Source organism: Nocardia otitidiscaviarum NBRC 14405, from assembly GCF_000308635.1.
Lineage (GTDB): Bacteria > Actinomycetota > Actinomycetes > Mycobacteriales > Mycobacteriaceae > Nocardia > Nocardia otitidiscaviarum.
This window is the reverse complement of the sequence record NZ_BAGD01000036.1, coordinates 1-57,671: the sequence shown is the minus strand read 5'-3', so window position 1 is coordinate 57,671 and position 57,671 is coordinate 1. Positions and strand designations below refer to the sequence as shown.

The window sequence follows — 57,671 nt, the reverse complement described above, 5'->3', positions numbered from 1 at the left end:
CGCAGCAGCCGGGCGGCGAGCTCCGGGCGGCCGGTGCCGAGGGCATCGGCGGCCAAACCGGTCAACGCGTCGCAAACCGCCTCGTGACGCGCCGCGTCCGTCGGTGTGCGGTCATCGCCCGAAGGGCCGCCCGCGCCGCGGTCGGCCGGGTCCGCATCGGGCAGGACCAGGTTGGCGGCGCGGCCGTCCATCGTGGCGGCCAGGGCGTGCCAGCCGAGCTGGCGCAGGAACGAGGCTTCGGTGCTGAGGGTGTGGGAGCGCAGGATCGGGTCCCGGGTGAGCCGCCGGGTGCGGGCCAGTTCGGCGCGGGCCGCCGCGTAGTGCCCGACGCCGGAGAGCGCCACCGCGCGCAACCAGGATTCGGTCGCGCTGGCGGGAACCGGCAACCCGGTGGCAGCGCGTTCCGGAGTACCGCCGAAAGCGGATTCGGCGAGTACGGAGTTCACTTCGAGCACAGGCACGGCCGCACTCTATCGGTGCAGCCGAGCGGGTCCGCCGATGCCCGACATAGCACATTCCCACAGCTAACTCTCAGCATTCGAAGGGCTCGCTCTGTTTCCGTTGGGTAAATCTGTGCTCGCAATCCCCCAGCACGTTCGTATGGAATTCGTATGCGTATCGCATTATTAACCTGGCAGCCTCGAAGCGGCCATCTCGCCCCCACCCATAAAGCGGCCCGCAATGGCTGAGATCACCCATAGCCACATGTGCACATGACACCGCAACGTTGCTCACCGTAACGAAAAATACGCCGTGAGCTGCTGCTTTATCACCTTCGGGGCCATGTCTGCACCCCGTCCGACACCTGGGCAACCGATCAGTATCGCCGCAGACCGGCTCTTTGTAAATAGCAAGCACGTTAATTCTCGAATGTGCTGGTATTCCCAATAGAGCGAGTGAGGCTATTGACGCCATTTCATTGTTCGTCCTAACGTACGACATCGCCGCCATCGGCGCCGCGCGAAGAATTGTGATGCGGCCCTATGCCACACCAGCACCCGCTCGACAATGCCGACGAGCTCGCACCTGAGGAGTTCACATGCCTATGCCGACCCACCTCCCTGGTCCGAACGCGGACGTCTGGGACTGGCAGATGCGGGGATCCTGCCGCGGGCAGGATTCGTCGGTGTTCTTCCATCCCGACGGCGAGCGCGGCCGCGCCCGCGCCCAGCGCGAGATGCGGGCCAAGGAGATCTGCCGCGCCTGCCCGGTCCTCATGCAGTGCCGCTCGCACGCACTGAAGGTCAGCGAGCCCTACGGCATCTGGGGCGGAATGTCGGAAACGGAACGAGAGATGCACGCGCGCCGCAATCGGCGACGTGTTGTCGCGTGAGGCGAACGCAGCGTCCTGTGACGGCTGTGCACACCGTGTGACTTCGGATTCTTTCCCATCCGCGCGCCGCGGTGCCTCGAATTCCTAGCAAACAACCGGCCACTGCCGAGCGCGGACGGGTTGTGCTCAACGCTCACGGCGTGTCATCGAAAGTCGAAGTGCGAGTTGGGCGAATTGTCCGAAAAACGCTGGGCGACAGCCATTTTGCCTCCACCCCCACCGAGAGGAGGTCATAGCGGCACGCTACGGTAGTGGCCGATGACACAGAACGGAGCGTTGTGACAACGCGGCCGCCGGCCGCAGAGGGCGACTCCTTCCAGAGCGCCATCCCACCCCGCGTGGACTCTGCGGTGACGGCTCGCGCAGCCGAAAGCCTTGAACTCGCCGCACTTCTCGAACGCTGCGGGCAGTCGGATCAGCAGGCGTTCGCCGAGCTGTACGACCGCACCAGCGCGCGGGTATTCGGGCTCGTCCTACGGGTGCTGCACGATCCCGGCTACGCCGAGGAGACCACACAGGAGGTCTACCTCCAGATCTGGCGCACGGCGGCGAATTTCGATCCGGCGAAGGGTTCGGCCGTTACCTGGCTCATGACCCTCGCCCATCGTCGTGCGGTCGATCGCGTCCGCGCCGAACAGGCCCATGCCCAGCGCGAGGTCGCCTACGGAACCAGCACCCTCGGTAACGAATTCGATGAGGTCACCGAAGAAGTAGGCCGACGGCTGGAACAGCAGGCGGTTCTGCAGGGACTGGCCACACTGACGGAGACCCAGCGGGAGGCGATCTCCCTCGCATACTTCGGCGGACGGACGTATGCCGAGGTAGCGGCCTATCTGGGCGTAGGGTTACCTACCGTTAAGTCCCGTATTCGGGACGGACTGACGAGACTCAAGAAAAGTTTGGGAGTGACGTGAGATGAACGAAAGCCAGATCGATCTCGCGCACACTGTCGCGCTCGGATCGATCGGCGACGAAGATCAGCGCGCAGTGCAGCGGCTATTGGATGCCGGCGACCCGGCGCTGCGCGCGGACTTCACCCTCGAAGTGCAGCAGACACGCGAGGCCCTGGCGCTGTTCGCAGCCGCCTCGGCCACCGCACCACCCGCCGCTCTCCGTGACCGCGTCCTGAACGCGATCGCCGCCGACCAGGCCCCCGCGACCGTCATCTCCCTCGCCCGCACCGCCACCCGCAACGGCAACGGCCGCAACCACGCCGTCAACGACTGATCCGGCTGTCCCCCGAACAGGTCATCCGCCCGGTCCGCTCCGGCTCACCGATGGGTCCAGACCACCGGGAGTGGTCATCCGACAGGCACAGGCCCCTCGACCTCGGTCGAACCCTGAATTTCCCGGTGTAGCGACGACGAGGCCCCCGAGACATTTCCGTCTCGGGGGCCTCGGTCTGTCAGCACGTGCTCAGTGCACGCGGGTCACGCTCAGTGCGCGTGGCCGTGGTGGCCGTTCGCGGGCTCTTCCTCGGCCGGCTTGTCGACCACGGCGCTCTCGGTGGTGTTGGATATAAGCCATGCCGGAATCGCCTCCCAGGGCACTGATCGTAATCAGATTAAGCAAGGTCACCGATGCCACGACGTCACCAGAGCGCCAGCTCGCAGAGTGCCGCGCCATCTGTGAGAAGCGCGGCTATGAAGTCGTCGGCGTCGCCGAAGACCTGGACGTATCCGGTGCTGTGGACCCGTTCGACCGGAAGAAGCGCCCGCACCTGGCGCGCTGGCTCCATGGCGAGCACTTGGACGACAACGGCGAACCCGTGCCATTCGAGGTCATCGTCGTGTACCGGGTAGACCGGTTGACCCGGTCGGTTCGCCACCTTCAGAAGCTGGTGGCATGGGCCGACGACCACAAGAAACTGGTGGTGTCCGCCACCGAAGCGCACTTTGACACGTCGCTGCCGTTCTCCGCCGTGTTGATCGCTCTTATCGGCACTGTTGCCGAGATGGAACTGGCCGGAATCTCCGAGCGCAACGCCTCCGCCGCCCGCCACAACATCCAGGCGGGCCGCTATCGAGGATCAACACCCCCATGGGGGTATGTCCCGAGTAACGACACCGGAGAGTGGCGGTTGGTCAGGGACAAGGAACAAGCCGACGTCATCAACGAGGTTGCTCGCCGTGTGATCGAAGGGGAACCGCTTCAAAAGATCGCTCACGATCTGACCCGACGCGGCATCCTGACTCCCAAGGACAACTTCGCCAAACAGCGTGGACGCGAGATCAAGGGCCGCGAATGGAGCGTGACCCAGCTGAAACGATCACTGCTCAGCGAAGCCATGCTCGGGCACGCCGTGTCGGGCGGGGCTGCTGTCCGAAACGACGACGGCTCCCCAGTCGTCCGGTCCGAACCGATCTTGTCCCGAGAGATCTACGACCGCGTAGCGGCGGAGCTGTCCAGCCGGGCAAAACGAGGTGAGCCGAACAAACGCACCAGTTCACTGCTGCTGGGGGTCATCTCCTGCGGAAACCCATGCCTGCATAAGCAGCAAGGCCACGAGTGCCCCGAGGGATGCTCGGGCACTTGCGATGAGCCGGTGTACAAGTTCAACGGTGGTAGTCACAGCCAGTTTCCCCGGTACCGGTGCCGCACGATGACCAGGGCGTACAAGTGCGGGAACCGCACGATTCGGGCCGATCAGGCCGATGCACAGGTGGAGCGGACCATTCTCGCTCTGCTCGGCTCCTCCGAACGGCTGGAGCGCGTCTGGGATGCGGGTGAGGACCATTCCGCCGAACTCGCCGATATCAACGACGAATTGGTAGACCTGACCAGTCAACTCGGTGTAGGCGCGTTCCGAGCAGGCACACCGCAGCGCGCCAAACTCGATGCCAGGATCGCCAGCCTGGCGGAAAGGCAAGCACAGCTGTCCTCTGAAGCAGTGGTACCCGCTGGCTGGAAACTGCTCCCCACCGGAGAACTGTTCGGCGACTGGTGGAGCCGGCAGGACCTCACGGCCCGGAATGTCTGGCTCAGGTCCATGGGCGTTCGGGCGCGATTCAAGCGCGACGACAAGACCCTGTACATCGACCTGGGGAACCTGAATGATCTTATTTCCGGGTTGAAGCCCGGTGGGACGGCTCAGAGGGTTCGTGGTGGCCTTCAGGCGATGGAGCGCAACGGCATTCAGGGCATGGTGTTCTCGGATGCGGACTCCGAGGTGATGCCTGCCCCGGCAGCGGGGTACATGTGGATTCAGCCGGTAGAGGGCGTGTGGGTGTACACGTCGGAGGCCCTGTTGGCTGCTGCGGCGGAGCGGCAGGCGTTGCGTCGGGAGAAGATCGAGGACGAGTTCGCCTACGGGCCGGGCGACTTTGATGAGGACTGGGATTAGCGCTGTGACAGAGCAAGCGGCGAGCGGTACGGCCGCTCACCTGGATTTCTACCTGGACCGTGGTTGTGTGGTGGTCCCGTGCCAGCGGGGGCAGAAGAAGCTTCGTCGGGGCGCGGGTGATTGGACGGTTGAGGACTCCCGGACGCGGCGGGATGAGCTGACCGGGAACGCTGCCGTACGGAACGGTACGGGTGGCCTGCTGGTGGTGGATATCGACGCGAAACACGGTGGTTCGCTGGATCTGATGGCCGAACGGTTTCCGGGTAGCACCATGACTCGGACGATTCAGACCGTCTCGCCCGGTGAGAACGGGCGGCTCGGGGCACAGTTGATCTACACACTGCCGGACGGGTTCAGGATCGGTAGTGGCAGAGCCCTGGTGAGCAACGCTGAAGGCGCTCCGATGATCGAGGTTGCGGCGTTCGCGATGCTGCCGGGGTCACGGGCTCGAGGGTCCGATGGTGTGATGCGGACCTACACGGTGGTGCGGGATGTCTCCGTGAATTCGGCGACGCCTGAGCTGTTGGCGGCGGTCGAGGGACGGACCCTGGTCGAGGTTGACGACTCGGACATGCCCGAGATGAAGCCCACCGAAGCTCGTCAACGGTTGGATGCACTGTTGGCCCAGATCGTTGCTGCTGGCGACGGGCAGCGAAACAGCGTGTTCACCCGGTACGCGCTGCCGGTGGCGCGGTTGTGCGACTTGCTTGGCGAGGACCCGGAGCATGAGCTGACGGAGGCGTACGAGTATTCCGGCGGCGTTGACAGCTCGTGGGTGCGATCCGCGGTGAGGTCAGCGATACGGCGAGCCGGAGACGGGCCAATCGGATGGACGCATCTGGGACCGTTGGCGGCCGAAGAACTGTTGATAATGCGGACCCGTGCGCGGTTGGCTGCGTGGCCGGGGAAGTCGGGGGCTTCCGATCGGAGGGTGTTCCTCGCTCTGGTGGATGCCTGCATGGACTTCGGCAGGATGGAGACGCCGCTGAGTACGCGGAAGCTCGCGGTTCGTGCTGGGGTGACCAGGGAGACGGTAGAGGCGTCGTTGAAGCGTCTCCAGGCCGCTGGGCGGGTGGAAACCGTGAAGCAGGGTGAGTTCACCATGCGTCGCCCGTTCCTGCGGGCGGACGACACCACCCACATACTTTCTCCATTACTAGTAAGGGAGAATAACTATCTATCTAATAATGAAGATGGTTCTAGTGGTGAAGGGGTAGACCCCCTTCACCCGGTATGGAGTTCACCCAAGACCCCCGAAGGTCTTGGGTTGGATGGTCGTCATGGTCAGTTGTTGGATCTGGTGTGCGCTGGGCTCACGACAGCCCGAGCGCTGGCCGATCACGTGGGATCTCGTCAGGACTCGATCAAGAGAACCTTGGACCGTCTAACTGAGGTCTACCTGCTGGCGGAGATTGATGGTCGGTATGTACCAGCGGACAACGTTGCTGAGTTGGCCGACCGGTTAGCGCTGGAGCTTGGTGGCGTTGAGGTCTGCGCTTACCGTGAGGATCAGTACCGGAACGAAGAACAGCGGTGGGATGAGTTCCGGCAGTGGCAGAAGATTCGGCCTCGATGGGACCGGTTGACCGGTGAGCAGTGGTGGGAGCTTCCGGACGGGACTCGTATCGAGGCTCAGGCTCCACCCGCACCCGTGGAGCCACCCGCGTTGACCGATGATGAGATCGCGGCGCTTCAGCAAGAGCACGATCAGCAGCAGTCGGACGAACGCCGACGCTGGGAGGATGAACAGCTTCTACTGCGTCAGTTCGGACTGCCGAACGAGCTGGGCATGCTCTGACCCGTGTACAGCGTGATCTCGGGTTGTGGTTGGTCCATGCATGTCCGCTGTGGTGTGTCGCATCTCGGTGTGTCCTAGGGGGTGGGGGTATGCCCCTCCCCACCCCTGCGTGGCCCACTCTCAGGCATACGGGCCAATATCCCCCCGACACCCGGGGGAGGGGGATTGTCGTCGGAATACGTCGAGCAGGCTGCGGAGCGGGTAGCCGTGTGCCTTCACCACGACCGTCATGCACAGTCCCACGGTGAGCATCGTCAAGGCGAACGACAGCGGGAAGACCCACAAGAACGTCAATACGAGATCCCAGCTCACTGGGTAGACCTCCCATCGAAGGGCGAAGCCCCCGGCGCGGTTGCAAGCGTTGCCGGGGGTTTCGGTGAAGTGCAGAAGGGGCGACGGTCTACGCCGCTAAGGTCCGTCCAAGCGTTCGCCTCCCTTCGGATTCCCGAGCGTCGGAGTTAGTTTGTTCAGGCTCCATTCGCCTTGCCGGGCGGCAGATCCGGCAACGGTGGCATAGCGCGCCGCGCGTAGGTTTCTTCCGGTGTCACGGTGATCACGTCCACTTGGCGCACCAGCGATCCGGGTACCTGTCCGCCCTCGAAGTGCTCGGGGCCGGGGACGATGACCGCTTCGGCGTCGAGCCGGGTGGCTTGGGCCTTCAGCCGTGCCAGTGGTGGACGACCGAATTTCGGGTCGTAGACGATCATGTCGGCGAAGTCGTAGCCGAGCCGAGCGGCCAACTTCCGAATCTGGCTCTCGTCCCAGAATTGGGCCACACCGCTGATATCGGTCCGCAGATACCCGATTGCTGTTGCCTGGTAGAGCATCTCGGTTCCTCGCTGTGCGTCGTCGGCAGCGTGGTAGATCTCCAGATACACCCCCGGATGACCGTCTACCGGGTCGTCGTCGTAGGCGTTGATCTCGAGTACGCCGCCGGGGAACTCTCCGAGCCTGCTGTGCCTAGCCATCTCGCTCCCCTTGGTTCGTCGGTGGTCGGCGACCGGGAGCGGGACGACTGCACCGCCCCCGAACGCCTGACCAGACGCTACGAAGCGGCTGCTAGGACGGTCTACGACTTTGCAAGGACTTGCAGGAAACGATGGGATCAGCCACGGAAATCGACACTTCGCGGGAACATGGATCTGTGCTGGTGCAAGACCTTGCACAGCGCTTAACAGGAGGCAACGTCATGGGCTATCGAGTACTCGGCAAGGGCGGATCAGGCAAGGATGGCTGTCCCGCGCTCTGCGCCACGGATGAGGGCAACTACCTGTTGGTTGGTTGGAAGACCGGCCAACCGGAAACCATCGAAATCCCCCACCTCTTGCTTGGCTTCGCCGAACCCCGGACATTCATCGGTGCACCGCTGACCGATACCGGCCGGGGTACCTTCACCCTCACTGGCCAACCGGTGACAGACCGTGAAACGATCGAACAACTGAATATGGAAGATTACGAAACCGCTATCGAGGTACCGAAGATGGAGAGGACTTATTTCGGTGGAATTCCGGCCGACAACTGAACTACTGCGGGAATGTCGGCATGAGGCATTCCATCTGGAGGTTAGAGACTCATACGGGGTTCCATCTGAGGATGAGCCGCTTCAGCGGTTCCTTAATAACGAGCCTTTCGACCTTCGGGCATGGTTTCAGGACTGGTACGACTTTGTGCAGGAGTTGACGACACGTGGAGTGTCTGTCAGTCGAGTCCGAGTGGTTACGGTCCCTCACACCGATTACCAACGCTGGTTGCTCGCGTTAACTGCTCTCAATACTGAGGCTGGTGAAGATATCCGCTATCTTCCCCGTCATCTTGCCGGGGAAGTCCCTCCCGATGACTGGTGGTTGATCGACAACAAAACCGTAGTTTTCAATCTCTCCGATAAGGACGGTCGCGCGGTTGGCGGCTCGGCTGTGACCGCCGACCCTAAGATCGTTTCTTACTGCCGGGGTGTCAGGGATCGTCTCTGGTCTTTGGCAACTCCGTACCCCGAATACACCCGGGTGATGTCGCACCAGTGACTAATTCAGTACAGGAGGCGCGGGAAGCTCTCGGTAAAAGGCTCCGGGAGATTCGCCGTCGTGCCGGAGTGACCGGCCGGGAGCTTGCCCGCCTCTCTGGGTGGCATGAGAGCAAGGTCAGCAAGATTGAGTACGGGGTTATCCGCCCTTCGGATACTGACATCCGCTCCTACTGTCGGCACACGGGAGCGAACGACCAGCTAGAAGACCTGCTAGCTACTCTGCACAACATCGACTCTGCCTATGTCGAGTGGAGACAAGCACTCGGTACAGGGATGAAGCGCAGGCAGCAGCAGACGCTAAGGCTTGAATCGCAAGCGACATTGATTCGCAACTGGGAGCCTGCCATAGTTTCGGGTCTTCTCCAGACTGCCGACTACGCTTCAGCGATCATGCGGAATATCATTGCCTTCTACGAGATCCCCGATGATCTGGACGAAGCCGTTTCGAAGAGAATGGAACGGCAACGCATCCTCTATCAGCAAGGTAAGAGGTTCCATATCCTACTGGCGGAGCAGGCTCTATATACGACGTTCGGGGATGATCAGGTTATGATTGGTCAGCTCGATAGGTTGTACTCGGTTATCGGGATGTCCAGGATTTCTCTCGGTATCGTGCCGCGTACCGCAGAAGGCTTGGTGGTTGTCGAGAACTTCTTTATGTTCGACAATCGCATGGTCAAGGTCGAAGGACATACGGCCAGTATCACAATCACCCAACCCAGGGAGATCGCACTATACGGTCGTGCGTTCGACACTCTTGCAAGCCAGTCAGTGACCGGTGATTCAGCGCGTGCGTTGATCCGTAAAGCGCTTGAAACGCGGTCTACTGGTCTGCGGTGAGACGAGACAGAACCTCTGTGGCCATTTCGATAAGTTCGTCTTGCCGGGACTGGGCGCTAGCGAAACCACGCGCGATACCGTCGAGCGCCTGTGCGATCTCGGAAATCTGGGCTCGGATGTCTGCGAAGCTCTCTGGCGTCTGATCGCGTATGACGCGATTCTACCGGCTTGACCATACTTGGGTATGCCCAAACTGGTTTTCGTGGCTTAGAAACGAAAATAGCCCCGGTTTTCGCCGGGGCTTGTCGTAGTGGTCGGATCACTGCTCGCTCAGGTACCGGTAGACCGTCGCTCGGGAGCATCCGAGCATCCGAGCGATGTCCGGGGCGCTGATGCCCTTGGCTCGCAGATCCTTGGCCTTAGCCGCGTCGGCGTCGTTGACCTTACGAGGACGGCCACCCTTACGGCCGTTAGCCGCTGCTGCGGCCAAACCGGCCCGCGTCCGTTCGATCATCACGTTTCGCTCCAGTTCGGCGAACGCCATCATCACCGTGAGCATGGCCTTACCCATGACCCCCTCGGTGGTCAGTCCCTCGGTGACGCTGCGGAAGCCGATCCCGCGTTCTGTCAGTTGCTCGATGAGCTGAAGAACGTGAACCGTGTTACGCCCCAGCCGATCCAGCTTCCACACCGTGAGCACATCGCCCTTACGAAGATGATCCAGGCACTTATCCAACTCGGGACGTTCCGCTTTGGCTCCGGACACGCCATGGTCGGTGAAGATCCGCTCGCACCCGGCAGCGTCGAGTGCGTTCAGCTGTAGCTGAGGGTCTTGGTCGGTGGTGCTGACTCGGGCGTATCCGATGAGTGCCACGGTTTCGGTTCCTGTCTCACTATCCCGTCGTTCTGAAGGTTTTGAGACTAGAGGTTATGAGACGGGTTTTCAAGACAGTTGGAGATCTTGTTTCGCCTGGACCGCCCGCAGTCGGCGGGATGCTCGTCTCAGTCGCAACAATCGAACGTTTACGAGACAACGGACATTGGTGGGCGTGGGTCCAGACGTGCTGTTCAAGCAGCCTCGGAATCGAGACGCGCCAGTTCCTTGCTGGCACGCCCCAGCGAGGTCGCAACGATGAGGCTCCATATCACCAGCGCGCAGGGCACAACAGCAGGTAGCACAACGAACAGCGGGCCGGACTCGAGTTCGGGCAAGCGGAGATTGTCGCCCCAACGTTGGACAAGAAGGACGGCTATGACGGCAAGCCAGGTCGCCGCGATGATGCCCCACATCGTTCCGGTGATCTGTACTGCCCGCAGGACGTAGCCGAGTAGCCTCCGGGTCCTCATGTATCGGTATTCTGCTGCGGCCAGAGCGCCCGTCGAAGTTGCATACCAGACATGCTCCTGGTTGCGGATGTCGAGAAGCAGGTATCGGATGGTGCGGTCCACTATGTCGCGGCCTTCGAGGTCGTCGGGCCAGTCACTGCGAGCCTTCAGCAACTTGTCCAATCGTTCGTAGGCGCTTGGCCGCACCGCGCTGCGTCGATTGATCAGGGATGTGACCAGAACGCCGACCAGGCCGAGAACGGCAGCGAGAGCTGTCGCCGCGAACGGGAATAGGTCATTCCAGCCGATGGTGCCCGCGTTCACGTCAGTCGCCGGTCCGTTTGCAAGCCAGAGCAAAGAGGTCACCGGTGAATGCTCTCAGACCGCACGGCTTGTCGGCATGGCAAGGGAATACCCAGGGGGTATCCCCCTACCCCACATTCCAGGACCGGGGGTCATAGCGGCTCTCCGGCCCTGTACGGGTTTGAGAGCTTGCATAGCCATCAGCTAAACCCAACACGCAGAAGCCCCCTGATCCTTGACCAGAGGGCTTCCAGCTGTGCGCTACATCAGTGCTGGTGTCCGTGCCCGTGGGCGTGCTCGTCCTCGTCCTGGCTTACACGCTCGACAACAGCGCTCTCGGTGGTGAGCACCATGCGCGCCACGGAGGTGGCGTTCTCGACGGCGGAACGGGTCACCTTGACCGGGTCCACGACGCCCTCGGTCACCAGATCGCCGTAGGTCAGGGTGGCGGCGTTGAAGCCCTCCTTGCCCTCGGAGACCTTGGCGACCACGACCGCGCCGTCCACGCCCGCGTTGCTGGCGATCCAGTACAGCGGGGACAGCAGCGCCTGGCGCACGACCTCGACGCCGACCGCCTCGTCACCGGAGAGCGAGTCCTTCAGCTCGACCAGCTTGGTGGACGCCTGCACCAGCGCCGAACCGCCGCCGGAGACGATGCCCTCGGCGACCGCGGCCTTGGCGGAGGAGACCGCGTCCTCGACGCGGTACTTGCGCTCCTTGAGCTCGGTCTCGGTGGCCGCGCCGACCCGGATCACCGCGACGCCGCCGGCCAGCTTGGCCAGCCGCTCCTCGAGCTTCTCGCGGTCCCAGTCGGAGTCGGTGTGCTCGATCTCCTTGCGCAGCTGGGCGACGCGCGCGTCCACGGCGTCCTGGGTGCCCGCACCCTCGACGATGGTGGTCTCGTCCTTGGTGACGACCACGCGGCGGGCCTTGCCCAGCACCTCGAGCCCGGCCTCACGCAGGTTGATGCCCAGCTCGGGGTTGACCACGGTGCCGCCGGTGACGATGGCCAGGTCGTCCAGGAACGCCTTGCGGCGGTCGCCGAAGAACGGCGCCTTGACCGCGACGGCCTTGAGGGTCTTGCGGATCGCGTTGACCACCAGGGTGGACAGCGCCTCGCCCTCGACGTCCTCGGCGATGATGACGAGCGGCTTGCCGGACTCGGCGATCTTCTCCAGCAGCGGCAGCAGATCCGGCAGCGAGCTGATCTTCTCGCGGTTCAACAGGATCCAGGCGTCCTCGAAGACGGCCTGCTGGGTCTCCGGATCGGTGGCGAAGTACGGCGACAGGTAGCCCTTGTCGAACTGCACGCCCTCGGTGATGACGACCTCGGTCTGCAGCGAGGAGGACTCCTCGATGGTGACCACGCCGTCCTTGCCGACGGTGGTGAGCGCCTTGCCGACCAGCTCGCCGATCTCCTCGTCCCGCGAGGACACGGTGGCGACCTGCGCGATGGACTTCTCGTCGGTCACGGGGGTGGCGGCGGCCAGCAGCGCCTCGGAGACGACCGCGGCGGCCTTCTCCATGCCCTTGCCGAGCACCATCGGGTTGGCGCCCGCGGCGATGTTCTTCAGGCCGCCCTTGATGAGGGCCTGGGCCAGCACGGTGGCGGTGGTGGTGCCGTCACCGGCGACATCGTTGGTCTTGGTGGCGACGCTCTTGACCAGCTGCGCGCCCAGGTTCTCGAACGGGTCCTCGAGGTCGATGTCGCGGGCGATGGTCACGCCGTCGTTGGTGACGGTCGGGCCGCCGAACGCCTTGGCCAGCACCACGTGCCGGCCGCGCGGGCCCAGGGTGACCTTGACGGCGTCGGCCAGCTTGTCGACGCCGCGCTCCATAGCCCGACGAGCCTTCTCGTCGAACTCGATCTGCTTTGCCATGTGTTCCTACTCCTGTGGGTCCGGAGGCGTCGGGGGCCGGGCCCCCGCGCCCCCGAAGGGAAGTCGGGTGGGGTCTGTCGGGTCCAATGCCCGAGCCGCCGAAGGGAACTCGGGCTCGAACGCACTCCGCCCCGGGTCGGTGGCTGGTGACCAGCTGCGACACCGGGGCGGCAACGCTCGGGGTTCAGGGGCGAGCCCTGCGGGGCCCCGGAGAGTTGGGCGTTACTTGGTGACGACGGCCAGCAGATCGCGCGCCGACAGGATCAGGTACTCCTCGCCGTTGTACTTGATCTCGGTGCCGCCGTACTTGCTGTAGATGACGACGTCGCCTTCCTTGACGTCCAGCGGAATCCGCTTCTCACCCTCGTCGTCCCACCGACCCGGGCCGACGGCGATGACGGTGCCCTCCTGGGGCTTCTCCTTCGCCGTGTCGGGGATGACCAGGCCGGAGGCGGTCGTCGTCTCGGCCTCGTTGGCCTGGACGAGGATCTTGTCCTCGAGCGGCTTGATGTTCACGCTCGCCACGTTGAGCCCTCCACTTTCAGGGGATTCTTCTTCGCCCGGGGCGGTTCCCCGGACTCACGGTTTCGGTCACGTTGTTGACCGCCGAGCACGGCGCCGTCGTCGCGGGTGCCGGAGCCCCTGCTCAGTAGTCAAAGCCGACACTCGAAGCACAAGCGCGAGTGCCAACTAGCACTCTATACACGCGAGTGCCAGCGCTCAAGGCTGGGCTCTGCTACCGGTCGCCAACCGCCGGGTAGCCGACTGGACGCCAGCCCAGCGCAAACGCGACACACCGAGCCACGGGCCGAGGAATCTGAGGTCTTCCAAAGAAAAACGAAAATCTGTAACGTTCGGATAACGGATCGTGACATTATTGACGACGGTCGCGAGACAAGGGCACCGCACGGCCTCGAGAGGGGCACGGTACGGCCCCATCCCGCGTTCCGGCGAGATCTACAGAGTGCTTCACCCCCTGCGCGGCGACGCGCAGAAACCTGAGACGAGAGCAAGACCGCAAGTGATCGACGGCTGGATCCGATGCCCCATCGGACACGGACTCGGCCGGATCCGTAGCTCGGGGTCGCTCGCCATCCACGCGACGGCTCCGCAGTCCGTTCGAGATGGTCGGCGACACCAGGACCATCCGCTCGAAGGGAGGTGAACATGCGAACATCCCTCGGCATCTCGGCCGGGAGTGAAGTGGTGTGCTCGGCGACGGTCGCCACCGCTCCCAACGGCGTCCTGCACTTCGACTACCGGGTCGTCACGGCGGATACGGCGCACTCCGATCTCGGCGATCTCGTGGCGTCCTCGATCGAGTTGATGACGACGCATCAGCTGTCCCGCGACATCGTCCATCCCGTGGGCACGCACTCTCGGCCACCCGGCACGGCGACCACACCCCGCCCGGCGATATCGCGGTGGCCTACCGCGACCGGGAGCAGGCGCAGACCATCCGCTCGGCCATCGGGCGGCAGCGTCGCGACGTTCGGCTCATCCCGGAATCCGGTGCGGCGCTCGCCTACCTGCGGCACACCGGCATGCTGGAGCGCTACGAGACGATCGCCATCATCGATCTCGGCGCGTCCGGGGCCACGGTCACGGTGGCCGATCAGGCCGACGACACCGTGCTCCGCTCCGAACGCACCACGGCCATCAGCGGTAACGCCATCGACGAGCTGATCCTGCAGCATCTGCTGGACTGCCATCTGGCGCGCCGCGGCACCCGCCCCAATCGCGGCATGCTGCTCAACCGCAGCCGGGCCGCCAAGGAGCATCTGGCCATCGCCCAGGCCGTGACCATCGACCATGTGGCCGGGCAGCCGCTCAAGCTCACCCGCAAGGATTTCGACGAACTCATCGCCGATCTGCTGCGTGAACTCGCGGTGTTCGCGCGCGGCGTCTTCGCGCGGGCCCCGAAGTTTCCGCAGTGCGTGGCGGTGATCGGCGGCGGCGCGAACGTCCCGGCCGTGGTGCGGGAGCTCGAGGAACAGCTCGACGTGCCGGTGTGCACCGTGCCGGAGCCGGAGGCGGCCATCGCGAAAGGTGCCGCGCTGGTGGCGGATTCGGCGCAGCCGACGGCGCTCACCGTGATCGGCCGCGGCACCGACGCGCCGGTCGGCACCTTCACCAAACTGGTGGGCACGCTGGCCGGGGCGATCGTGGTGGTCGGCCTGGTCATCGGTTACGGCGTAAAGGAACTCGTCCCCGAGGACCGCGACTACTCCCCGGTCGGCACCACCAGCGGCGAACAGCTGGACACCACGACGCCGACGACCACCGCGCCGGGCACCGCCCCCATGACGCAGAACCGCGACAGCACCGGGCCCGCCCCGGCCACTCCGACGACCGCACCGGATACGGACGACCCCACCACCTCCACCGGTCCGCGGCCGACGCCCACCACGCCCGCGCAATCGCCCCCGCCGCTGCGCCCGGATCCGGGTCTGCCGCAGATCCCCTTCCCGGCCGAACTCCCCCGTATCCTCGGCCCGTTCCTCGGCACCCCCGTCAGCCCGACGGAGGAACCCCATCCGAGCGAGACGAGCCCGAACCCGACCGGCCCGAGCACCAACAGCCCGAGCACGACGGCTCCCACCACGCCCGCCGCGCCGCGGATCCCGCGATCCAACTCGGGCTCCGCGGGCGGAGGCAGCGTCACCGCTCCGCTCGAATCCAGTCCTGAGCGCGCCGAATCAAATCCTCAGCGCGCCGAATCCAATTCCGAGCGCGCCGAATCCAGCCACTGAGCGCGGTAGTCCGTGGCGGCTATCACCTGGTCGCCGGATTCCGTACGGCCGCCTCACCGCCCGACGTGAATTTCCACCGCCCGCTCGCCCGGCATATCACCGGGCGCGGTCGGCGACCCCAACAGTCCCGGCAGCGCCAGCGCCCCACCCGCCAGCACGGCCGCCAGCACACGTTTGAACCACATCCCGAACTCCCGACGCCTCGACACCCACGTAGATCGCACGGTATCGGTGCCGGAATCACGCTCCCAGACAGCAGATCCCCTGCCCAGACGACTGGGGGCAGGCGGGCGTCAGAGTTGGCTGGTCGCCACCGACAGGCCCGGGTCGGTCGCCACGGTGAGCTCGGAGGGCCGCGCGCCCCCGGCGATCACGTGCGCGCCCAGGGTGGCGATCATGACGCCGTTGTCGGTGCACAACCGCGGTTTCGGCACGCGGAGCGTGAGACCGGCCGCGGCGCAACGCTCTTCGGCCAGCGAACGGATGCGGGAGTTGGCGGTCGCGCCGCCGCCGAGCACGATGGTGTCGACGCCGACGTCCTGGGCGGCACGCACGGCCTTCATGGTGAGCACATCCGCCACGGCCTCCTGGAAGGACGCGGCGATATCGGGGATCGGCAGTTCGCGGTTCTCCCGTTGCGCCGCTTCGACATAGCGCGCGACAGCGGTCTTCAGTCCGGAGAACGAGAAGTCGTAGCGTGGATCGCGCGGCCCCGTCATGCCGCGCGGAAAGGCGATGGCGTGCGGATCACCCTCCGCCGCAATGCGATCCAGCACCGGACCGCCCGGATAGCCGAGCCCGAGCAGTCGCGCCACCTTGTCGAAGGCTTCCCCGGCGGCATCGTCGACGGTGCTGCCCAGTTCCGCGATGGGGTCGGCCAGATCGGTCACGTGCAGCAGGTGTGTGTGCCCGCCGGAGACGAGCAGCGCCACGCATGGCGGCATGGGCCCGTGTTCGAGGGTGTCCACCGCGACGTGGCCGCCCAGGTGGTTGAGCGCGTAGAAGGGGATATCCCACGCCGCCGCATAGGCTTTCGCGGCCGCCACCCCGACCAGCAGGGCACCGGCGAGGCCGGGTCCGATGGTCACCGCGAGGGCGTCCGGCCGGTCCACCCCGGCCGCCGCCAACGCCCGGCGCATGGCGGGCACGATGGCCTCGAGATGCGCGCGCGACGCGATCTCCGGCACCACGCCGCCGAAACGCGCGTGCTGGTCGACGCTGGAGGCCACCTCGTCGGCGAGCAGTTCGCAGCTCCCGTCGGGCAGCCAGCGGACGATGCCGACTCCCGTTTCGTCACAGGAGCTTTCGATACCCATCACGATCATGAGAAGACCTCTGTGTCCTGCGGCCGCGGGAAGCCGGTCATGGCGGGTCGGCGCATGGTGTACGCGTCCGCGCCACTGGGCTGGTAGTAGTTCTTGCGCAGGCCGATGATGTGGAATCCGTGCTTCTCGTACAGCGCGATGGCGGCGGCGTTGTCGGTGCGCACCTCCAGGAAGACCGGTCCGCCGCGCCGCCCGGCCTCACCGAGCAGGGCTTCCAGCAGGGCGGTGCCAATGCCGAGCCCCTGCTGTCCGGGGTCGACGCCGATGGTGTGCACCTCGGCCTCCGGGTACTCCGGATTGCCCAGCAGCGCGATACCCGCGTAGCCGACCATACGGCCGTCGCCGTCGCGGGCGACGATGTAGCGGTTGTGCGGTCCGGCGAGTTCGGAGCGGAAGGCGACCTCGTGCCAGGGGTCGTCCTCGGGAAACAGCAGCTTTTCCAGTTCGACGCAGCGAGGAATATCGGAAGGCCGCATCGGTTCGACGCGGATCATCGACTCACCTGCGCGTAGCTGCGTTCCACGGCATCGGGCCGACGCAGGTAGAGCGGGGTGAGCGGGTCCGGCGTCGCACCGGAGAGCAGGTCGCGGGCGGCGCAGCGCACCAGCCCCGCCGGGGAGGGCGTCTCCACCGGCAGCACCGGCAGATCGAAGTAGTCCACATGCGAGGCCGAGCCCGCGATCACGGTGGCGCTGCTGGTGTCCAGGTCGGCGGGTTTGCACACCTCCGGACCGGCGACCCGGCCGCGCGGGTTCTCCGCCGACAGGGCGCGATAGCGGGCCCAGTACACCTCGCGGCGACGGGCATCGGTGACGACCAGCAGTTCGACCGGATCCTGCGCCTCGGCGAGGTAGCTCTCGGTATCGGCGGCGATGGCGTCCAGGCTGCACACCCCGTGCACCGGTATGCCGAGCGCGTCCCCGAAGGCGGCGGCGGTGGCCATACCGACCCGCAGCCCGGTGAACGGTCCGGGACCGACCCCGACCACGACCGCGTCGATCTCGCCGCGGGCCCGCCCGGATTCGGCGAGGCAGGCGAGAATCTGCGGGGTCAGCACCTCATTGTGCGCGCGGGCGTCCACGGTCACCCGAGTGGCGATCGTGGTTGTTCGAGGTGTGCTACCGGCCTCCGCCGGATCCAGTTCCACCAGTCCCGCCGTGACGGCAGGGGTCGCGGTGTCGACAGCCAGTACCAACATGATTGACCCAACTGTACTGTGTTTGATTGCCTCCGCTTCGCTCCGGCGGGTTCGCGGCGCTGGAGGTCCCAGTTCTTCCCTCCTCCGCTCCTCCGCTCCTCCGCTTCGCTCCCCCGCTCCGTCAGTCCAGAACCGGGACGCGCCGAGAACCAACGGAGTGGCGGCAGAGTTGGTGTAGCGGGCGCGGGCCGGTGTCTAGCCCACCCATTCCCATTCGGCGGTGCGGGTGTCGGATTCGGGTTCGCGGCGGAGGAGGACGCGTAGGTGGCGGTCGGCCAGGTGTTCGACCACGCCGAGGCCCCATTCGACCACGACCACGGCGTCGTCGAGTTCGGTATCGAGGTCGAGGGCGTCGAGTTCGTCGAGGTCGCCGCCGAGGCGGTAGGCGTCCACGTGGACGAGTCCGACCGCGCCCGGTTCGGCCCCGGCGCGGTGCTGTCGGGCGATGATGAACGTGGGGGAACTCACTCGGCCCTGTACACCGAGCCCGGCGGCGATACCTCGGGTGAGGGCGGTCTTGCCCGCGCCGAGGGGGCCGTCGAGGACGACCAGGTCCCCGGCGTGCAGTTGTGCGGCCAGTTCGCGACCGAGGGCCTCGGTGTCCTCGACCGTCGGGAGGGTGCGGTGTCCGCGACCGTCATGCATGGGCGCTCCCCCCGATGTAGCGGCGTGCGACGCGGCCGCGCGGCGAGCACACCACCTCGTAGTGGATGGTGCCGAGCGCGTCCGCCCATTGCTGGGCGTGCGGTTCGCCGGGGCCGCCGCCGAAGAGCACCGCGATATCGCCTTCGCGCACGCCCTCGGCGTTGTCGCCGAGGTCGACCACGAACTGGTCCATGCAGATGCGGCCGATATTGGGACGGCGGCGGCCGCCGAGCAGCACGTCGAACCGTCCGCTGAGCGGTCGCCAGATGCCGTCGGCGTATCCGGCGGGGATCAGCGCGACGGTGGTGTCGCGGTCGGCAATCCATTCGTGCCCGTACGAAACACCTTCTCCGGCAGCGACTTTCTTCACCAGAATGACGCGGGCGCGCAGGGTCATGGCGGGCCGCAGCCCGAAGTCGCCGAGTTCGGGAATCGGGGAGAGTCCGTAGACGGCGATGCCGGGCCGCACCATGTCGAAGGCGAGATCGGGTCGGGTGAGGGTGGCGGCGGCATTGGCGATGTGCACCAGTTCCGGTTGCAGCCCTTGCTCTTTCGCCGCCGCGATGTACTCCAGGAAGCGTTCGCGCTGACTGTCGTTGGCCGGATGGTCGGGCTGATCGGCGAGGGCCAGATGGGAGAAGATGGCCCGGAACCGCACCACCCCCGCATCGACCAGCTCACGCAGTCGCCGCAGTACCGCGGGGTACTCCGACACCGACACGCCGTTGCGGTTGAGCCCCGTATCCACCTTCAGGGTGACGGTCGCGGTCTTACCGAGCCGCCGCGCGGCGGCGGCGACGGCGTCGAGATGCCGCACCGACGACACCCCGATCTCGATATCGGCGGCCACCGCGGGTGTGAAATCGGTATCGGAGGTATTGAGCCAGCACAGGATCGGCGCGGTGATCCCCGCCTCCCGCAATGCCACCGCCTCGGCGACCGTGGTCACCCCGAGTTCCCGCGCCCCCGCCGCCAGCGCGGTGCGCGCCACCTCGACGGCGCCGTGGTTGTACCCGTCGGCCTTGACCACCGCCATGACGGCGGCGTCCCCGGCACGTTCGATCAGGATCCGCACATTGTGTGCGATGGCATCCAGATCGATGACGGTCTCCACCTGCGGTTCGGGCGTACTCACGGCCTAGATCCTGCCATCCCGCCCGCTGCGTTTCCGCTCACACCCGGCGGTCACTGATCGAGCAGCGCCTCTGGGTACAGGATGACCTGGGTGATCGCCATGGTGCCTAGGAACAGTTTGTTCACCCAGTTCAGCAGTTGGACCCCGGCGAACGGTAGCGGCATGTCGTCGAACACCAGCGCGAGCCACAGTCCCAGCGGGATCAGCATCGAGAGCAGTACGGCCAGCGCCGCCCCATCCCACATGTTCCGCGGCTCCGTCCAGATCACCAGGATGACGATTCCGGCGGTCACCAGGCCGTTGCCGAGCAAGCCGCGGACCACCATGACGCCGAAATGGTCGTCCGGATCGATGAATCGCCCCAGTACACGCGACTTGTAGTCCTCTTCCACGAAGAGTTCCGACATGGCGGACAGCATGGCGCCTATCACGAAGAGCTCGAACGTGATCCCCGGTAGTGCCCAGTATGCGACCGTCGGAATCTCCAGCGCCGCAGCGTATTCCACCATCTCGCCCCCGACGGTTCGCTACTGCCCACCAGTGTCGGGCATGGGTCCCCGGTACACAAGTCCCGATCTCGGCGAGCGTGCGGCCACATCACACGGGATCCGCGCCGGTCGCACACCGCATGCCCGTATATCGGCGATAGTTTCGCGGGAACTGGTGACCACGAGCGGTCAGCACGACACCGGAGGACTTCCTTGCGTGAGACGACCCGTACCGCCCTGTGCTGCACGGCGATCGCGCCGGGAGCGCTGTGGGCGGTGGTGCGGCTCGGTGGATTGGAGCGGGGGCCGCTGGTGCAGTTGCTGGCGTTCACCCCCTGCCCCGGACGGACCACCGCGCGCTCGCGGCGGAACTGTTCGTCCCGGCGATCCAGGGGTGACCCCGGCGGCGGGCGTCAGCGGGCGGCCAGGTCGCGCAGGGTGCCGATGGCGGGGCGGAGGTGGGTGAGCAGGGGGGAGGCCGAGATGGGGGCTCCGGCGGCGGACGGCGCGTGGGCGGCGAGGTTGGCGGCGAGGGAGTGGGCGCGGGCCGCCGCGGCGGCGGCCCAGGACGGGTCGCGGCCGGCGGCGAGCAGTGCGCCGATGATGCCGGAGAGCACGTCGCCGGAACCGGCGGTGGCGGCCCAGGATCCGCCCGCCTCGTTGACCAGGACCGGGCGGCCGGGGGTGGCGACGAGGGTGGCGCGCCCCTTGAGCAGGACGGTGACCTGCCAGGAGTCCGCGAGTTCCCGGACGGCGGCGACCCGGTCGGCCGACGGGTCCGCGCCGGTGAGGCGCGCGAACTCGCCCGCGTGCGGGGTCAGCACCGTGGCGGCGGTACGGCCGGTGGCCAGGCTCGGATCCTGGGCGAGCAGGGTGAGGCCGTCGGCGTCGACCACCACCGGGAGATCGGTGGCGAGGATCTCGGCGAGCCGGTCGCGTGCGGCGGCGTCGGTGCCCGCGCCGGGACCGAACACCCAGGACTGCACCCGTCCGGTCTCCTTCACCGAGGGCGCCGCGATCACCTCCGGACAGTGCTCGAGCACCTGCTCGCATCCGGTTCCGGCGTAGCGCACCATGCCCGAGGTGGCGGCGACCGCGGCCCCGGTGCACAGCACGGCCGCACCCGGATAGGTCGCGCTGCCCGCGCAGACACCGGTCACGCCCTGCGTGTACTTGTCGTCGGCGGCCCCCGGCACCGGCCAGTCCGCTCCCACGGATTCCGGTTCCAGCGCCGCGAGATTCGGTTTCGGCAACCGTAATCCGATGGGCACCAGCACGATTCGACCGCAATGGGCTGCCGCGAGCGCGTGCACCGGCTTGTACGCGCCGAAGGTCACCGTCACATCGGCGCGGACCGCCGGGCCGGAGATCGCCCCGGTGTCGGCGTCCACTCCGCTGGGCAGATCGGCGGCGATGATCGGAACCTGGACGGCGGCAACGAGTTCCGCCGCCCGGGGCCGCAGCGCGCCCTTACCGGAGATGCCGACGATGCCGTCGACCACCAGATCCGGCGTCCCCAGTTCCTCGCGGATCCGGCCGCCGGTGCGCCGCAGCGCGGCAAGACCCTCCCGGTGCACCCGCTCCGGTGACAGCAGTACCGCGTGCACCGCCACGCCGCGCCGCCGCAGCATGGATCCGGCCCACAGCGCATCGCCGCCATTGTCCCCGGATCCGACGAGCAGCGTCACGGTCCGCCCCGCGACCCCACCGGTCCGCTCCCGCAATTCCCGCGCGACCACGTCGGCGAGCCCGAACGCGGCCCGCCGCATCGGCATCCCGGCGGGCACCCGGGTGAACAGCTCCGCCTCCGCCGCCCGCACCTCGTCGGCCGTGAAATATCCGCGCACAGGTCGCCTCCAATCCCCACTCGGGCCGCCGTCGGAACCCACGATATCCGCCCCGTCCCGCATCGCCGCCCGCGCATCGGCCCGGAATCCGGCGAGGGGGAATCCATGGCGCGGACTACTCGCACGATGCCGCCACCGGTTCCCCTTGATCATGCACAGGAGGCGGGCGCGTCGGCCGCGGGTCCGGTGGGGCGTCGCCGGTCGGGGCGGCCGCGAATGGTCGGCTACCGGCGGAGACTAGGCTGGCGAGCATGTCGACTGGTTCCCGAGGTAGGTCCGTACGTGTCCTGATCAGCGTGTTCGCCGTGGCGGGTGTACTGGTCGCCACCGGGTGCGGTTCGAACGGCGAGAATGCCGACGGCACGCCGACTTCCACCGCGTCGAACTCGGCCACCCCGACCACCTCCGGGCCGCGGACGCCCGCCAGCACCGTCGTGACCGTCGCGGATATGACGTTCTCCCCCGCCGACATCACCATCGCGGCGGGCGACACCGTCACGTGGAAATTCTCCGACCGCGTACCGCATTCGGTGCAGGGCATCGGCGACGCCGCCATGGGCATCAACAGCCCGATCCTCACCAAGGGCGAGTGGAGCTACACCTTCACCGTGCCCGGCACCTACCGCTACCTGTGCCCGCTGCATCCGGAGATGAAGGGCACCGTGACCGTCGAGTAGACGGGCCGCGCCGACCTATTCGACGGTGACGGACTTGGCGAGGTTGCGGGGCTTGTCGACGTCGTAGCCGCGTGCCATGGCGATCTCGGCGGCGAACACCTGGAGCGGGACGGTTGCCAGCAGAGGCTGGTACAGCGTTGGCGCGGACGGGATTTCGATGAGGTGATCGGCGAACGGCCGCACCGTGTCGTCCCCCTCCTCGGCGATCACGATGGTGCGCGCGCCTCGCGCCTGGATCTCGCGGATATTGCTGAGCAGCTTGGCGTGCAGCACCGCCCGGCCCTTGGGTGAGGGCATGATGACGATCACCGGCAGCCCCTCTTCGATCAGGGCGATGGGGCCGTGCTTGAGCTCGCCCGCGGCGAAACCCTCGGCGTGAATGTACGCCAATTCCTTGAGTTTCAAAGCACCTTCGAGTGCCACGGGATATCCGACGTGGCGGCCGAGGAACAGCACCGTCGACTCCCCGGCCAGCTGGCGGGCGATGGCGCGCACCTGCGGGGCGGTCTCCAGGACCCGCTCGACGAGCTTCGGCATGGCCTCGAGTTCTTCGAATTCCCGCGCCACCTCGTCCGGATATTTGGTGCCGCGCGCCTGCGCCAGCGCCAGGCCCACCAGGTAGTTGGCGGTGATCTGCGCCAGGAACGCCTTGGTGGAGGCGACGCCGATCTCCGGCCCGGTGCGGGTGTAGAGCACGGCGTCGGATTCGCGGGGGATCTGCGCGCCATTGGTATTGCAGATGGCGAGCACACGCGCCTTCTGATCCTTGGCGTGCCGCACCGCCTCCAAGGTGTCGGCGGTCTCCCCGGACTGGGAGATGGCGACGACGAGGGTGGACCGGTCCAGAACCGGGTCGCGGTAACGGAATTCGCTGGCCAACTCCACTTCCACCGGCAGCCGGGTCCAGTGCTCGATGGCGTACTTGGCGAGCAGCCCGGCGTGATACGAGCTGCCGCAGGCGACTACGAACACCTTGTCGACCTCGCGCAACTCCTGGTCGACGAGGCGCTGTTCGTCGAGCACGATCCGCCCCTCGGCGAAGTGGCCGATGAGGGTGTCGGCCACGCCCGCGGGCTGCTCCTCGATCTCCTTGAGCATGAAGTAGTCGTGCCCGCCCTTCTCGGCGGCGGCCAGATCCCAGTCGATGGTGAAGGGCCGGGTGCGCACCCCATCGACGGCACCGTGGAAGTCGGTGACGGTGTAACTGTCGGCGGTGATGACGACGGCCTGGTCCTGGCCCAGCTCGACCGCCTCGCGGGTGTGTTCGATGAAGGCGGTGACATCGGAGGCGATGAACATCTCCCCCTGCCCGACCCCGACCACCAGCGGCGTCGAGCGGCGCGCGGCCACGATCGTGCCCGGATGGTCGGCGTGCGTGAAGACCAGGGTGAACGCACCTTCGAGGCGGCGCACCACGGCCAGCGCGCTGGCGACGAAGTCCCCCGCGGTCTCGCCGACGGCATAGGCGCGGGACACCAGGTGCACCGCGACCTCGGTGTCGGTGTCGCTGCGCAGTTCCACTCCGGCGTCCTCGAGTTCACGGCGCAGCGGCGCGAAGTTCTCGATGATGCCGTTGTGCACGACGGCCACCCGACCGTCGTGGTCGCGGTGCGGGTGGGCGTTGCGGTCGGTCGGCGCGCCGTGCGTGGCCCAGCGGGTGTGCCCCATGCCGGTGGTTCCACGGAATCGTTCCCGCCCGGCCGCGGCCAGTTCCGCCTCCAGGTTGGCGAGCCGCCCGGCCTTGCGCTCCACCGCGAGGCCGCCCATTCCGTCCAGGATGGCGACCCCCGCGGAGTCGTAGCCGCGATACTCCATGCGGCGCAATGCATCCACCACCACAGCGAGGGCGTCCCGATACCCCACGTACCCCACGATTCCGCACATGGGGCCTCAGAGTACTGGGTTGGGGCGGGGCACTTCGCCCGGTGGTTCGCCCCTTCGGCACCCCTGCGAGCGCCCGCCTCGGCGGTTCGTCCGATTCCTCCGTGCATGTCGCGGCGAGTCGCGATTCGCGCCGGGCGAGTCCGACGGATGGTCGTTCGAAGATCGCGGCTCGACCGGAGCAGGCCATGACATTGCTGCGGCGTCGGGCGGTCCCCCAGCGACGCGACCCCCGACGTCACAGCGCCAGGCAGTCTGCACCCGGCAACGCGACCCACGGCCCCACATCCCCAGGCAACGCGAGCCGCGCTCCGGCATTCGCCGCACCATGTTTCCGCACGTAGTCGCCGCGTTGGAAGATGCGACATGCGTGGGCGGCAGCGTGCGGATCGAGAAAGCGCTAAGTTCTTCTGCGTGTCGGCGTCAGTGAAATCGCTATTGAGCACCTTGACCGCGAAGGGTCCGCACACGGTGCTGCGCGGCAATCTCGGTATCGCCGGGCAGCCCGGGGTGGTGTTCACCCCGGAGAAGGGGATGAACCTGCCCGCGGTGGCCTTCGGGCACGGGTGGTTGACCGGGGCCGGGAACTACCGACGCCTGCTCGAGCATCTGGCGTCGTGGGGATACGTCGCGGCCGCACCCGACACCGAACGCGGACCGATCCCCTCGCACCTGAACCTGGCCACCGATCTGCTCACCACCCTCGACATCTGCACCGGTGTGCGTCTGGGCGGCGGGGATATCAGCGTGCATCCCGACAAACTGGCCCTGGCCGGGCACGGAATGGGTGCCGGAGCGGCCACCATCGCCGCCTCCCAGCGCGCGGTCGCCGCCGTGGCCGCCCTCTACCCCGCGCCGACCGCCCCCTCGGGTGAGGCGCTGGCCCCGAGTATCGACACCCCCGCACTGATTCTGGCCGGAGCCGCCGACATCGACTCGGTCAGCTCCAACGCCGTCCCGCTGGCCGCCGCCTGGGGTGGCCGCGCCATCCTGCGCTCGGTGGAGAAGGCCACACACAACGGCATTGTCGAGGGCCGCCGCGCCCTCGCCGCCCTCGGTGCGGGCAGGCACGAACCGAAAACCGAACGCCTCACCCGCGCCCTGCTGGTCGGCTACCTCAACTACACCCTGCTCGGCGACAAGACCTACAAACTCTTCGCCGACCCCGAGGCGATCATCCCGCACACCGAACTGGTGGATCCGCACGCGGTCGAGGAGGAGCCGGAACCGGAACCGCAGAAGCTCCCTCTCCTGCAACTGGTGCAGGCGCTGCGAAAGTAGCTCCACCGCAACCGCTCTCGCGGATACCCAGCCCTGCGGGGTGGGCACGACGATTATCTCGGCAATGTTCACCCGAGCAACCCATTGATATTGGTGCCGACCATCCGATCCCATTCGTCGGCATGGCCCGCCTCGACCGGCGCGCCCAGCATGACGTCGGCATTCGCGACCACCAGATCGACCGGTCCGAGGGCCGCCCGCACCGTCCGCGCGGCATCGCGCAGTGACCGCTGATCGGTGACATCCGCGGGCACGGCCAATGCCGACTCTCCGATCTTCCCCACCGGTTACCCGGCGGGGGCCGCCATCGGGCGGCCGTGCTGCGCGCGAGGAGGTCGCGCTGCTCGCCGGTATGAGCACCGACTACTACCGCGCCTGGAGCAAGGGCTGACCGGCACCCTTCCGAGCAGGTGATCGAGACGCTGGCTCAGGTGCTCGGCCTCGGCTACGAGACCCTCACCGTGAACGACGCTCACGGCCAGGTCCTGGTCGTCTACCACGCCGAACCGGTTTCGCCCGCGGCACACGCCCTCACGCTGCTCGGCAGCATGAACGCTCCCGCCCCGAAAACCCGGACACCCACCTCGGAGCGCGGCTAGCGGCGGACTTCAGGATGCCGCGCCGCCCTGCCCCTGGCCGACCTGCCTCGGCAGATCCGGCGACATGGAGCGGCGCGCGTAGGCTGCTTCCGGCGTCACGGTGATGACATCCACCTGTCCGATCAGCGACTCAGGGATGTGTCCGCCCTCGAAGTGCTCGGCCCCGGGGACGATGACGGCTGCGGCGTCCAGCCGGGTGGCCTGTGCCTTCAGCCGGGCCAGCGGTGGCCGCCCGAATTTCGGGTCGTAGACGATCGTGTCGGCGAAGTCGTAGCCGAGACGAGCCGCCGACTCGCGGATCCGGCTCTCGTCCCGGAACTGCGCCGGACCGGACACATCGGTCCGCAGATACCCGATAGCCGTTGCCCGATAACGCATCTCGGCGCCGCCCTCTGCATCGTCGGCGGCGTGGTAGATCTCCAGATACACCCCCGGATGCCCATCGATGGGGTCATCGTCGTAGGCGTTGATCTCCAGCACGCCGGTTTCTGGGTAGGAACGGCTCGCCGGGCAATACCTGTCCGACGCTGTACGAGACCGAAGACAGCTTCGTAGCGCAGGGGTGGCGCACAGATACACCCGGAACTGTCGAAATCCCCCATGTGCTACTGGGTTACACCGATCCGGAGACCTATCTCGGCTCTCCGCTCGTTGACAGCGGAAGAGGCACCTTCCTGTTGAGCGGCGCACCGGTCACGGACCCGAACATACTGGCGCAGCTGGAAATAGCACCGAATGAGGCGGCAGTGGAAGTGCCCAGGAGGGAGAGGAGATTCTACGGTGAAGCTGTTACAGGGTGACGCATTCGACGACCTGATCCGGAGCAGTCGGCGCGAAGCCTTCCACCTCGAGCTACAGGACGACTACGAGTCGCCGGATGGGGATGAGCCGTACCGCAACTGGCTGACCGGTGGCCCGACGGACGATTTCGCCTGGTTCCAGGATTGGCTGAACCTGGTGCGGGACTTCACCGCCCGGGGGGCGGTAATGCGTCGGGCACGGGTTGTTACGGTTCCGATGACGGACTATCAGCGGTGGATGCTGGAGATCACGGCGAACAATGTTGCTGCTGGAGAGGACGTTCGGTATCTGGCCGACTCACGCCGGTTGTCAACCGACGACTGGTGGCTGCTGGACGATGAGACCGTGATCTTCACAACGTTCGAGGCGAGTGGCCGGTTCGCTGGCGCGGCGGTTACGCACGACCCGCGGATCATTGCCCACTGTCAGGAGGTTCGAGACTACGTCTGGTCGGCGGCAGTGCCGTTTGCCGATTACGCCGCTCTCAAGACACAGTGACCAGCGCAGTCCATGAACAACGGCAAGCTCTCGGGCTACGGCTCCGGGAGCTTCGCCGTAATGCGGGTTTGACCGGCCGCGCGCTGGCGAAATCGGCGAACTGGCCGGAGTCGAAGATCAGCAAGCTGGAGTACGGTCGGCAGACTCCCACGGAGGAAGATCTTCGAACCTGGTGTGACCGCACGGGCGGCGGCGATCAGCTACCCGATCTGATCGCGACGCTGCGGAACCTCGAAGCCGCCTACATGGAATGGCGACGAGCTCTCGGTATCGGTACGCGTCGGCACCAGCGCAGGTTGGACCGGGTCGCACAGGCGGCTACTCGATTGTATTGGTATGAGCCAGTTCTCATTCCTGGCCTGTTGCAGACTCCCGGACACATCGAGGCGGTGCTCCGTAGAATGATCAAGTTCTACGGAATTCCCGACGATCTGGACGATGGAGTCGAGGCCCGTGTCGAACGCCAGAAGATTTTGCACCACGGCAATCGCAAGTTCCCGTTCGTAATCGCCGAACAAGCCCTACAGACCACGGTCGGAAGCGAATCGATCATGCTGGGGCAGCTGGAATACCTCCTCGCGACGATGTCCTTGCCACGACTGGTGCTCGGGGTCGTGCCCGAACAGGCGGCCCTGGATGGTCCAGCCATCAATGGCTTCGTCATGTACGACAACCGGTTGGTGCTGGTTGAGACGGTGAGCGCGGAGTTGAGAATCAACCAGCCGCGCGAGATAGCGCTCTATGCCAAGTTGTTCGCGTTGCTGTCCGAACAGGCCCTCTACGGCGAACCTGGTCGGGCGCTGATCCGGAAAGCGATTGAAACCCGGACCTAACTCCGTTGCCCGCCCCCACACGCGCCGAGCTCAATGAATCCGGCACGCGTCCGCCGGAGTGGTGTGGCAGATCAAGGCGTGGGCGTATCCGGGAGTGGAGGGATCGGTTGCACCGGGACACCGGTCGCCCCGTGGTCCGGGGGCGATTGTCGGTCCAGGGGTGGTATGCCCGGGTAGGTGGGCGGCGAGTCGGTTCCGGGCAGGTCGGGGATCGGCGAGTCGAGGGAAGGGGCATCCGGAGGTCCCGGAGGCATCGGGGAGTCCTGCTGTGGGGGAACGTGTTCGGGGTTGTCCTGATGCGGGACGTCCTGGCCCGGCGCACCCTCATCCGGGGCATCTCGATCCGGCGCACCCACATCCGGAGCACCTTGATCCGGGGCGTCCCGGTCCGGAGTGAGGCAGACCGCTGGACTTTCCGAGGCCGGAGTGGGCGGCTCGGTGCATTCGGGAGCGGGGGGCGGGCAGTCGGGTGGTATGGAGTTGTCGGGTGGATTGCTCGGTGCATTCGACGTCTCGCCGGGATTCGGTGCGGATGGAGCGTACGGCGACGGCTGGGGTGATCCGTCGGGTGCGGTGGGATCGGAGCGAGGGGAATCGGGCTGTGGGGTATCGGGGTTCAGGTGCGCGGCGGGGGATTCGGTTTCGGCGGTGAGGATCGGTATGACGTGCTCGTTCAGGCGGAGAGTGAAAGTGGTCGTGGCTCCGGACGGGTCGGTGAGGGCGACGCTCAGGGTGCCGTTCGCGGTCTGCTCGATGGTGAGGTCGTGCTCGCCCAGCTCGAAATCGGCTCTTCCGGCTGGTTGGTCGGTGTCAGGGGTGGAATCGAGTTCACCCTGGTCGGTGCCTTCGTCGGTGCCGGGTTCCGTTGCCGGATCGTCGGAACGGTCGGGATTCGTCAGGTCGCTCAGACTGCCGAGGGCGGATTCGACGCCGGTTTGGAGGCCCGTTGTGAGGTGGCCGAGGAGTTCGGTGAGTGCGGAACCCGCGCCCGCGAGCAGGGAACCGAGCGGTAGCGGATCCGAGTGTGCGCCGGTGCCTTGGCCCGGAGGAGTGTCGGGCCAGGAGTCCGATGGCTGGTAGCCGGTGGTGTCCGGACCGAAGGGTTGCGCGGGCGCGCCCGGCGCGGGCTGCCCGGGCGCAGGAGCGGTGCGGCCAGCGCCGACCGATCCCGATGGATATTCCGTCGGAGTGCCCGCCCAGTCGGAACGTGCGGTGTTGGCGGGCGCAGCGGTTGCCGGGTTCGGTTGGGCACCGGGAGCCGTGACGGTCGCGGGGCTCACGAGCACACCGGGAGGTGCGGCACCGGGCGAGTTCGGCGGGACACCGGCGGATGCACCGACCGACGGGCTCGACGAGGACCCCGCAGGTGCGGTGGGAGCCGGTGGCGTACCGGGTGAGCTCGCGGCCGACCCAGCCGTGGCGGGAGTCGTGCCCCCGGCGGTTCCCGGGTCGACCGCGTCCGCGGATTGCGGTGGTGCTGTTCCGGTTTCGTTCGCGGGCAGTGGCGGCTCGAAAGGTGCGACGGGGCGCGGGTAGGGGCTGTCCAGGAGTGCCGCCATGGCGGTCGTGACGGTGCGGAAGTTGTCGACGACGATGTGGTCGACATCCGCGCACATGGCCGTGAACTCGGCGTGTTTGCGCTCTACATCCGGTTTGAAGGTGGTACGCAGCCACTCGGTGGCGGCGTCGTCCGCGGCGTCGAGCATCGCTTCGATATCGCCGGGCGACCTACCATCGATGGCGACGGCGGTGCTGTCTTCCCCGCGCCGTTCGAGCAGCCCGACGGTCCGAACGGCTTTCGTGAACACCGCCTGCCGCAATGGGTCGAGTACGCCGTCGATGGCCGCCACCACGGCCTGTGCGATATCGAGGTCACCGCGCGCGCGCCGCTGCTGACCGTCGACCACCTCGCGGGCGGCGGCACCACCGCGTCCCGCCCAGATATCCGGCAGCCGCCGCGCGACGCCCAACTGGGCCATCCACTGCCGCTCGGCCCCGATGACCGCGTCGGCCAAAGCGTTCCGTGCCATATCGAGTTTGCCGAGATCGAGTCCACGCTGTTCGTCGTACCGGGCCTGCAGTTCCCGCGTCCCGAAACCGGGCAGCGCACCGAAGGCCCGCTCGTACAGCGGCAGGAAGCGCTCCCAGTATTCGAGCCCGACCGCCCCGTAATCCAGGATCTCGTCGACGGACCTCCCCGCCGGATCGAAAGTCACAGTCCCCCCTGATATCCCGCCATATCGTTCGCCGTGTATTTCCGGTCGGCCCACTACGGCCAGCCACGCGCGTTGCTTCCAGTCCCAGCACCGCAGGCGATGTCGATGCCGAGCACCACGCGGTGGCATCGTTTCCGACCACTACCGCGGGGTGTGTTCGGCCCGTTCCCGGTCGGTGCGCTCGTACTCCGCGACCGCCGTATCCAGGCCCGAGGCGGTGGTGGCGGTGGCCGTGGCCCAGTCGCGTAGCCAGCCCGCAAGGTGTTCGAGCCCTCGATGCACCGCCATGCCGTGCTCCGCGTAGTTCCGCCCGGCCTGGTCGTTGCCGATGCCGAACATGTGCTCGTCAATGCGACGCGCCTGTAGGCGTAGTGATTCCGCGGAGTCGCGCAAGGTTGCCGCGGTAATGCGCAGCGCGGCGATATCCACCGCGAAACCATCGGTCCCGCCACCCATATTTCCCCCTTTCGCGTTCAGTCACCGAAGCGGCCGGGTTCGGCCACTGTCGCGGCGATCGCCAACCGTCGCCCGCATATTCGACATCGCGACCGTTGTCGGACGGCTCGCCGAGACCGGCCACGGCCGCCGCTCGACGGTCACCCGGGCGGCATTCGACCGCGACCGGCATTCCACGTCCATCATTCATCACGCTCGGACGATCATGTGGTCCGCTCACGGAGCCGCGCGGTCTACCTCCGAGCGGCCAGATCTCTCACGGGTCACACAGCCGCACAGGCCAGTTCGTTCAGCCGTCGGTGTGCGAGTCATGTGGAGGCACGCACGGCCCCGACGCCATCGGCGCGCCCGGCCCGATCAGGGTCCGGGCGCGAACGCCGCCGCGATCGACCCGAGATCGGTCGCGGCGAGTCCGGCCGGACGGCCCCGCATGCACGGCCGTCCCGTATGCCCAATGGGACGAGTTCCGTGTATCGGGTCGGACGGCTACCGCGCGTCGGATCGAGTAAGGACCGCCGACGCGTTCATCCGCCCAGGCTGCCGCCGTCGGTGCGCACCCATTCGCTGGTGCCGTCCGTGTTGTGACGGAATTCCCAGGCCGCGTAGTCGCCGCCCTCGTCGACGACCGTGACGTGGTCGGCATAGCCGTCGTGGTCGAGGTCGGTCCATACGTGCATGGCGCGGTCGCCATTGGTGGTGAGGGTGTCGAGGCGACCGTCGCCGTCGATGTCCTGAACGGGATGGGTTAGCTCCACCGCGCCCAGAGCACCCAGCTCCGAGTGGGTGTCGAGATTCGGCAAGTCCAGACCGGGCAGATCACCGGATGCGACCATGTGCACTCCTTCACTGCGACGTGCCCATCATCCTCGCACCCGGGGCGGTGGCTCGGGGTGACTTACTCTCGAGTTGTGGATTACTCGCCGGGTGTGGACAACCCGGATCGGTTACATCTGGGCGACGTACGGTCCCTTGTTCTTCGGAATCACCAGCCAGAGCACCAGATAGATGATGAACTGCGGTCCCGGCAGCAGACAGGACAGCACGAACAGCGCACGGATGAGGTTGGCGTTCCAGCCGAAGTACTCGGCAAGTCCACCGCAGACTCCGGCGATCCACTTATCGCTGGTCGAGCGGGTGAGGCGGCGGGTGGGAGTCGGTGTTGTCATACCTCCACTCTCCCCGCGCGGCCTCGCGCGCGCATCGGTCCAACGCCCGATTCGGACCCTGACTTTCCGCCGCCCCCGTCTCAGGGTCCAACCCTGAACAGGGCAGACTGCATCCAATGAGCGGGCAGGCGCGGCAGCGACAACGGGTGTCCACGCCGCGCCCCGACGATGCGCGAAAGGACACAGCGTGAGCGCGACCCTGCACGCCCGCGGACTATCGGCCGGGCACGGTGAACGAACCCTGTTCGCCGATCTGGATCTCGTCCTCGCACCGGGCGACGTGATCGGACTGGTCGGGGTGAACGGAGCCGGGAAATCGACCCTGCTGCGCATGCTCGCCGCCGGTCGGGCGGCGGACGGCAGCATCGCGCTCAGCCCACCCGACGCGACCGTCGGCTACCTCGCGCAGGAACCCGAGCGGCTGGCGGGCGAGACGGTCATGGCCTTCCTGGCCCGCCGCACCGGTGTCGCGGACGCACAGCGGCGGATGGACGCGGCAGCCGAACGGCTCGCCGACGGCGGCGCGGACGAGTACTCCCCCGCCCTGGAGCGTTGGCTGGCGCTCGGCGGCGCGGATCTGGAGCAGCGCGCCGCGGAGGTGGCCGCCGAACTCGGCCTCGCCGACAGTCTGCCGCACGGCCTGGACACCCCCATGACCGTGCTCTCCGGCGGCCAGGCGGCCCGCGCCGGATTGGCCTCGGTGCTGTTGTCGCGCTTCGATATTCTGCTGCTCGACGAGCCCACCAACGACCTGGATCTGGACGGCCTGGAACGCCTGGAGCAGTTCGTGACGGGTGTGCGCGCACCCCTCATGGTCGTCAGTCACGACCGGGAGTTCCTGGCGCGCACCGTGAATCGCATCGTCGAACTGGATCTCGCCCAGCAGCGGGTGGACGTCTACGACGGCTCCTACGAGTCGTATCTGGCCGAACGCGAGATCGCCCGCCGCCACGCCCGCGAGGCGTACGAGGAGTTCGCCGACACCAAGGCCGGACTCGAGGCCCGCGCCACCATGCAGCGCAACTGGATGGAACACGGCGTGCGCACCGCCCGCCGCAAGGCCAAGGATCCGCGGAAACTGGACTCCGACAAGGCGGGTCGCAAGATGCGCGCCGAGTCCACCGAGAAGCAGGCATCCAAGATCAAGCAAACACTCAAGCGCATCGAGCGCCTGGATGCGGTGGAGGAGCCGCGCAAGGAGTGGGAGCTGCGCATGTCCATCGCGGCCGCGCCACGCAGTGGCACGGTGGTCGCCACACTCTCCAGTGCCACCGTGGCGCGCGGCGACTTCACGCTCGGGCCGGTCAGCGTGCGCATCGACTTCGGCGACCGCATCGTGCTCACCGGCGACAACGGTTCGGGCAAGTCCACACTGCTATCCCTGCTGCTCGGAAAGACCGTGCCGGACAGCGGTTCCGCCGCCCTTGGCTCCGGCGTCGCCATCGGCGAGGTGGATCAGGCCCGCGGCTTGTTCCGCGGAACCGCCACGCTCGCCGATACGTTCAGCGCCGAGGTGCCCGACTGGCCGGAATCCGAGGTCCGTACCCTGCTGGCGAAGTTCGGCCTGCGTGGCTCACATGTGTTGCGCCCCAACGACACCCTGTCACCCGGCGAGCGCACCCGCGCCGCCCTGGCCCTGCTCCAGGCGCGCGGGGTGAACCTTCTCGTACTGGACGAACCCACCAACCATCTCGACCTGCCCGCCATCGAACAACTGGAGCAGGCTGTCGAATCCTTCGACGGCACCCTGCTGCTGGTCACCCACGACCGCCGCATGCTCGACACCGTGCGCGCCACCCGTCGCTGGCGCATGGAACGCGGCCGACTGACCGAGGACCGCTGACGCGCGGCGGAGTCCTACACCGCCGCTACCAGTTTCGCGAGATCACCGGCCAGCCGCTGGGCCTGGTCCAGATCGGTGGCCTCCACCATGACGCGGACCAGCTGTTCGGTTCCACTGGGGCGCAGCAGAACTCGACCCGAATCGCCGAGCACACGTTCGGCTTCGGACACCGCCTCCAGCACCGAGGGAGCCGCCGCGACCGCGGACTTGTCGCTGACCGGAACGTTCACCAGCACCTGCGGCACCGTCCGCACCACGGATGCCAGATCCGCCAGGCCGCGGCCGGTTTCGGCCATGCGCGCCATGAGCTTCAAGCCGGTGAGAATGCCGTCGCCGGTGGTGCCGAAGCGCGGGAACACCACGTGTCCGGACTGCTCACCGCCGAGTGAATAACCGCCGCGCCGCAACTCTTCCAGGACGTACCGATCGCCGACCGCCGTGGTGAGCACCGTGATTCCGGCCTCACGCAGGGCGATGTGCAGACCCAGGTTGCTCATGACCGTCGCCACCAGCGTGTCGTCGACCAACTGGCCGCTGTCGCGCATGGCCAGCGCCAGGATCGCCATGATGGCATCGCCGTCCACGACCGCGCCGGTGGCGTCCACGGCCAGGCAGCGGTCGGCATCACCGTCGTGCGCCAGACCCAGATCCGCGCCGTGCTCGAGGACCGCACGCCGCACCTGCTCCAGATGCGTCGAACCGCAGTCGTCGTTGATGTTCAACCCGTCCGGGTCGGCGTGAATGGCGATAACGGTCGCACCCGCCTCGCGGTACGCGGTCGGCCCCACCTCGGAGGCCGCGCCGTTGGCGCAGTCCACCACGACTTTCAGTCCACTGAGGTCGCGGCCGGTGGCCTCCACGAGGTGTTCCACATAGCGCTCGTGCGTGCCCTCCAGGGTGTAGGCGGCATCGGCGTGGAAGACCTGTCCGCCGACGCCGGGACGGCCCAGCACACGTCCGATGGCCGCCCCCGTGGGCCGGGCGAAGGAGCCCTCGGCGACCAGCGCCTCGATGCGGTCCTCCACGGCGTCGTCGAGCTTGTGCCCGCCCGCGGCGAAAATCTTGATTCCGTTGTCCGGCATGGGATTGTGCGATGCCGAGATCATGACGCCCAGGCACGCGTCGTACACGCCGGTCAGATATGCGACCGCCGGAGTCGGCAGCACGCCGACCGACAGCACGTCCACTCCGGCCGACGTCAGGCCCGCGGTGACCGCGGCCTCCAGCATCTCGCCGCTGGCCCGGGGATCGCGCCCCACCACCGCCAGCGCGCGCTTCTTGCCCCGGCTCAGAACCTGCGCCGCCGCGGCCGAAACCCGTAGCGCCAGTTCCGGACTCAGTGACTCGTTGGCAAGCCCGCGGACTCCGTCGGTGCCGAACAAACGTCCCATACCTCACCCCTGGTCGATTGACATAGCAAAAAAGCAGGCGCCCGGCCGGTCCGAAAACCGTTGCCGGAAGCCTGCTCTCGTACCGGGGATCGCCCCCGCCCTGCGGGGAGCACGCGGTCTCGCCGCGCCATGCCCGTACGAATCGCCGCACCTGACAATACCGTGCCCGGCCCTGCGCGGGGCCGGGCACGGTACAGCCGTACGGCGCGATATCAGCGCTTCGAGTACTGAGGCGCCTTGCGGGCCTTCTTGAGGCCGTACTTCTTGCGCTCGGTGGCACGCGGGTCACGGGTCAGGAAGCCGGCGCGCTTGAGGGCCGGACGATCCTCGGGGGTGACCTCGATCAGCGCACGAGCGATGGCGAGACGCAGCGCGCCGGCCTGACCGGACGGGCCGCCGCCGACCAGGCGGGCGTGCACGTCGAAGGTCTCGGTGCGCTCGACGGTGACCAGCGGGGACTTCACCAGCTGCTGGTGCACCTTGTTCGGGAAGTAGTCCTCGATGGTGCGGCCGTTGAGCACGAAGTTGCCGGAGCCGGGCACCAGGCGGACGCGGACGACGGCCTCCTTGCGGCGGCCGACGGTCTGCACCGGGCGGTCGATGACGACCGGGGCGTAGGTCTCGGCGGTGTACTCGGCGTCGTAGCCGGCACCCTCGTCGACGACCTCGACGCTGGTGTCCTCGACGACGTAGTCGTCGTTGAATTCCTCAGGAGCGGTCACTGGGCCACCTGCTTGATCTCGAACGGAATGGGCTGCTGAGCGGCATGCGGATGGGTCGGGCCCGCGTACACCTTCAGCTTGCCGGCGATGCGGTTGCCCAGCTTGTTCTTCGGGATCATGCCCTTGATGGCACGCTCGACCAGCCGGTCGGGGCGGGTCTCGAGCACCTGGCGGACAGACCGGGTCTTCAGACCGCCCGGGTGGCCCGAGTGGGTGTGGATGAAGGTGCGGTCGGCCTTGTTGCCGGCAATGGAGATCTTGTCGGCGTTGATGATGATGACGAAATCGCCACCATCGACGTTCGGGGCGTAGGTCGGCTTGTTCTTGCCGCGCAGCAGATTCGCTGCCTGCACGGCAAGGCGGCCGAGCCGTACGTCAGTGGCGTCGATGACGTACCACTTGCGGGTCACGTCACCAGCCTTGGGGCTGTACGTAGGCACAGTGCTTCCCTGTCTGTCGTCGGTGTTGCCAGCCAAGCATGCGGTCGAGCCGATCCCGGCGGCCGGTGGAGACCCGGGGACTCGTGGGACACACCGGTTGCCCGGCGGTACCGCACGCCAACGGGCCACGATACCAGGGGTGGGCCGGGCACCAGAAACCGGTCTCCGGCGGGCGGGCAGTGGACCTCACGGGCCGAGTAGGGCAACGCACCCGGTCACGGGCCACGCGGGTCGGCGCACCGGCCACGGGCCACGCTCGGGCCGCGAACCGGTCACGAGCGGAGTGAACCGGTCAGGAGTCGAAGTGCGGGTCAGATCTGGACGGGCGGGCCCGGGTCCGCGCCTCGGATGGGGCCGGGAATGGAGTAGCGCAGGGTGTCGATGCCGCTGGGGGTGCATTCGACCACCCCGGGGCCGTTGATGGCGGCGATGCCGGGGGCCGGCGGGAGGGTGACGAAGGGGGTTACGGCGCACGAGCCCCCGGCCGGTTCGGCGGTGCGGTCCACGGCGGGCCAGGAGCCGAAGTCACCCACGGGCCGGACGGCGGGCGCGGGGATGTCGTATTCGACCGATCGGATGTCGAAGTCGCTGGCCACCGCGGTCGCGTCGACCGTGGTGGCGGGTGTTTCGGCGGCGGCCGGACGCGTATGCGCACCGGAGAGCGCATCGTCGGTGCCGAACCCGGATGATGCGGCGTCGGAGTCCCCCACGGTTTCGGTCCCCCGCGCGGTCGCCGCGAGGTCGTCGGCGGGATGCCCGGAGTGCAGGGTGACCGCGGCGAAAGCGGCCGCACCCAGGACCGCAGGGGTTCCGAAGCGCCTTCGCATCAGCGCTTGCCCTTCATCTTTCGCCACAGGCCCTTGCGCTTGCGATCACCCTCGGCCGCATCGCGATCCGAACTGTCGGCATCGCGGTCCGGCGATAGCGGATGGGGGGACTGCGGCCCGCTGGACGGCATCGGTCCACCGTACATCGCTCCGCCCTGACCCGCCCCGGTTCCCGCGGACGTTCCGCCGGGTCCGTGCGGCCCATATCCCCCACCACCAGACCCGTACTGCCCCAGCTGACCGTAACCACCCGAAGCGCCACCGGCACCGGAGCCGTATCCCTGCCCCGGCGCTACCTGCCCATGCGGACCTGTGCTCTGCCCCGGCACTGCCTGCCCATGCGGACCTGTGCTCTGCCCCGGCGCTACCTGGCCATGCGGTCCCGTGCTCTGCCCCGGCGCTACTTGCCCATGCGGTCCCGTGCTCTGGCCCGCCGTGGCCTGTCCGTGCGCTCCCGCGCTCTGACCGGGTCCGACCTGCCCATGCGGGCCGGTGCCCTGGCCCGGAGCACCTTGACCGTACGGAACGTTCGGCCCCGGCGCGCCGGACGCCTGTCCGTACGGACCGGCACCCGATCCGGGTGCGGTAGGGGCCTGCCCGTGCGGGCCGGTGCTCTGCCCCGGCGCGGTGGGGCCCGGCGAGTATGGACCCGCACCTTGACCCGCGTAATCCTGTCCGGCGTAACCCTGCCCTGAGTAGTCCTGTCCCGAATAGCCCTGACCGGCAGCACCACTCGCACCACCCGGCTGCCCACCACTCCCGGTGGGCGAATTCCCCTGCCCCGCTGCCTGACCGGGCTGCTGCCCGACCACGGCGGTCGTCTGATCGTCGGCTGGCGTCCCCGGTGGCCGCGTGAAGCGCCCGCCCACGGTGGCGAGCCCCGGTGGCAGTCCCCGCGTCGACGGCGACGCGATCGGCACCTCCCCGCTGGGTGGATTCGAGGCCGTTCCGCCCGGCCCCTGGGCGGCCGCCGCATGCCCCTGCGCCGCGAGCTGCGCGGCCTCGGCCTGGGTCATCCGGCGAGTCTGGCCTTCGGCAGGGTCGATGCCGCCGGACGGCGATTGCGCACCCCCGGCGCGACTCGCCGCCTGCGCCTGGTCCGCCGTACCACCGTGGGCCGCGGAATCCGCCGCCGTGCCGTACCCGACCTGCCCCGCAACGGCCGCCCCGGCTTGTCGATCTGCGGCAGCGACAGCCTGCTGACCGACCTCCATTGCGCCCGAACCGGATTCGGCCGCGCCCCGCTGCCCGGAAGTCCCCGTCCCCGGTCGACCACCCGCACCGGTGGATCCGCTCGTCGTCGCGGCGGCCCCACCCGCACCAGCGGCGGTCGATGCGGCTGCTGCCCCACCCGAACCAGCAGGCACGGCAGATCCACTCGCACCGGTAGTCGTGCCGGATCCACTCGCACCGGACGTACCGCGCCCGCCCGCACCAGCAGACGTACCGGCTCCAGCGGCAGACGCGCCGGACACGCTCGCACCACCGGATGCGCCGGACCCACTCGCACCGGCGGGTGCTCCACTCGCGCCCGGAGTGGCGGATCCACCCGCGCCCGGAGCCGAATGCCGCGCACCCGCCGCACCGCCGCCAGGTTGCGCGTATCCGGGCTGTCCGGGCGTGGGCTGGGTGAGGCGGGGGTCCGGTGCGTACTCGTCGGCCTCGATGTCATTGGCCAGCAGGTGGGTCGCGCCCAGGACCAGCGCGTGCATGGGGTGGTCGGCGACCTGGAGGCGGTGGCCGAGGTGGTTCTGGAAGGCCAGCCGTAGGGCGTCGTTGAAGGCGATATTGCCGGTGAGCAGGACCGTGGAGGTGTCCGCGCCGATGGTACGGGCGGCGGCCATGACCTCGATCACCACATTGTCGGCGGCGCGGGCGTCGTGCAGGGCCTCCGGATGGATGGTCAGGCCCATGGATTCGGTGGGCTCCTCGTCGTCACCGTGTACGGCGACGACCAGGCAGCCGCGACCGTCGGAGTAGACGCCGGTCGCGCCGACCACCGGGCCGGGTTCGGGGCCGCGCACCAGGTTCAGCGCGCGCACGTATCCCGACAGCGCCACCGACTCCGGCAGCGGCTCCACGATCACGCCGAGCTGTTCCACCAGGCGCGCGTATTCGTCGACCTTGGGGTCGGGCCAGTCGTCCGGGAACGGCAGCGCCACCACCGCGGGCGCCCCGCCCAGATGCTTGCCGATACCCGCCAGCGGATTGAACAGCCGCGCCCGGAACACCAGTTCGGCGGGCCAGGTGGCCCCGGCCACCACGATCTGCGGGTGACCGATGATGTCGCGCACATCCGAGATGGCGATACCGACGTCGGGACGCCGGTCCACCCCGGCGGTGTGCAGCCGACCGGATGAATCCGCCAATAGGTACGCGGGCGGTGTATATGTGCCTTCGACCTGCACCGGGCGGATCGGTGTGCCACCGCCGCCGGCGGCCGCCGTCACCACATCCCACCCGAGATGCACTGCCCCAACTCGAGCCGTCACAGCCACCAGTCTGCCTGTTCACCCGTCGGCACGCGCGGCGCGCCCGTCACGCGGCCGATTTCTTGAGCCGCAGCCGAGACCAGGTGAGCAGCGCGAAGACCAGCGCCAGCACACCCAGCATGCCCACGTTCAGCGCCCAGATCCGCGGTTCGTGCTGCCACAGCTCATCGGGCTGCGCGGCGGCGAACAGTTCACGGATGTTCACCGTGGACGCACCGGCGGCATAGCCCCAGCGTGCCGGGAACAGCCAGGACACCTGCTCCAGAACCACCCGGTCGGTCACCTGGATCATGCCGCCCGCCATCACCAGCTGACACATGATGATGACGACCAGCAGCGGCATCACCTGCTCGTTGGAGCGGGCCAGCGTGGACAGCAGCAGGCCGAGCACCACACAGGTCACCGTGGTCAACGCGATATCGACATACAGCTCGATACTGCCGTTGGGGATGACCGCGCCGGCACCGGGCGCCTTCTTGACCGCCAGCACGATGCCCAGCATGACCGCCGCCTGCAACAGCGCGGCAATGCTGAAGATGACCACCTTCGACATGAGGTACGCGCCCGAGCGCAGGCCGACCGCGCGCTCGCGGAAGTAGATCGCGCGCTCCCCCACCAGATCTCGCACCGTCAGAGTGGATCCCATGAAACAGGCGCCGAGTACCAGCACCACCAGCAACTGCTGGGATTCGCTGCCGCCGACGACCATGAAGGAGCCGTCCGGCATCTGGGTGAGCGCACCCTTCTGGAAACCGTTCTTGCCCGGCACCACCAGTGACAGCCCGCCGAGCACGAACGGCATGACCGCCAGGAAGATGAGATAGCCGCGGTCGGCCAGGATCAACCGCACCTGTCGGCGCGCCAGTGTCGAGAATTGTTTGAAACCACTGGATTTCGGCGGCTTCACCGGTTCGAGCTGTTTCACCGCCGGTGGCGGCGGCGCGAAGGCTTGGCGCGACCGGTAATTCGCGAAGGCGCGATCGGGATCGGCGGCGACCCGGGCGAAGATCTCCGCCCAGTCGTTGGTGCCCAGGAAGTCCTGCACTCCGCCCGGATGCCCGCAGAACGCGGTCTTGCCGCCGGGTGCGAGCAGCAGCACCTGATCGCACATGTCCAGGCAGGCAACGGAATGCGTGACCACGATGACGGTGCGGCCCGCGTCGGCGAGCTCCCGCAGCATGGTCATGACCTGACGGTCCAGCGCCGGATCCAGACCGGAGGTGGGTTCGTCGAGGATCAGCAGCGAGGGACCGGTCAGCAGCTCCATGGCCACCGAGGCACGCTTGCGCTGACCACCCGAGAGCCGGTCGACGCGGGTGTCGGCGTGCTGGGTGAGCGAAAGTTCCGCCAGCACACCGTCGATCACGCGTTTGCGATCTTCCTTGGTGGTATCCGGGGGCAGGCGCAGCTGGGCGGCGAAGCCCAACGCCTGCTTGACGGTGAGCTGGCGGTGCAGCACATCGTCCTGGGGCACCATGCCGATCCGGGAGCGCAGCGCGTCGTATTCGGCGTGCAGATTGCGACCTTCGAAGGTGACCACACCGGCCGAGGGCTGGGTCGCGCCCGCGATGAGTTTGGACAGCGTGGACTTGCCCGCACCCGAGGGCCCGATGAGCGCGGTCAGCGATCCGCGCCCGGCCTGCATGTTCACATCGACGAGCAGCTGTTTGTTGCCCTCGACGGTGAACCCGATGCCGTGTACGTGCAGTCCCTGCTCGGCGACCGGCCGCTGCCGGTGGACGAGGGTGCCCTCCTTGACGACGAAGTCGACATTGCCGATGGTGACGATATCGCGTTCGCGCAGCTCGGCCTGCTGTTGCCGACGACCGTTGACGAAGGTGCCGTTGGCCGACCCGAGATCCTCGATGGTCAGCCCGCCCTGATTGCCCGCGATGAGGCGGGCGTGCTTGCGGGAGGCCAGCGGATCGTTGACGACGATCTGATTGTCCGGCGTACGACCGATGGTGAGCCCGCCCGCGGGCAGCCGATCCGCCCGCGCCACGGGACCTTCGGCGGCCCGGGCGCGCACCGGCGGCAGGGCCGAGACATCGGCCTTGGCCGTCATATTCATGACATCCGGAGCGCCCGCGTGCAGCGGCACTTCCGGCTGCGACGCCGACGGGGGTCGCACCTCCGGCTGCGGCATCGACGGCGGACGCACCTCCGGCTGCGGGGTGGAGGGCGGGCGGTGCATCTGCTGCGGCTGCGACGGCAGCCGGTGCTGCGGCTGCTGATGGGAGGGCTGCTGATGCGCGGGCGGCTGGTGCTGCGCGGGCGGCTGGTGCTGCGGTTGTGACGGCGGCCGATGCAGCGGCGGCTGATTCGTCGGCTGCCGGAAGGCGTGCGGCTGCGCGTAGGGCTGCGGCCGCTGCTGCGGTGGCGGCGGGGTGCGGCGCGGTTCCGGCGGACGCTGCTGCGGCGGCCACTGCTGCTGCGGCGGCGCGGCCGGGTTCGGCGTCGGCCCGCTCCCCCCGCGGGCGGCCTGCGGCAGCAGATGCAGCAGCGGCCCCGTGATGGCGTCGCCCAGGCGCACCTGGGTGGGCCGGTGAATGGCCAGCGGCATGGTGAGCCTGCGAGCGTCCACGAAGACGCCATTGGTGCTGCCGTTGTCGGTGAGCACCCAGGCGCCCCCCTGAAACGACAGGGTGGCGTGTACGCGCGACACGAGAGGGCTGTCCACGAACAGCGCCACCTCGGGTGCCCGTCCCATGGTGACCTGTTGACTCGCGTCGAAGACCCGATCGGTTCCTTCATGACGCACGGTGATCTGCTGCGCCCCCGGTAAAGACATGCTGCGGATACTATTCGATTGCCCGGACTTCGGCGGAGCCCCGAGCGGCAAGCTGTCTACCCTCGGGCGGGAACTGGTCGGCTGGCAAGGGAGTGGATGTGTCGATGCGCCGTACGACCGGCCGATCCTCGCGACGGATCGAACCGGGCGGCCGGACAGCGGCGGCCCTGGCCGTGTTCACTCTGGTGGCCGCGCTGCTGGCCGGATGCACATTCACCGTCGAGGGTCGGGCCGTATCCATCTACGACGATCCGTTCCAAGTGGCCGGTCTGCCCACCACCAGCGGACCCAACGGCCCCCGCGCGGGCGTGCCCGACTCCCCCCTCACCGCCACCAACTCCGACGGCGGCGCCATCGACACACTGGTCCTCAATGCCCTGGAAGATATCCAGACCTATTGGCAGCAGGAGTATCCGAAGGAGTTCGGCAACGAGTTCACGCCGGTGAACACCTTCGTGTCGTGGAGTGCGCGCACCCCTCGCGCCCAGGCGGTGCGCTTCTGCGACGAGACCACCTACCGGCTGGTCAATGCCGCGTACTGCCGCCTCGACAATTCCATCGGCTGGGACCGCGCGGTGCTGCTGCCGACCATGCAGGACACCTTCGGACAGATGTCGGTGGTGATGGTGATGGCCCACGAGTACGGCCACGCCATCCAGACCATGGCCAAGCTGCTCGGCCGCAAGGATCCGGTGATCGTCAAGGAACAGCAGGCGGACTGCTTCGCGGGGGCGTTCATCCGGCATGTGGCCGAGGGCAAGTCGAAGCACTTCACCATCAACACCTCCGACGGGTTGAACTCGGTGCTGGCCGCCACCGTGGCCATCCGCGATTCCGATCCGGAAGATCCGGATAGCGTGCACGGTTCGGCCTTCGAACGCGTGACGGCGGTGCAGATCGGCTTCACCGACGGGGCCAGGAGCTGCAAGGCCATCGATATGGCCGAGATCGAGAGCCGACGCGGAAAGCTGCCGCAGGACTTCGGCGATGACGCCAACCGCGGCGAATCCGAAGTCGGCCAGGGCACTCTCACCGAGCTGGCGAAGGCCATGGCGGCCATCATGCCGATCGCGGACGAGCCCAAGTACGACTACGACACCGCGAATCTCGACTGCCGCAACGGCGCCGACACCGTGCCGGTGACCTACTGCCCGGCCACCAACACCATCGGCACCGACCTGTCCGCGCTCGCCGATCGGGGGGCGGCCGATGCCGAAGAGCAGGACGGACTTCCGGTCAAGGTGACCGGCGACTACAACGCGTACGTGGTGTTCATCTCCCGCTACGCGCTGGCCGTACAGCACGCCGCCGGTCAACGGCTCACCGGCGCGAAGACCGGCCTGCGGGCCGCCTGCCTGGCCGGGGTGATCACGGCGGAACTGGCCGATCCGGATACGCGAACCCAGGCGAGCATCACACTCTCCCCCGGCGATCTGGACGAGGCGGTCTCCGGTCTGCTCACCGACGGCTTGGCGGCCAGCGATACCGAGGGCAAGACCGTGCCGAGCGGATTCTCCCGGGTGGACGCGTTCCGCGCCGGAGTGCTCGGCAGCCGCAACACCTGCGACGCGCGCTACAGCTAGCGGCGGTCGCGCTGTCGCGACGCATCACCCGACTACCCGAAGGGCGGCGGCGCGACGGGTTCCAGGCGCAGTACGCGGTTGCCGAGCAGCACCTCCGCGCCGTAGGTCAGCGCCATGGGCTGGTGGGGTTGCAGCCGCACCCAGTCGTGGTAGCCGGGCAGGCGGACGCGGGTGCCGTTGGTGGAGCCGCGGTCGACCACCGTGACATCCCAGTTCACCAAACGGATTTCGACGTGCGCGCGGGACATTCCCCCGGAGGCGTCGTCGACGCGCAGCGGCACCAGGCCCGCCCGTGCCGCCTCGGACTGCTCCGGATCGCGTCCCACCACCGCATCCGCCGTGAGCATGTAGGTCATGCCGTCGTCGAGCAGCAGCATGCCCAGCGGCGGGCGGATCACCTCGGCCAGCGGCTGGGTCTGGTCCACCGGCATCCCGCACACACTGCAGAACGCCGACCGAGGATCACTGGGATGCGCACGCGCGCATCTGAATCCGAGCACCTTCACGGTGAGGGCCGTGGCCTTGGCCGTGGCATCCAGGCGGCGCCGCAGATCCGGGTCCGGTGTGGGCGCGGGATTGGTGCCACCCAGCTCGGTCGGGGCGCGGTGCGGGTCGAAGTCACCGGTATCGGCCGAATCCGATTGCGCCCCGGCGGGACCGGTGCGCGGCACGGACTGTGATCCCGCGCCGAGGTTCGCACTCGAGCCGTGACCGCCGACCGCACCGGCATCCGGGTCGGTGTGCGCACCCGACTGCGTCGACGCACCCTCGGCGACCTCGAACTCGGCGGGCAGCTGGGTCGAGGTGCGGGTCGGCGTGAGATCCGGATCGTATTCCGGCACAGCACGATCGGTGATCAGATCGAAGGCGGCCGTCGGTGGCGGCGCGGCATGTCGACCCCGGGGCGACTCACCCGGCTCCGGGGCGCTGTGCCGCCCGCCGCCCCCGAACTCCACCCCGTGCGACGGGATCGCCCGCCGACGCACCGGCAGCGGTTCGCCCTCGAACCACACCACCGCGCCACCGGCCTGCGCGACACCCTCGACGAGTGAGCCGATACCTCGCTGCGGCAGTTCCGGCACCCGTCCTCGGCCGTCGTCGATATAGAGCGCCGCGGCCAGCGCCGGATGTTCGGCGACCCGGTCCACGGTGAAGGCGGCGTCACTACCCCGGTAGTACTCGACCGACTGTCCGGCCAGCACCGCGGTCACCGCACCGTGCAGGAAGACGGCCACACCGCCGGTGTCGGCGGCCGACAGTATCCCGAAGTCCACGGACTGCCCCGGCGAGATCCGCTCGGCCTCCTTCATGAGCCACCGGGTGGCCTGCCGCGCGACCAGCCGGCCGGGACCGTCGGGAGCCTCCTCGGTGGCCTCCGCGACCAGATCACCCAGCGCCCGGGCGGCGACGGCGGCCCGGGATTCGGATGTGAGTCTGCCGCTCTCCCGATGCGCCACCAGAATGACGGCACCCGCCACCCGGGTGAGCACATGACTGCCCGCGACCACCTCGACCTGCCGATCCATCACAGGAATCGGCCCCGGAACGACGGGCGGCGGGCGAGGTTCAGCACAGCATCAGGTTACGTGGCCGCCCACTGTCGCGTTCGGACCGGGATTTCTTTGCCGAGCCTCTCCGCGAAGCCGTCCAGTATGCTCGCCGAGAGCATCGAAGGCCCCCAGTCGACCAGGAGTTCGCGAGTTATGGCGATGAGCCCCGGCACCATCGTCGGCGGATACCGGATCGAACGGGTGCTCGGCTCCGGCGGCATGGGCACCGTCTACCTGGCCAAACACCCGCAACTGCCGCGCATGGACGCGCTCAAGGTACTCAGCGCCGATCTGTCACGTGACCGCGAGTTCCGTGGCCGTTTCGAACGCGAGGCGAATATCGTCGCGGGACTGGATCATCCGAATATCGTGTCGGTCCACAATCGCGGCGAGGAGAACGGCCAGCTGTGGATCGCCATGCAGTACGTGGAGGGCACCGATGCCTCCGCGGAGCAGAAGCGCGATCCGCACAGCATGACCCCGCTGCGGGCGCTCAATATCATCGCCCAGGTGGGGCGCGGCCTGGACTACGCGCATCGCAAGGGCCTGCTGCACCGCGACGTCAAACCCGCCAACTTCCTGCTCTCCGCGGCCGGTGGGGACGAGGAGGAGCGCGCCCTGCTGGCCGATTTCGGTGTCGCCAAGTCCACCGAGGACACCATCGAACTCACCCAGACCGGCAGTTTCGTCGCCACCATCGCCTATGCGCCGCCGGAGCAGCTGGCCGGACAGCCGCTCGACCACCGCGCCGACATCTACAGTCTGGCCTGCTCCTTCTACAAGCTCCTCACCGGCCAGAACCCGTATCCGGCAACGCAACCCGCACTGGTCATGATGGGTCACCTGCACGAGCCGCCACCGCGCGCCACGGCCGTGAACCCGCATCTGCCGGAGGCCATCGACCACGTGATCGCCCGGGCGCTGGCCAAGAATCCGGCGCACCGCTTCGGCAGCTGCCGTGAACTCGCCGACGCGGCGGCCGAGGCCCTCACCCCCGGCTACCGACCGGTCCGCACCACCACCTCCCCCACATATCCCGTGCAGGTCGCACCGCCGAGCATGCTGACGGGCCCGCAGGAGTCCGGGCCGCATATGGCCACCCAGGTCTCCCAGCCCGGGCGGGTGGTCGGTGCGCCCGGCAGGCGCCGCCGGGGTCTGCTCGTAGGGGCCGGTGCCGCGACGGTGGCGGTCGCGCTCGCCGCCGGGATCGGCGTCTGGTCGCTGCGCGACGACACCCCGACCGGGGACGGGACCACCACGGCGGCAGCACCTTCCAGCACCACGGCGATCGCGCTGACCTCGCTGGAGCAGGCCCGCGAGGCGAATCCGGCCTTCCACGGCAAGACCATCACCATGGTGGACGTCACCGAGTCGCGGAAGTTCTCCATCTACCTCGGCGGCACCCCGCAGACCCAGTTCCTCGCCGATCTGGGCTTCGTCTACAACCTCGACCTCACCCGGCAGGGCGATGAGCCCTCACCGCGCCCGGCGACCGAGTACGGTTCGCTGAAAGCGCCCGCCGACTCCTACATCATCGCCGTGCGCAGCGACGAGAAGGCCGGCGGCGGTGGACTTCTCGGCCTGCCCCACGAAATCACCGGCTCGCGGGCGGTGGTGATTCCGCTGGACACCCCGGCGGCGGTGGCGGCCGTGCGCAACTGGACGGCGGATTCCGAGCGCGTCCTGCTGGCCGAACTCGTACCGGTACTCCAGAGCCGCGTGAAGTAGGGTGGGGCACGTCGTCAGCAGCCGAGTCGCCCGCGACACCCGCGACTCGGTGTAGGGAGGGGAGCCCATGCGTCTACTGGAGCGTGCGCTGTGCGCCGCCGGACTCGCGGCGGCCGTGGCGCTGACCAGCGCCTGCGGATCGGAGCCGGAGAGCCCGCCGATCCCGGAACCGGCCGTCGATCTGGCCTCCCTCGATGTCGGCGGTTTCGACACCGAACCGAAGCCCTACGGCACCGCCGACGAGATCGAGCTGGCCAAACTCGTCGAGGCCGAACGGCTCGCCAACTACCTGCCGCTGCCGTGGGAGATCATGCCCGAGGCGAAATACGCGGCCTCCGCCATGGGCGGCGCCATCCGCCCGTTCATCGGCTTCGACACCTCCGCCATCGGGACGCGCACCACGGCCGACAAGGACGCCATGCGCGAGGCCGCGCCGGGATTCGTGGCGGGGTTCGTGACCACCGGCCGGTCCGACGATATGCCGAGCCTGTCCTACGAGCTGGACAATCTGGTCCTGATCTTCTCCGACGAACAGGCGGCCACGGCCGCGGCCACGGCGCTGGGTGAACTGGATCTGGCCGCGTCGGAGGACAACACACCGGTGACGATTCCGCGCTATCCGGAGGCCGTCGCCTACACCACCGACAACATCTCCGGCCCCGGGCAGATTCGATCCTGGTACGCCACCGGCCGATTCGTCATCTTCACCTATGTCTTCGATTCGGTCATGGCCGAACTCGGGGAAGCGGATCACGCCAAGCTGATCGAACGCGTGGAACGCAGTATCGAGACCATCGCGCCGCGGGTCGCCGAATTCCCGGTCACCCCGGTCGATCAGCTGACCCAGCTGCCGGTCGACCCCGACGGCGTGCTGGCGCGCTCGCTGTTCACCGTGCTCGACGACGGCGCACAGCGCGGCATTCCCGGGGTGTACGAACGACAGGGCGGGCTGCACATCTCCATCGCGCCCGAACTCGACGCACCGCTGTTCGAGCGGACCGGGGTGGATCGGGTGGCCTGGCGCGGCGCGTACGTCTACCGCACCCGCGACGCGGCGGCCGCCCGCGAGTTCGTCGCCGACCGGGCCGAGACCACCCGGAAGTTCGTCCGTGTCGACGCACCGACCGGACTGCCCGACGCCCAGTGCCGCCACGCGGTCACCGCGAACGATTTCGAGATCGCCTACTACTGCTACGTCTCGTACGGCCGCTATGCCGCCGAGGTCGCGGCCAATCAGCTGCTCGACGCCCAGCAGCGGATATCCGCGCAGTACGCCCTGCTCGTCAACAGCGAATGACGACGCCGCAGTACGACACCACGCCGAGGATGACCATGTTTTCACGACGTATCCGGCTCACGGCCCTGGTGGCGGCGGTCTGCGCGGCGGCGGGTTGCGCTGCCGTCGACGGCACCCCGGCGGCGGGCGAAATCGATGTGCGCACACTGGATGTCGGCACGTATCCGACCGAACCGCTGGATATGCGCTACACCTACTACAACGACCTGAGCGCGGGTACCAAGCTGGCCGTCATGCGCTTGGCGGGACAGGTGGCGAACGGGCTCGAACTCGACGACCGCTTCACCTACGCCACCGGCACGCTGGCCATCACCGACGCCGAGTCCGCCACCAAACTGCTGGCCGATGTCACCCAGCCGATACTGGAAACCCATCGCCTGCTGTACGGCTACGCGGTGGGCCACGCCTCGCAGGACACGGACGAGAACGACAAGACACCGAAGGACGCCGACGCCGTCACCATGACGGTGCTCCAGTTCCCGAGCGAGGCGGCGGCGGCCGCGGCCGCCCAGGAGATCGAGGCGGCCGACTTCGCGGTGGCGGCCGCCGAGAACGAGCCGGTGACGCTGTCGAAATATCCTGAGGCGCACGCGCATTGGCGTCCCGGCGTAGCCAGTCTCGGCACCGCGGTGGCGCGCTCGAACTACGTGGTGAATCTGCTGCTGCGCGTGCGCGATCCCGACCTCGCCCAGCTGACCGCCCTGACCGAGAAGATGCTCGACGCTCAGCTGCCACTGCTGGACGAGCTGCCGCCGCTGAGCCGCGAGGACATCCTGCGCCTCGAGTACGACACCGACGGCATGCTGCGGCGCACCCTCAATCCCGATGGCTTCGGCCACCCGGACACCAAGACGCAATTCGTGGTGGGAGCGCGCGGCTTCCTGCATCTCGCCGCGGACCAGCGGCACTGGTCGCCGATCGTGGCCGAGGCCGGAGTGGACCGGTTCGCGGTGACCAGTGCCATGTCGAGCGCGTCGATGCTGTTCCGCGCCCGGGATACCGCGGCCGCCGACGATCTCGTCGCGGTGATCCTGAACAAGGCGTATCCGGAACCGGCGGACGCTCCGGCCGGGATTCCGCACGCGGTGTGCGGGGAGAGCCCGATCCAGGACGACTACGACATCAAACGGTTCCGGTGCGCGGTGAGCTATCGCCGGTACGTGGCGACCGTGGAGAGCGATCAGCTCGCGGACGCGCATCAGCGAGCTGCCGCCCAGTACGCGACGCTGGCCAATAGCTGGTAGTCACGCACCGTGATCAGGTGCTGGTCGGTCGGCTTCAATGTGGGATTAGTCTCGCGCCGAACCGCCTGATATTCGCGCATCAAGGCTGGTCAGACACCCCGCGCGTCGGCTAGGGTGCTGACAAATTGCTGAAACAGGGGTGGAACCGCAGGGCCGTGACCCGCGTCCAAGACTGTGTACGGGTCGTCCGCCCGCGAATCGAAAGGAGGCACCGTGGCAGGTGCATTCGAGGCCAGTAATGAGCTCATCCAGGTCAAGGCCCAGGAGTTCAAGAAGACGCACGAGATGCTGATGGGCCAGATCCGTCAGCTCAAGGCCGATGAGGACGCCATCACCACCGGCTCCAACTGGAAGGGCGGCGCGGCCGACGCCTTCAACGCCTTCATGGAGCGCTACTACTTCCAGGCCGACCGGCTCAACGACAAGTTGATGCAGACCGCCGAGAGCCTCATCAAGGCCGGCTCCAACTACGAGGAGCACGACCTCGACTACGCGGCCCAGGTGAAGGCGCAGGTCTCCAGCCTCGACCTGCCCCCGGTGTAGCCCACCGCACACCCGGCCTCTTTTCGACCTCCCCCGAAACTCTCGACCTCCCGAGTAAGGACACAGCTATGGCAGGCTCCATGGGTCAGATCATTTCCGCCCAGTTCGCGGGCGTGGAGCAGAACGCGAACACCATCATCAAGCGCGCGGAGAACCTGCGCGACCAGCTCGAGGCCTTCCACCGCAGCGTGGAGGAGTTCGTCGCCAACAACTGGAAGGGTGACGCCAACGAGGCGTTCGCCGATCTCCAGCGCACCTGGCGCTCGCACACCGACCAGCTCAACGCCACCCTCTCCGGTGCCGCCACCCTGGTCCGCACCGGCAACGCCGAACTCCAGGCCAAGGACACCGCCCTCGCGGGCCTGTTCTGAGGCAGCCCGACCCCCGCGGGTGCCCCGGTCCACAGCCGGGGCCTCCGTCACCTGCTCGGGGCGCGCTCGCGACCCCTGTCGCCGATTGACGCCCGCCGAGGGATGCCGCTCGACCACGACCACTCCATCCGTACCACCCCCATGCTGCTGGCCGAACAGCAGCGGTCGAGGCTGCTCGTCGACGCCGATTCCCGGTGCCGCGCAGCGACGTTGGGCCGTGGCTGTGGTGAATTTGTCCTCCGCTTCGATGCGGGCGGGTTCGCGGCGCGGCGCGAACTACGCGCCCGGGTCGCGGGACAGCCGGGAGTCCTCCAGCCAGCGGATATCGGTCGGGCGGCGGCCGGTCGTGAGGAGGGCGCGTAGGGTCCGCGGCGGAACCGCCTCCCTTTCGCCGAGCACGATGGTGCGCGTGGGCGGGCAGTCGTCCACCGCCCGCTCGAGCAGTTCCGCGAGCCCGTCGGCGGCGGTTCGCTGGAACGGTTCGGTCGCGCCGCGCTGGAACGATTCGGTGGCGCCGCTCAACGGTTCGTATTCGCAGCGTTCGATCCGGGCGCTGTTCGGGGTGCGCGCGACCACGGTCGCCGTGGTGGACGTGGAGCCGAATTCGAGGACCAGGACCCGCTGCTCGTAGCCGGTGGCTGGCTCGGCGCTGGCGGCGCGAACGGCCAGCGTGTCGAATTCGACTGTCGCGCCGCATCGCCTCGCCGCCGCGCGCAAGACCGCCAGGGGACGCGCGCCCCAGGCTGTCGGACAGGCCGCGGTGATCCGCTGTGGGCCGGACAGCCGCAGGCTCGATAATTGCGGGCCGGACAGCTCCGGGCTGGGTAGCCGCAGGCTCGTCAGCGCGTGCCGCAGCACCGCCGTCCAGGCGTCCACCACGGTCGGCAGACAGTACCCGTCGCGGCCCAGATACCCCCTCGTGTCCCCGGCAGCCCGGTGCGCGAAGGCGATTCGATCGGAGTCGGCGAAGGCGACGAGCGAGGCCCCCAGGCTCGGCGGCACACCGGCCGTCAGCCCGGTTCCGGCGCTGGCCGGGGCGACGGTCGGCGGTCCGTCCCAACAAATTTCGCGCGTACAGGCCCGCACGCGCCTCTCCGTGACAACCAGGTCGACGGTCATCACACCGGCGGCAGCCAGCCGAGCTGAATGAGCTCCTCGGCGGCGCGGGTGACGTAGGTGCCGCGCCCCGGCGGTTGCGGCGACGGGCGGACCGAACTCACGAGGGTGCCCTCGTCCCGGCTGCAACTCATGATCAGCGCCGCCGAATTGAGCTCCTTCATGCGATTGAGCGTGGACTCGTACATGGCACGCCCCGCACCACCGGACCGCCGCGCCACGATCAGGTGGAAGCCCAGGTCACGGGCATGTGCGAGCTGGTCCACCAGGGCGTGCAGCGGATTGCCGGAGGAGGTGGCCACCAGGTCGTAGTCGTCCACGATGACGTAGAGTTCGGGCCCCGACCACCAGGAGCGGTCCTTGAGCTGCTGCGGCGTGACGTCCGGCCCGGGCGTGCGCTGGGCGACGTAGGCGGCCAGATCGGTCATGTTCTGGGTGAACTGCGGTGCGGTGGAGGCGTATCCGGCCTGGTAGCCCTGCGGGATGGTGCCGAGCATGCCGCGTCGGTAGTCCCCCACGATGAGCCGCGCCTGATCCGGGGTGTTCGCGGCGCAGATGGACTGCACCAGGGCGCGCAGCAGCGTGGTCTTGCCGCACTCCGAATCGCCGATGACCAGGAAGTGCGGGCTGGCGGCGAAGTCGAGGTAGACGGGGGCGAGTTCGGATTCGTTGATGCCGATCGGGAAGCGCAGGCAGGCGGCCCCCGGGTCCACGTCGGCGGGCCAGTTCCCGGCCATCCGCAGCAGGTCTTCGCGCGGCAGCCGCTCGGGCAGCATGCGCACCGGCGGCGCGGCCCGGCCGGGGGTCGCCGCGGCGATGGCCGCCACCGCCCCGGCCACGCCGGTGCCCAGGGTCACCGGATCGGAGACGCCGTCGACCCGCGGCAGCGCGGTGAGCATGTGCAGGCAGTCCGGCGTCATACCGCGACCGGGACGCCCCATGGGCACCAGCGCGGCGAATTTGCGGCCGAGATCCGAATCCATGGGATCGCCGAGGCGCAGTTCGACACGGGTGCCGATCTGATCCTTGAGCGCGGGTCGCGCCTCCGGCCATCGCGCCAGCGTGATGACCACGTGCACACCGTAGGAAAGCCCCTGGCCCGCAAGGTTCATGACGGTCTGTTCCAGGGTCTCGAACTCCTGACGGAAGGTGCCGTAGCCGTCGATGACCAGGAAGACGTCGCCGAAGGGATCCTGCTGGGCTCCGGCGGCGGCCGGGCTGGCCGTCGGATCGTCGGCGCGCAACCGCCGGAACTCCGCCATGGATTCGATGCCGAGCTGCCGGAACCGCGCCTCGCGCTGGCGCACCAGGGTGACCATCTCGGCGACGGTGCGCCGCACCTGGTCCGCGTCGAGCCGACTCGCCACCGCGCCGACCTGCGGCAGCCCCTGGAGCCCGACCAGGGTGCCGCCGCCGAAGTCGAGGCAGTAGAACTGGATCTGCTCGGCGGTATGGGTGAGCGACATGGCCATGATCAGCGACCGCAGCGCCGTCGACTTGCCGGACTGCGGTCCGCCGACCACCGCCACATGCCCGCGCGATCCGGACAGGTCCACCACCAGCGGATCGCGCCGCTGATCGTAGGGCCGGTCCACGATGCCGATCGGCGCTCGCAGCGTCGCCACCGGGGCGTGCTCACCGGTGAGCACCGACCGGGGGATGAGCTGATCCAGGGTCGGGGCGTGGTCCAGGGGCGGCAGCCAGATCTCGTGCGCCGCCCGCCCGTGTCCGCGCACCCGGGACACCAGCATCTGCAGGTTCGAGATCTGCTCGGCGTCGGGTGCCGGCTCGTCGAGCACCGGCTCCGGCGCGGCCGGAAGATAGTCGCCCGCACGGTAGTCCACGTGCGTGGCGGTGAACGGTCGCGCCGCCACATCGACCGCCGGCGTCCCGCCGCCGACGCTCGGTTCGCGGTGCGACCCGCCGCCCACATACGGCCCGGACACGTACGCGGACTGGAAGCGCACGATCTCCCCGGAATCGGACTTGAGGTAGCCGCCGCCGGGATTGTTGGGCAGGTTGTAGGCGTCCGGCACCCCCAGCACCTGGCGGGACTCGTTGGCGGAGAAGGTCTTCAGTCCGATCCGATAGGACAGGTGACTCTCCAGGCCCTTGAGCCGCCCCTCCTCCAACCGCTGCGAGGCCAGCAGCAGGTGCACGTGCAGTGACCGGCCCAACCGCCCGATCATGGTGAACAGCTCCGCGAAGTCCGGATGTTGGGAGAGCAGTTCGGAGAATTCGTCCAGCACCACGAACAGCGCGGGCATGGGGTCGAGATCCGCCCCGGCCGCCCGGGCCTTCTCGTATTCGGACACATTGGCGAAATTCCCCGCCGCGCGCAACAGTTCCTGGCGGCGATTCATCTCACCCGCCAGGGCGTCGCGCATGCGGTCCACCAGATCGGCTTCCTCTTCGAGATTGGTGATGATGGCGGCGATATGCGCTACCCCGTCCAATCCGAGGAATGTCGCGCCGCCTTTGAAGTCGACGAGGACGAAGTTCAGCTGATCCGGCGAATGGGTGGCAATCAGCGAAAGCACCAATGTGCGAAGAAATTCCGATTTGCCGGAACCGGTCGCGCCAATGCACAAACCATGCGGGCCCATTCCGCCCTCGGCGGCCTCTTTGATATCGAGGACGACCGGCAATCCATCGGCCCCCACCCCGAACGGCACCCGCAGTCGCTCCCGGCCGTAGCGCGGCCGCCACGCCTGCTCCGGGTTGAAACCGCCGATATCCCCGAGACCGAGCAATTGCGCCCAGGAGGAGATGACCTCCCCCTCGTCCCCGGTGGGTTCGGTTCCGCGCTGCACCACCGGCCGATACGGAGCCAGCCGCCGTGCCGCCCGCTCCGCCTCCCGCGCGGTGACCCGGTCGATCCGGGCGAAGCGCTCCATGGCCCCGGTCGCGCCCCGGCCCGAACACTCACCGTCCTCCACCACCATCTGGATACCGCGCGAAACTGCCAGGCGCGGAGCGTAATTGCACAGGTCGACGACGGTCACCCCCTCGAATCCGGTCTCCCGCAACGGATCCTCGTCGGCTTCCAGCAGCCCGCCGTCCACCACGACCACCACCTGCACCAGGGCGGGGTCGGGCGGCTGATTGCGCGAGTAGCGAATCCGGTTGTGCAGCAGCGGACGCAGGCCCGCGTGCGCCTGCCGGATGGAGCCGTAGACCATACGCTCGGAGCCGACGCCGTCGCACGCCTCCGGATGCTGGCTGTGCGGCAGCCATTTCACCCACTCCCATTCGCGCGCGGTGTCGGGACCGCACACCACCGCGATCAGCACCTGGTCGGGGCCCTGGAACATGGCCAGTTGCAACAGCATCGCGCGCGTCATATCCCGCGCCTGCGCCCGATCGCCGCCCAGCTGGATACTCGCGAAACCCTTCACCGCGATGGCGGTGGGCAGGTCCGGCACGGTGGAGTGGGTGCGCACGAACCGCCGCAGCGACACCGCCGCGATGGGCTCCAACTCCTCCACCGGCCCGGTCTCCGGCGCGACCAGCCGAGTGGCGAGCCGCTGCCCGCCCACCCCGATGCGCGCATGGCAGAAGTCCTTGTCACCCGGCCTGCGCTCCCACATGCGGGTGGTCCCGGCCAGCATCCAGACCAGGCCGGGCTCGGGATGGCTCCACTGGACCGCGGCGCGCTGCCGCGCGGCGGTCTCGGCCACATCCCGACGCACCTGGTCCAGATAGCGCAGATAGTCCTTGCGGTCCTCGTCGGCCTCGGCCGCCTTCTGTCCCTTGCCGCCCTGCCCGGCATACATGCCGACCATGGACACCACCATCATCATGGGGAACATGAGGCTCATGGGATTGGTGGCGATCCCGCTGCCGGAGGTGAACAGCAGCACCACCATGCCGAGCATGCCCACGACCATGACGAGCGGCATGAGTTTGGTGAACAGATTCGCGGGAATGTTCCGGGGAATTTCCGGCGGCGGCTGCAATGTCACCTCTCCGCCGGGAGAACGCGGAACCTCCCGGCGGGGACGGCGCTGAAACCGGACGGTGCTCATCTGACGGAAATCCCCCATAGGGTTCGTGACCAGACTGCCGAATTCGGCCTCAGTGTACGGCCAGCATCCGACATGACGTACAGTGCGGGCAGCAATTCCGCACATCACGGCGTCGCCGCGAATCGGCGAACTCGCCGATAAAGAGGTGACAGCGAAAGTTGGCGACAGCGTGAACGCGCGAATGGATCAACTCGACGACGCCCGCGGCACCGTCCGCGCCCCCGACCTGGCACGGGTCACCATCCTGGCCAAACACACCCAGGTGGATACCGCCATTCCGCTCGATGTGCCGGTCGCGCTCGTCATTCCCAGCGTCGTCGACATGGTCGCCCAGCACAGCCGCGCCAACGACTTCGACCACGACGACGAGGATGTCGAACCGCACGAATGGGTGCTCGCCCGCATCGGTGAACCGCCCCTGGCCAACTCGCTCAGCCTGACCGAGCAGGGGGTGCGCGACGGTGAACTGCTCATGCTGGAGAGCGCCGAACACATCGCTCCCACACCGCTGTTCGACGACATCATGTACAACGTCGCCATCGCCGACGCCGACCACTACCGGGGCTGGACGCCCGGCACGGCGCGGCTGACCGGGTCGGTGCTGGCGGTCGCCGCCACGCTGGTCGGCTGCCTCGGACTGCTCGCCGCGCCCGATGCCGCTCCCGGCTGGGTGAGCGGTGCGGTGGCGCTGTTCGTCACCGTGCTGCTGGTCGTGGCGAGCACGGTGCTGGCGCGCCTGTACGACGACGGCGGGACCGCGCTGGTGCTGGGCGGGTGCGCGCTCCCGCTGGCGGCCACCGCGGGGATGCTCTTCGTGCCCGACCACTACGGCTGGGCCAACCTGCTGCTCGGCGCGGCCCTGCTGGGCGCGGTGGCGATCCTGGCCTGGCGCGGGGCCGGGGTGGGCCCCGGCCTGTTCCTCGGCGTCGCCACGGTGACGGTGTACGCGGTGCCCGCCGCACTGGTCGGTCTGCTCACCGACCTGCCCGTACGCTCCATCGGGGCGGGTGCGGCCGGGCTCGGGCTGGCCGGGCTGGCGCTCGCGCCCCGGCTGTCCATGCTGCTGGCCGGGCTGCCGCTGCCGCCGGTCCCCGCGCCGGGCACGCCCATCGACCCCACC

52 protein-coding genes (1 of these 52 running past the window's edge) are annotated in these 57,671 nt (G+C 68.0%); 22 read left to right on the top strand and 30 right to left on the bottom strand.

All coding sequences use genetic code 11. The features are described 5' to 3' along the window. Positions 1–461, bottom strand: the 5' end (the start) of a protein-coding gene (locus ON31_RS34490) for a hypothetical protein (RefSeq protein ID WP_147287051.1). The gene continues 712 nt to the left of window position 1, outside the view; 461 of the gene's 1,173 nt are visible here — the first part of the coding sequence; the start codon lies at positions 459–461; its stop codon lies beyond the left edge, outside the window. A 578-nt stretch (positions 462–1,039) separates the two neighbouring features. Here ON31_RS34490 and ON31_RS05895 point away from each other — a divergent pair. The 5 genes from ON31_RS05895 to ON31_RS05875 all read left to right on the top strand — a co-directional run bounded on the left by ON31_RS05895 (position 1,040) and on the right by ON31_RS05875 (position 6,474). Beyond that, the gene (locus tag ON31_RS05895; protein ID WP_029923776.1) at positions 1,040–1,333 is read left to right on the top strand and encodes a WhiB family transcriptional regulator; all 294 of its coding nucleotides are present in this window, start codon (positions 1,040–1,042) and stop codon (positions 1,331–1,333) included. A 338-nt stretch (positions 1,334–1,671) separates the two neighbouring features. Then, a complete protein-coding gene (locus ON31_RS05890) occupies positions 1,672–2,247 on the top strand; it encodes a sigma-70 family RNA polymerase sigma factor (RefSeq protein ID WP_029923775.1) in 576 nt (191 codons plus the stop codon). 1 nt (position 2,248) lies between these two features. After that, the gene (locus tag ON31_RS05885) at positions 2,249–2,560 is read left to right on the top strand and encodes an RskA family anti-sigma factor (protein ID WP_228809962.1); all 312 of its coding nucleotides are present in this window, start codon (positions 2,249–2,251) and stop codon (positions 2,558–2,560) included. A 298-nt stretch (positions 2,561–2,858) separates the two neighbouring features. Next, positions 2,859–4,676: a recombinase family protein gene (locus ON31_RS05880; RefSeq protein ID WP_063821437.1), complete on the top strand. Its 1,818-nt coding sequence runs from the start codon at positions 2,859–2,861 to the stop codon at positions 4,674–4,676. A gap of 4 nt (positions 4,677–4,680) precedes the next feature. Beyond that, positions 4,681–6,474: a bifunctional DNA primase/polymerase gene (locus ON31_RS05875; RefSeq protein ID WP_157533600.1), complete on the top strand. Its 1,794-nt coding sequence runs from the start codon at positions 4,681–4,683 to the stop codon at positions 6,472–6,474. Between the two features lie 467 nt (positions 6,475–6,941). Here the strand turns inward: ON31_RS05875 and ON31_RS05865 are convergent, their stop codons facing one another. Beyond that, the gene (locus tag ON31_RS05865) at positions 6,942–7,442 is read right to left on the bottom strand and encodes a hypothetical protein (protein ID WP_255221998.1); all 501 of its coding nucleotides are present in this window, start codon (positions 7,440–7,442) and stop codon (positions 6,942–6,944) included. A gap of 176 nt (positions 7,443–7,618) precedes the next feature. Here ON31_RS05865 and ON31_RS05860 point away from each other — a divergent pair, with 176 nt between their 5' ends. The 3 genes from ON31_RS05860 to ON31_RS05855 are packed head-to-tail and all read left to right on the top strand — an operon-like array spanning position 7,619 to position 9,337. Further along, entirely contained in the window at positions 7,619–7,996 is a 378-nt protein-coding gene (locus ON31_RS05860) for a hypothetical protein (RefSeq protein ID WP_255221997.1), read from the top strand. Continuing rightward, positions 7,974–8,495 carry a DUF6879 family protein gene (locus ON31_RS38510; RefSeq protein WP_370450401.1) on the top strand — a complete coding sequence of 174 codons (522 nt, stop codon included), beginning with the start codon at positions 7,974–7,976 and terminating at the stop codon, positions 8,493–8,495. The genes ON31_RS05860 and ON31_RS38510 overlap by 23 nt, the downstream gene beginning before the upstream one ends. Continuing rightward, on the top strand, positions 8,492–9,337 hold the full coding sequence (locus ON31_RS05855; RefSeq protein WP_051036905.1) for a helix-turn-helix domain-containing protein: 846 nt from the start codon (positions 8,492–8,494) through the stop codon (positions 9,335–9,337). Before ON31_RS38510 ends, ON31_RS05855 begins: the two co-directional genes overlap by 4 nt. Positions 9,338–9,596: 259 nt before the next feature. On the opposite strand, the gene ON31_RS05850 is transcribed toward ON31_RS05855, so the two are convergent. From ON31_RS05850 to groES, 4 genes are all read right to left on the bottom strand, one after another. Continuing rightward, positions 9,597–10,151 (bottom strand): recombinase family protein, encoded by a 555-nt coding sequence (locus ON31_RS05850; protein ID WP_039810080.1) that lies wholly within the window; start codon positions 10,149–10,151, stop codon positions 9,597–9,599. Positions 10,152–10,345: 194 nt separating this feature from the next. Further along, entirely contained in the window at positions 10,346–10,969 is a 624-nt protein-coding gene (locus ON31_RS05845; RefSeq protein WP_147287050.1) for a hypothetical protein, read from the bottom strand. A gap of 203 nt (positions 10,970–11,172) precedes the next feature. Then, positions 11,173–12,786, bottom strand: coding sequence for a chaperonin GroEL (gene groL / locus ON31_RS05840; protein ID WP_039810073.1), 1,614 nt, complete (start codon positions 12,784–12,786; stop codon positions 11,173–11,175). 222 nt (positions 12,787–13,008) lie between these two features. Beyond that, complete coding sequence (gene groES, locus ON31_RS05835) at positions 13,009–13,311, bottom strand: co-chaperone GroES (protein ID WP_029923772.1); 303 nt, start codon at positions 13,309–13,311, stop codon at positions 13,009–13,011. Between the two features lie 899 nt (positions 13,312–14,210). Between groES and ON31_RS05830 the strand changes: the two genes are divergently transcribed. Continuing rightward, positions 14,211–15,539, top strand: a complete 1,329-nt coding sequence (locus tag ON31_RS05830) for a DUF7159 family protein (protein WP_063821436.1) — start codon at positions 14,211–14,213, stop codon at positions 15,537–15,539. 53 nt (positions 15,540–15,592) lie between these two features. Here the strand turns inward: ON31_RS05830 and ON31_RS37750 are convergent, their stop codons facing one another. From ON31_RS37750 to ON31_RS05795, 8 genes are all read right to left on the bottom strand, one after another. After that, positions 15,593–15,724, bottom strand: a complete 132-nt coding sequence (locus ON31_RS37750) for a hypothetical protein (RefSeq protein WP_255056107.1) — start codon at positions 15,722–15,724, stop codon at positions 15,593–15,595. Positions 15,725–15,832: 108 nt separating this feature from the next. Continuing rightward, positions 15,833–16,864 (bottom strand): tRNA (adenosine(37)-N6)-threonylcarbamoyltransferase complex transferase subunit TsaD, encoded by a 1,032-nt coding sequence (tsaD, locus tag ON31_RS05825; RefSeq protein WP_029923770.1) that lies wholly within the window; start codon positions 16,862–16,864, stop codon positions 15,833–15,835. Next, the gene (rimI, locus tag ON31_RS05820; protein ID WP_039810068.1) at positions 16,861–17,358 is read right to left on the bottom strand and encodes a ribosomal protein S18-alanine N-acetyltransferase; all 498 of its coding nucleotides are present in this window, start codon (positions 17,356–17,358) and stop codon (positions 16,861–16,863) included. Before rimI ends, tsaD begins: the two co-directional genes overlap by 4 nt. After that, positions 17,355–18,062, bottom strand: a complete 708-nt coding sequence (tsaB, locus tag ON31_RS05815; RefSeq protein ID WP_039810066.1) for a tRNA (adenosine(37)-N6)-threonylcarbamoyltransferase complex dimerization subunit type 1 TsaB — start codon at positions 18,060–18,062, stop codon at positions 17,355–17,357. The genes rimI and tsaB overlap by 4 nt, the downstream gene beginning before the upstream one ends. Positions 18,063–18,257: 195 nt before the next feature. Then, entirely contained in the window at positions 18,258–18,707 is a 450-nt protein-coding gene (gene tsaE, locus ON31_RS05810) for a tRNA (adenosine(37)-N6)-threonylcarbamoyltransferase complex ATPase subunit type 1 TsaE (RefSeq protein ID WP_039810063.1), read from the bottom strand. Continuing rightward, on the bottom strand, positions 18,700–19,842 hold the full coding sequence (gene alr / locus ON31_RS05805) for an alanine racemase (RefSeq protein WP_051036904.1): 1,143 nt from the start codon (positions 19,840–19,842) through the stop codon (positions 18,700–18,702). Before alr ends, tsaE begins: the two co-directional genes overlap by 8 nt. Positions 19,843–19,892: 50 nt before the next feature. Then, positions 19,893–20,351, bottom strand: coding sequence for a hypothetical protein (locus tag ON31_RS05800; RefSeq protein WP_039810057.1), 459 nt, complete (start codon positions 20,349–20,351; stop codon positions 19,893–19,895). Between the two features lie 392 nt (positions 20,352–20,743). Then, on the bottom strand, positions 20,744–22,177 hold the full coding sequence (locus ON31_RS05795; protein ID WP_039810054.1) for an NAD(P)H-hydrate dehydratase: 1,434 nt from the start codon (positions 22,175–22,177) through the stop codon (positions 20,744–20,746). A 251-nt stretch (positions 22,178–22,428) separates the two neighbouring features. On the opposite strand from ON31_RS05795, the gene ON31_RS05790 reads away from it, so the two are divergent. Further along, positions 22,429–22,854, top strand: a complete 426-nt coding sequence (locus ON31_RS05790; RefSeq protein ID WP_051036903.1) for a cupredoxin domain-containing protein — start codon at positions 22,429–22,431, stop codon at positions 22,852–22,854. Between the two features lie 15 nt (positions 22,855–22,869). Here ON31_RS05790 and glmS read toward each other — a convergent pair whose 3' ends face one another. Further along, complete coding sequence (gene glmS / locus ON31_RS05785; protein ID WP_039810051.1) at positions 22,870–24,738, bottom strand: glutamine--fructose-6-phosphate transaminase (isomerizing); 1,869 nt, start codon at positions 24,736–24,738, stop codon at positions 22,870–22,872. 411 nt (positions 24,739–25,149) lie between these two features. On the opposite strand from glmS, the gene ON31_RS05780 reads away from it, so the two are divergent. Then, positions 25,150–26,016 carry a dienelactone hydrolase family protein gene (locus ON31_RS05780; protein WP_039810049.1) on the top strand — a complete coding sequence of 289 codons (867 nt, stop codon included), beginning with the start codon at positions 25,150–25,152 and terminating at the stop codon, positions 26,014–26,016. Between the two features lie 68 nt (positions 26,017–26,084). On the opposite strand, the gene ON31_RS05775 is transcribed toward ON31_RS05780, so the two are convergent. Further along, positions 26,085–26,300 carry an SDR family NAD(P)-dependent oxidoreductase gene (locus ON31_RS05775; RefSeq protein ID WP_081592252.1) on the bottom strand — a complete coding sequence of 72 codons (216 nt, stop codon included), beginning with the start codon at positions 26,298–26,300 and terminating at the stop codon, positions 26,085–26,087. A gap of 126 nt (positions 26,301–26,426) precedes the next feature. Between ON31_RS05775 and ON31_RS05770 the strand changes: the two genes are divergently transcribed. Further along, the gene (locus ON31_RS05770) at positions 26,427–26,615 is read left to right on the top strand and encodes a hypothetical protein (protein WP_039810044.1); all 189 of its coding nucleotides are present in this window, start codon (positions 26,427–26,429) and stop codon (positions 26,613–26,615) included. Between the two features lie 9 nt (positions 26,616–26,624). Here the strand turns inward: ON31_RS05770 and ON31_RS05765 are convergent, their stop codons facing one another. Next, a complete protein-coding gene (locus ON31_RS05765; protein ID WP_255221996.1) occupies positions 26,625–27,095 on the bottom strand; it encodes a hypothetical protein in 471 nt (156 codons plus the stop codon). 300 nt (positions 27,096–27,395) lie between these two features. Between ON31_RS05765 and ON31_RS05760 the strand changes: the two genes are divergently transcribed. Both ON31_RS05760 and ON31_RS05755 read left to right on the top strand, forming a co-directional pair. Beyond that, positions 27,396–27,914, top strand: a complete 519-nt coding sequence (locus tag ON31_RS05760) for a DUF6879 family protein (protein WP_039810041.1) — start codon at positions 27,396–27,398, stop codon at positions 27,912–27,914. After that, on the top strand, positions 27,911–28,747 hold the full coding sequence (locus ON31_RS05755) for a helix-turn-helix domain-containing protein (RefSeq protein ID WP_051036902.1): 837 nt from the start codon (positions 27,911–27,913) through the stop codon (positions 28,745–28,747). Before ON31_RS05760 ends, ON31_RS05755 begins: the two co-directional genes overlap by 4 nt. 71 nt (positions 28,748–28,818) lie before the next feature. Here ON31_RS05755 and ON31_RS05750 read toward each other — a convergent pair whose 3' ends face one another. The 4 genes from ON31_RS05750 to ON31_RS05735 form a co-directional block, all read right to left on the bottom strand. Continuing rightward, the gene (locus ON31_RS05750) at positions 28,819–30,963 is read right to left on the bottom strand and encodes a hypothetical protein (RefSeq protein WP_039810038.1); all 2,145 of its coding nucleotides are present in this window, start codon (positions 30,961–30,963) and stop codon (positions 28,819–28,821) included. Positions 30,964–31,104: 141 nt separating this feature from the next. After that, positions 31,105–31,419 (bottom strand): hypothetical protein, encoded by a 315-nt coding sequence (locus tag ON31_RS05745; RefSeq protein WP_039810036.1) that lies wholly within the window; start codon positions 31,417–31,419, stop codon positions 31,105–31,107. Positions 31,420–31,943: 524 nt separating this feature from the next. Beyond that, entirely contained in the window at positions 31,944–32,252 is a 309-nt protein-coding gene (locus tag ON31_RS05740; RefSeq protein ID WP_029923753.1) for a DUF6802 family protein, read from the bottom strand. A 111-nt stretch (positions 32,253–32,363) separates the two neighbouring features. Next, entirely contained in the window at positions 32,364–32,585 is a 222-nt protein-coding gene (locus tag ON31_RS05735; RefSeq protein ID WP_039810034.1) for a PspC domain-containing protein, read from the bottom strand. A gap of 187 nt (positions 32,586–32,772) precedes the next feature. Between ON31_RS05735 and ON31_RS05730 the strand changes: the two genes are divergently transcribed. Continuing rightward, entirely contained in the window at positions 32,773–34,428 is a 1,656-nt protein-coding gene (locus ON31_RS05730) for an ABC-F family ATP-binding cassette domain-containing protein (protein WP_039810032.1), read from the top strand. Positions 34,429–34,442: 14 nt separating this feature from the next. On the opposite strand, the gene glmM is transcribed toward ON31_RS05730, so the two are convergent. The 6 genes from glmM to ON31_RS05700 form a co-directional block, all read right to left on the bottom strand. Continuing rightward, positions 34,443–35,819, bottom strand: coding sequence for a phosphoglucosamine mutase (glmM, locus tag ON31_RS05725; protein WP_039810030.1), 1,377 nt, complete (start codon positions 35,817–35,819; stop codon positions 34,443–34,445). A 212-nt stretch (positions 35,820–36,031) separates the two neighbouring features. Then, on the bottom strand, positions 36,032–36,541 hold the full coding sequence (gene rpsI / locus ON31_RS05720; RefSeq protein WP_029923749.1) for a 30S ribosomal protein S9: 510 nt from the start codon (positions 36,539–36,541) through the stop codon (positions 36,032–36,034). Further along, positions 36,538–36,981 carry a 50S ribosomal protein L13 gene (gene rplM / locus ON31_RS05715; RefSeq protein WP_029923748.1) on the bottom strand — a complete coding sequence of 148 codons (444 nt, stop codon included), beginning with the start codon at positions 36,979–36,981 and terminating at the stop codon, positions 36,538–36,540. Before rplM ends, rpsI begins: the two co-directional genes overlap by 4 nt. A 311-nt stretch (positions 36,982–37,292) precedes the next feature. Next, complete coding sequence (locus tag ON31_RS05710) at positions 37,293–37,808, bottom strand: hypothetical protein (protein WP_039810027.1); 516 nt, start codon at positions 37,806–37,808, stop codon at positions 37,293–37,295. Further along, positions 37,808–40,300, bottom strand: a complete 2,493-nt coding sequence (locus tag ON31_RS37745) for a hypothetical protein (RefSeq protein WP_255221995.1) — start codon at positions 40,298–40,300, stop codon at positions 37,808–37,810. Before ON31_RS37745 ends, ON31_RS05710 begins: the two co-directional genes overlap by 1 nt. Before the next feature lie 46 nt (positions 40,301–40,346). Beyond that, entirely contained in the window at positions 40,347–43,091 is a 2,745-nt protein-coding gene (locus tag ON31_RS05700) for an FHA domain-containing protein (protein ID WP_039810023.1), read from the bottom strand. 104 nt (positions 43,092–43,195) lie between these two features. Between ON31_RS05700 and ON31_RS05695 the strand changes: the two genes are divergently transcribed. Continuing rightward, positions 43,196–44,674, top strand: coding sequence for a neutral zinc metallopeptidase (locus ON31_RS05695; RefSeq protein ID WP_051036908.1), 1,479 nt, complete (start codon positions 43,196–43,198; stop codon positions 44,672–44,674). A 32-nt stretch (positions 44,675–44,706) separates the two neighbouring features. On the opposite strand, the gene ON31_RS05690 is transcribed toward ON31_RS05695, so the two are convergent. Continuing rightward, on the bottom strand, positions 44,707–46,200 hold the full coding sequence (locus ON31_RS05690; RefSeq protein WP_039810020.1) for an FHA domain-containing protein: 1,494 nt from the start codon (positions 46,198–46,200) through the stop codon (positions 44,707–44,709). 177 nt (positions 46,201–46,377) lie between these two features. On the opposite strand from ON31_RS05690, the gene ON31_RS05685 reads away from it, so the two are divergent. The 5 genes from ON31_RS05685 (at position 46,378) to ON31_RS05665 (ending at position 51,407) form a co-directional block, all read left to right on the top strand. Continuing rightward, positions 46,378–47,952: a serine/threonine-protein kinase gene (locus ON31_RS05685; protein WP_039810018.1), complete on the top strand. Its 1,575-nt coding sequence runs from the start codon at positions 46,378–46,380 to the stop codon at positions 47,950–47,952. Positions 47,953–48,019: 67 nt separating this feature from the next. After that, positions 48,020–49,249, top strand: coding sequence for a DUF7373 family lipoprotein (locus ON31_RS05680; protein WP_051036901.1), 1,230 nt, complete (start codon positions 48,020–48,022; stop codon positions 49,247–49,249). 35 nt (positions 49,250–49,284) lie between these two features. Next, positions 49,285–50,493: a DUF7373 family lipoprotein gene (locus tag ON31_RS05675; protein ID WP_147287049.1), complete on the top strand. Its 1,209-nt coding sequence runs from the start codon at positions 49,285–49,287 to the stop codon at positions 50,491–50,493. 213 nt (positions 50,494–50,706) lie between these two features. After that, a complete protein-coding gene (locus ON31_RS05670; protein WP_039810012.1) occupies positions 50,707–51,036 on the top strand; it encodes a WXG100 family type VII secretion target in 330 nt (109 codons plus the stop codon). A 68-nt stretch (positions 51,037–51,104) separates the two neighbouring features. Then, complete coding sequence (locus ON31_RS05665; RefSeq protein WP_228808589.1) at positions 51,105–51,407, top strand: WXG100 family type VII secretion target; 303 nt, start codon at positions 51,105–51,107, stop codon at positions 51,405–51,407. 276 nt (positions 51,408–51,683) lie between these two features. Here the strand turns inward: ON31_RS05665 and ON31_RS05660 are convergent, their stop codons facing one another. Together ON31_RS05660 and ON31_RS05655 are read right to left on the bottom strand one after the other, a co-directional pair. Next, a complete protein-coding gene (locus ON31_RS05660; RefSeq protein ID WP_147287047.1) occupies positions 51,684–52,493 on the bottom strand; it encodes a hypothetical protein in 810 nt (269 codons plus the stop codon). 32 nt (positions 52,494–52,525) lie between these two features. Continuing rightward, positions 52,526–56,551, bottom strand: a complete 4,026-nt coding sequence (locus ON31_RS05655; protein ID WP_039810105.1) for a type VII secretion protein EccC — start codon at positions 56,549–56,551, stop codon at positions 52,526–52,528. A gap of 145 nt (positions 56,552–56,696) precedes the next feature. Between ON31_RS05655 and eccD the strand changes: the two genes are divergently transcribed. Then, positions 56,697–57,671 (top strand): type VII secretion integral membrane protein EccD (eccD, locus tag ON31_RS05650; protein WP_255221994.1); only part of this gene is annotated, 975 nt, incomplete at its 3' end.

Bases quoted from the DNA above. Each gene is read 5' to 3' on its own strand.
- ON31_RS05880 (WP_063821437.1), top strand. From the start codon at position 2,859: ATGCCGGAATCGCCTCCCAGGGCACTGATCGTAATCAGATTAAGCAAG.
- ON31_RS05895 (WP_029923776.1), top strand. From the start codon at position 1,040: ATGCCTATGCCGACCCACCTCCCTGGTCCGAACGCGGACGTCTGGGAC.
- ON31_RS05740 (WP_029923753.1), bottom strand. From the start codon at position 32,252: ATGGTCGCATCCGGTGATCTGCCCGGTCTGGACTTGCCGAATCTCGAC.
- tsaB (WP_039810066.1), bottom strand. From the start codon at position 18,062: ATGTTGGTACTGGCTGTCGACACCGCGACCCCTGCCGTCACGGCGGGA.
- ON31_RS05690 (WP_039810020.1), bottom strand. From the start codon at position 46,200: ATGGATCGGCAGGTCGAGGTGGTCGCGGGCAGTCATGTGCTCACCCGG.
- rimI (WP_039810068.1), bottom strand. From the start codon at position 17,358: ATGATCCGCGTCGAACCGATGCGGCCTTCCGATATTCCTCGCTGCGTC.
- tsaE (WP_039810063.1), bottom strand. From the start codon at position 18,707: ATGCATGACGGTCGCGGACACCGCACCCTCCCGACGGTCGAGGACACC.
- ON31_RS05685 (WP_039810018.1), top strand. From the start codon at position 46,378: ATGGCGATGAGCCCCGGCACCATCGTCGGCGGATACCGGATCGAACGG.
- glmS (WP_039810051.1), bottom strand. From the start codon at position 24,738: ATGTGCGGAATCGTGGGGTACGTGGGGTATCGGGACGCCCTCGCTGTG.
- ON31_RS05745 (WP_039810036.1), bottom strand. From the start codon at position 31,419: ATGGGTGGCGGGACCGATGGTTTCGCGGTGGATATCGCCGCGCTGCGC.
- ON31_RS05865 (WP_255221998.1), bottom strand. From the start codon at position 7,442: ATGGCTAGGCACAGCAGGCTCGGAGAGTTCCCCGGCGGCGTACTCGAG.
- ON31_RS05710 (WP_039810027.1), bottom strand. From the start codon at position 37,808: ATGCGAAGGCGCTTCGGAACCCCTGCGGTCCTGGGTGCGGCCGCTTTC.
- ON31_RS37750 (WP_255056107.1), bottom strand. From the start codon at position 15,724: ATGTGGTTCAAACGTGTGCTGGCGGCCGTGCTGGCGGGTGGGGCGCTG.
- ON31_RS05790 (WP_051036903.1), top strand. From the start codon at position 22,429: ATGTCGACTGGTTCCCGAGGTAGGTCCGTACGTGTCCTGATCAGCGTG.
- tsaD (WP_029923770.1), bottom strand. From the start codon at position 16,864: ATGATCGTGATGGGTATCGAAAGCTCCTGTGACGAAACGGGAGTCGGC.
- groL (WP_039810073.1), bottom strand. From the start codon at position 12,786: ATGGCAAAGCAGATCGAGTTCGACGAGAAGGCTCGTCGGGCTATGGAG.
- ON31_RS05665 (WP_228808589.1), top strand. From the start codon at position 51,105: ATGGCAGGCTCCATGGGTCAGATCATTTCCGCCCAGTTCGCGGGCGTG.
- ON31_RS05735 (WP_039810034.1), bottom strand. From the start codon at position 32,585: ATGACAACACCGACTCCCACCCGCCGCCTCACCCGCTCGACCAGCGAT.
- ON31_RS05655 (WP_039810105.1), bottom strand. From the start codon at position 56,551: ATGAGCACCGTCCGGTTTCAGCGCCGTCCCCGCCGGGAGGTTCCGCGT.
- ON31_RS05800 (WP_039810057.1), bottom strand. From the start codon at position 20,351: ATGGTGGAATACGCTGCGGCGCTGGAGATTCCGACGGTCGCATACTGG.
- ON31_RS05675 (WP_147287049.1), top strand. From the start codon at position 49,285: ATGTTTTCACGACGTATCCGGCTCACGGCCCTGGTGGCGGCGGTCTGC.
- glmM (WP_039810030.1), bottom strand. From the start codon at position 35,819: ATGGGACGTTTGTTCGGCACCGACGGAGTCCGCGGGCTTGCCAACGAG.
- ON31_RS05700 (WP_039810023.1), bottom strand. From the start codon at position 43,091: ATGTCTTTACCGGGGGCGCAGCAGATCACCGTGCGTCATGAAGGAACC.
- ON31_RS05885 (WP_228809962.1), top strand. From the start codon at position 2,249: ATGAACGAAAGCCAGATCGATCTCGCGCACACTGTCGCGCTCGGATCG.
- ON31_RS05695 (WP_051036908.1), top strand. From the start codon at position 43,196: ATGCGCCGTACGACCGGCCGATCCTCGCGACGGATCGAACCGGGCGGC.
- ON31_RS05680 (WP_051036901.1), top strand. From the start codon at position 48,020: ATGCGTCTACTGGAGCGTGCGCTGTGCGCCGCCGGACTCGCGGCGGCC.